The sequence below is a fragment of the Psychromonas sp. MB-3u-54 genome (genome assembly GCF_002836415.1).
Lineage (GTDB): Bacteria > Pseudomonadota > Gammaproteobacteria > Enterobacterales > Psychromonadaceae > Psychromonas.
On record NZ_PJBP01000180.1, the window covers coordinates 1 to 57,671 of the forward strand.

General features: G+C 39.9%; 42 protein-coding genes, 1 tRNA gene and 1 pseudogene (1 of these 44 running past the window's edge). 26 read left to right on the plus strand and 18 right to left on the minus strand.

The window, feature by feature from the left end; genetic code table 11:
- The 3 genes and pseudogenes from CXF72_RS19925 to CXF72_RS16945 all read left to right on the plus strand — a co-directional run.
- Nucleotides 1–653: pseudogene (locus tag CXF72_RS19925) on the plus strand (hypothetical protein); the annotation flags it as partial.
- A 3-nt stretch (nt 654–656) separates the two neighbouring features.
- Nucleotides 657–1,805, plus strand: coding sequence for a nitric oxide-sensing protein NosP (gene nosP, locus CXF72_RS16940; RefSeq protein WP_101040846.1), 1,149 nt, complete (start codon nt 657–659; stop codon nt 1,803–1,805).
- Nucleotides 1,798–4,326: a hybrid sensor histidine kinase/response regulator gene (locus tag CXF72_RS16945; RefSeq protein ID WP_101040848.1), complete on the plus strand. Its 2,529-nt coding sequence runs from the start codon at nt 1,798–1,800 to the stop codon at nt 4,324–4,326. Before nosP ends, CXF72_RS16945 begins: the two co-directional genes overlap by 8 nt.
- A gap of 246 nt (nt 4,327–4,572) precedes the next feature.
- Here the strand turns inward: CXF72_RS16945 and CXF72_RS16950 are convergent, their stop codons facing one another.
- From CXF72_RS16950 to CXF72_RS16980, 6 genes are all read right to left on the minus strand, one after another.
- Complete coding sequence (locus CXF72_RS16950; protein WP_101040850.1) at nt 4,573–5,223, minus strand: response regulator; 651 nt, start codon at nt 5,221–5,223, stop codon at nt 4,573–4,575.
- 218 nt (nt 5,224–5,441) lie between these two features.
- Nucleotides 5,442–6,464 (minus strand): ferrochelatase, encoded by a 1,023-nt coding sequence (hemH, locus tag CXF72_RS16955; RefSeq protein ID WP_101040852.1) that lies wholly within the window; start codon nt 6,462–6,464, stop codon nt 5,442–5,444.
- A 104-nt stretch (nt 6,465–6,568) separates the two neighbouring features.
- Nucleotides 6,569–7,333 (minus strand): bifunctional 2-polyprenyl-6-hydroxyphenol methylase/3-demethylubiquinol 3-O-methyltransferase UbiG, encoded by a 765-nt coding sequence (gene ubiG, locus CXF72_RS16960; RefSeq protein WP_101040854.1) that lies wholly within the window; start codon nt 7,331–7,333, stop codon nt 6,569–6,571.
- A 565-nt stretch (nt 7,334–7,898) separates the two neighbouring features.
- A complete protein-coding gene (locus CXF72_RS16965) occupies nt 7,899–8,375 on the minus strand; it encodes a pyrimidine dimer DNA glycosylase/endonuclease V (protein WP_101040856.1) in 477 nt (158 codons plus the stop codon).
- Between the two features lie 126 nt (nt 8,376–8,501).
- Nucleotides 8,502–8,771 carry a DUF3081 domain-containing protein gene (locus CXF72_RS16970; protein ID WP_101040858.1) on the minus strand — a complete coding sequence of 90 codons (270 nt, stop codon included), beginning with the start codon at nt 8,769–8,771 and terminating at the stop codon, nt 8,502–8,504.
- A gap of 667 nt (nt 8,772–9,438) precedes the next feature.
- Nucleotides 9,439–12,471: a TIM-barrel domain-containing protein gene (locus CXF72_RS16980; RefSeq protein WP_101040862.1), complete on the minus strand. Its 3,033-nt coding sequence runs from the start codon at nt 12,469–12,471 to the stop codon at nt 9,439–9,441.
- A gap of 547 nt (nt 12,472–13,018) precedes the next feature.
- On the opposite strand from CXF72_RS16980, the gene fic reads away from it, so the two are divergent.
- Entirely contained in the window at nt 13,019–14,134 is a 1,116-nt protein-coding gene (gene fic / locus CXF72_RS16985) for a protein adenylyltransferase Fic (RefSeq protein WP_101040864.1), read from the plus strand.
- 140 nt (nt 14,135–14,274) lie between these two features.
- Here the strand turns inward: fic and CXF72_RS16990 are convergent, their stop codons facing one another.
- A complete protein-coding gene (locus CXF72_RS16990) occupies nt 14,275–15,120 on the minus strand; it encodes a DUF6279 family lipoprotein (protein WP_101040866.1) in 846 nt (281 codons plus the stop codon).
- 363 nt (nt 15,121–15,483) lie between these two features.
- Here CXF72_RS16990 and CXF72_RS16995 point away from each other — a divergent pair, with 363 nt between their 5' ends.
- From CXF72_RS16995 to CXF72_RS17035, 9 genes are all read left to right on the plus strand, one after another.
- The gene (locus CXF72_RS16995; RefSeq protein ID WP_101040868.1) at nt 15,484–15,819 is read left to right on the plus strand and encodes a hypothetical protein; all 336 of its coding nucleotides are present in this window, start codon (nt 15,484–15,486) and stop codon (nt 15,817–15,819) included.
- A 768-nt stretch (nt 15,820–16,587) separates the two neighbouring features.
- On the plus strand, nt 16,588–19,689 hold the full coding sequence (gene dpdE, locus CXF72_RS17000) for a protein DpdE (protein WP_157823282.1): 3,102 nt from the start codon (nt 16,588–16,590) through the stop codon (nt 19,687–19,689).
- A complete protein-coding gene (gene dpdF, locus CXF72_RS17005) occupies nt 19,689–22,109 on the plus strand; it encodes a protein DpdF (RefSeq protein WP_101040873.1) in 2,421 nt (806 codons plus the stop codon). Before dpdE ends, dpdF begins: the two co-directional genes overlap by 1 nt.
- A gap of 2 nt (nt 22,110–22,111) precedes the next feature.
- On the plus strand, nt 22,112–23,119 hold the full coding sequence (dpdG, locus tag CXF72_RS17010; RefSeq protein ID WP_101040875.1) for a protein DpdG: 1,008 nt from the start codon (nt 22,112–22,114) through the stop codon (nt 23,117–23,119).
- Complete coding sequence (dpdH, locus tag CXF72_RS17015) at nt 23,116–26,232, plus strand: protein DpdH (protein ID WP_101040877.1); 3,117 nt, start codon at nt 23,116–23,118, stop codon at nt 26,230–26,232. The genes dpdG and dpdH overlap by 4 nt, the downstream gene beginning before the upstream one ends.
- Nucleotides 26,222–26,956, plus strand: coding sequence for a protein DpdI (gene dpdI, locus CXF72_RS17020; RefSeq protein WP_101040879.1), 735 nt, complete (start codon nt 26,222–26,224; stop codon nt 26,954–26,956). Before dpdH ends, dpdI begins: the two co-directional genes overlap by 11 nt.
- Nucleotides 26,956–31,401, plus strand: a complete 4,446-nt coding sequence (gene dpdJ, locus CXF72_RS17025) for a protein DpdJ (protein ID WP_101040880.1) — start codon at nt 26,956–26,958, stop codon at nt 31,399–31,401. The genes dpdI and dpdJ overlap by 1 nt, the downstream gene beginning before the upstream one ends.
- On the plus strand, nt 31,398–31,964 hold the full coding sequence (dpdK, locus tag CXF72_RS17030) for a phospholipase D-like domain-containing protein DpdK (protein ID WP_101040883.1): 567 nt from the start codon (nt 31,398–31,400) through the stop codon (nt 31,962–31,964). The genes dpdJ and dpdK overlap by 4 nt, the downstream gene beginning before the upstream one ends.
- Entirely contained in the window at nt 31,948–33,162 is a 1,215-nt protein-coding gene (locus CXF72_RS17035; RefSeq protein WP_101040885.1) for a hypothetical protein, read from the plus strand. Before dpdK ends, CXF72_RS17035 begins: the two co-directional genes overlap by 17 nt.
- Before the next feature lie 69 nt (nt 33,163–33,231).
- On the opposite strand, the gene queC is transcribed toward CXF72_RS17035, so the two are convergent.
- Genes queC through queD form a run of 5 tightly spaced genes read right to left on the minus strand, consistent with a single transcriptional unit; the run spans nt 33,232 to nt 37,845 of the window.
- Nucleotides 33,232–33,894, minus strand: a complete 663-nt coding sequence (queC, locus tag CXF72_RS17040) for a 7-cyano-7-deazaguanine synthase QueC (RefSeq protein ID WP_101040991.1) — start codon at nt 33,892–33,894, stop codon at nt 33,232–33,234.
- 18 nt (nt 33,895–33,912) lie between these two features.
- Entirely contained in the window at nt 33,913–35,112 is a 1,200-nt protein-coding gene (locus CXF72_RS17045; protein WP_101040887.1) for a DGQHR domain-containing protein, read from the minus strand.
- Nucleotides 35,112–36,509 carry a tRNA-guanine transglycosylase DpdA gene (gene dpdA, locus CXF72_RS17050; protein ID WP_101040889.1) on the minus strand — a complete coding sequence of 466 codons (1,398 nt, stop codon included), beginning with the start codon at nt 36,507–36,509 and terminating at the stop codon, nt 35,112–35,114. The genes CXF72_RS17045 and dpdA overlap by 1 nt, the downstream gene beginning before the upstream one ends.
- 56 nt (nt 36,510–36,565) lie before the next feature.
- On the minus strand, nt 36,566–37,480 hold the full coding sequence (locus CXF72_RS17055; protein ID WP_101040891.1) for a hypothetical protein: 915 nt from the start codon (nt 37,478–37,480) through the stop codon (nt 36,566–36,568).
- A gap of 2 nt (nt 37,481–37,482) precedes the next feature.
- The gene (gene queD, locus CXF72_RS17060; RefSeq protein WP_101040893.1) at nt 37,483–37,845 is read right to left on the minus strand and encodes a 6-carboxytetrahydropterin synthase QueD; all 363 of its coding nucleotides are present in this window, start codon (nt 37,843–37,845) and stop codon (nt 37,483–37,485) included.
- 180 nt (nt 37,846–38,025) lie between these two features.
- On the opposite strand from queD, the gene CXF72_RS17065 reads away from it, so the two are divergent.
- From CXF72_RS17065 to folE, 3 genes are all read left to right on the plus strand, one after another.
- Nucleotides 38,026–38,247, plus strand: coding sequence for a hypothetical protein (locus tag CXF72_RS17065; protein WP_101040895.1), 222 nt, complete (start codon nt 38,026–38,028; stop codon nt 38,245–38,247).
- 10 nt (nt 38,248–38,257) lie between these two features.
- Nucleotides 38,258–38,926 (plus strand): 7-carboxy-7-deazaguanine synthase QueE, encoded by a 669-nt coding sequence (gene queE, locus CXF72_RS17070; protein WP_101040897.1) that lies wholly within the window; start codon nt 38,258–38,260, stop codon nt 38,924–38,926.
- A 143-nt stretch (nt 38,927–39,069) separates the two neighbouring features.
- Nucleotides 39,070–39,729, plus strand: a complete 660-nt coding sequence (gene folE / locus CXF72_RS17075; RefSeq protein WP_101040899.1) for a GTP cyclohydrolase I FolE — start codon at nt 39,070–39,072, stop codon at nt 39,727–39,729.
- 185 nt (nt 39,730–39,914) lie between these two features.
- Here the strand turns inward: folE and CXF72_RS17080 are convergent, their stop codons facing one another.
- The gene (locus tag CXF72_RS17080; protein WP_198552643.1) at nt 39,915–40,103 is read right to left on the minus strand and encodes a hypothetical protein; all 189 of its coding nucleotides are present in this window, start codon (nt 40,101–40,103) and stop codon (nt 39,915–39,917) included.
- A gap of 549 nt (nt 40,104–40,652) precedes the next feature.
- On the opposite strand from CXF72_RS17080, the gene CXF72_RS17085 reads away from it, so the two are divergent.
- The 3 genes from CXF72_RS17085 to CXF72_RS17095 all read left to right on the plus strand — a co-directional run bounded on the left by CXF72_RS17085 (nt 40,653) and on the right by CXF72_RS17095 (nt 44,189).
- The gene (locus CXF72_RS17085) at nt 40,653–41,138 is read left to right on the plus strand and encodes a DUF3015 family protein (RefSeq protein ID WP_101040902.1); all 486 of its coding nucleotides are present in this window, start codon (nt 40,653–40,655) and stop codon (nt 41,136–41,138) included.
- A 93-nt stretch (nt 41,139–41,231) separates the two neighbouring features.
- Nucleotides 41,232–43,109, plus strand: a complete 1,878-nt coding sequence (locus CXF72_RS17090) for an Lnb N-terminal periplasmic domain-containing protein (RefSeq protein ID WP_157823283.1) — start codon at nt 41,232–41,234, stop codon at nt 43,107–43,109.
- Nucleotides 43,110–43,403: 294 nt separating this feature from the next.
- Nucleotides 43,404–44,189: an alpha/beta hydrolase gene (locus CXF72_RS17095; RefSeq protein ID WP_198552645.1), complete on the plus strand. Its 786-nt coding sequence runs from the start codon at nt 43,404–43,406 to the stop codon at nt 44,187–44,189.
- A 390-nt stretch (nt 44,190–44,579) separates the two neighbouring features.
- On the opposite strand, the gene CXF72_RS17100 is transcribed toward CXF72_RS17095, so the two are convergent.
- The 3 genes from CXF72_RS17100 to CXF72_RS17110 all read right to left on the minus strand — a co-directional run bounded on the left by CXF72_RS17100 (nt 44,580) and on the right by CXF72_RS17110 (nt 48,805).
- The gene (locus CXF72_RS17100; RefSeq protein WP_101040908.1) at nt 44,580–45,485 is read right to left on the minus strand and encodes a cation diffusion facilitator family transporter; all 906 of its coding nucleotides are present in this window, start codon (nt 45,483–45,485) and stop codon (nt 44,580–44,582) included.
- Nucleotides 45,486–45,924: 439 nt separating this feature from the next.
- The gene (locus CXF72_RS17105; protein ID WP_101040910.1) at nt 45,925–47,406 is read right to left on the minus strand and encodes a Na+/H+ antiporter NhaC family protein; all 1,482 of its coding nucleotides are present in this window, start codon (nt 47,404–47,406) and stop codon (nt 45,925–45,927) included.
- Between the two features lie 52 nt (nt 47,407–47,458).
- Nucleotides 47,459–48,805 carry a glutamine synthetase family protein gene (locus CXF72_RS17110; RefSeq protein WP_101040912.1) on the minus strand — a complete coding sequence of 449 codons (1,347 nt, stop codon included), beginning with the start codon at nt 48,803–48,805 and terminating at the stop codon, nt 47,459–47,461.
- 323 nt (nt 48,806–49,128) lie between these two features.
- Between CXF72_RS17110 and CXF72_RS17115 the strand changes: the two genes are divergently transcribed.
- The 6 genes from CXF72_RS17115 (at nt 49,129) to aguA (ending at nt 55,291) form a co-directional block, all read left to right on the plus strand.
- On the plus strand, nt 49,129–49,884 hold the full coding sequence (locus tag CXF72_RS17115) for a gamma-glutamyl-gamma-aminobutyrate hydrolase family protein (protein WP_101040914.1): 756 nt from the start codon (nt 49,129–49,131) through the stop codon (nt 49,882–49,884).
- Nucleotides 49,877–50,434, plus strand: a complete 558-nt coding sequence (gene puuR, locus CXF72_RS17120; protein ID WP_101040916.1) for an HTH-type transcriptional regulator PuuR — start codon at nt 49,877–49,879, stop codon at nt 50,432–50,434. Before CXF72_RS17115 ends, puuR begins: the two co-directional genes overlap by 8 nt.
- Before the next feature lie 21 nt (nt 50,435–50,455).
- Nucleotides 50,456–51,943, plus strand: a complete 1,488-nt coding sequence (locus tag CXF72_RS17125; protein ID WP_101040918.1) for an aldehyde dehydrogenase — start codon at nt 50,456–50,458, stop codon at nt 51,941–51,943.
- A 10-nt stretch (nt 51,944–51,953) separates the two neighbouring features.
- Entirely contained in the window at nt 51,954–53,231 is a 1,278-nt protein-coding gene (locus CXF72_RS17130) for an NAD(P)/FAD-dependent oxidoreductase (protein WP_101040920.1), read from the plus strand.
- 87 nt (nt 53,232–53,318) lie between these two features.
- The gene (gene aguB / locus CXF72_RS17135; RefSeq protein ID WP_101040922.1) at nt 53,319–54,188 is read left to right on the plus strand and encodes an N-carbamoylputrescine amidase; all 870 of its coding nucleotides are present in this window, start codon (nt 53,319–53,321) and stop codon (nt 54,186–54,188) included.
- A 20-nt stretch (nt 54,189–54,208) separates the two neighbouring features.
- Nucleotides 54,209–55,291, plus strand: coding sequence for an agmatine deiminase (aguA, locus tag CXF72_RS17140; RefSeq protein WP_101040923.1), 1,083 nt, complete (start codon nt 54,209–54,211; stop codon nt 55,289–55,291).
- An 829-nt stretch (nt 55,292–56,120) separates the two neighbouring features.
- On the opposite strand, the gene CXF72_RS17145 is transcribed toward aguA, so the two are convergent.
- Together CXF72_RS17145 and CXF72_RS17150 are read right to left on the minus strand one after the other, a co-directional pair.
- Nucleotides 56,121–56,196, minus strand: a tRNA-Val gene (locus CXF72_RS17145).
- A 146-nt stretch (nt 56,197–56,342) separates the two neighbouring features.
- Nucleotides 56,343–56,891, minus strand: coding sequence for a hypothetical protein (locus CXF72_RS17150; RefSeq protein WP_101040925.1), 549 nt, complete (start codon nt 56,889–56,891; stop codon nt 56,343–56,345).
- A gap of 193 nt (nt 56,892–57,084) precedes the next feature.
- Here CXF72_RS17150 and CXF72_RS17155 point away from each other — a divergent pair, with 193 nt between their 5' ends.
- Nucleotides 57,085–57,671: the 5' portion of a DNA topoisomerase III gene (locus tag CXF72_RS17155; RefSeq protein ID WP_101040927.1), read on the plus strand. It continues 1,345 nt past the right edge of the window; 587 of the gene's 1,932 nt are visible here — the first part of the coding sequence; the start codon lies at nt 57,085–57,087; its stop codon lies beyond the right edge, outside the window.

Here is a 57,671-nt window from a genome sequence, read left to right on the forward strand (position 1 = left end):
CTCAGCTTTCAGCTCGCAGCTCGCAGCTCGCAGCTCGCAGCTTTCAGCTTTCAGCTTTCAGCTCGCAGCTTTCAGCTCGCAGCTTTCAGCTTTCAGCTTTCAGCTTTCAGCTCGCAGCTTTCAGCTTTCAGCTCGCAGCTCGCAGCTTTCAGCTTTCAGCTTTCAGCTCGCAGCTTTCAGCTTTCAGCTTTCAGCTTTCAGCTTTCAGCTCGCAGCTTTCAGCTCGCAGCTCGCAGCTTTCAGCTCGCCACTCGCAGCCCGAAGCTCGCCACTCGCAGCCCGAAGCTCGCCACTCGCAGCCCGAAGCTCGACACTCGCAGCTCGCAGCTCTCAGCTCTCAGCTCTCAGCTCGCCACTCGCCGCTCGCCACTCTCAGCTCGCCACTCGCAGCTCGCCACTCGCCACTCGCCACTCTCAGCTCGCCACTCTCAGCTCGCCACTCGCAGCTCGCCACTCGCCACTCGCCACTCTCAGCTCGCCACTCGCAGCTCGACACTCTCAGCTCTCAGCCCGAAGCTCGCCACTCGCCACCCGAAACTCAAAACTCAAAACTCTTTCTTCAGTCTCGTTTCTCGTCCGCCATTTTTGTTATAGTTTTGCCTCCATATTTTAAAATTAACGTTTTTGAAAAATCTATTCAAAAACCGGGATAAAACATGACTCAGATTAAAACCATCACTGCGCTCAGCAGCTTAAGCGATGTACAACGGGCCAGTGAAGAGATACATCAGCAGCTTAGTAATGACGATCTTGGTTTTATTCTCTTTTACTGCTCCTCGGTCTATTCATTACCCGCGATCGCATTGTCGATGCAGGCTTTATTTGGCAATACCAAAATTGTCGGCTGCACCACAGCAGGCGAGATAAGCTCTGCAGGTGATCAGGAACATTCCATTGTCGCGATCGGTTTTTCATCAACGTATTTTGCTATCAGCGCAGAGTTAATAAAATCGATGTCCGGATTTGATCTGCTTGATGCACAACAAACCATTAACAGACTCAGCGAACAATGCAGCTCAAAAGCATTAACCCCTATTAAGAACAACACCTTTTTACTGACGTTACTTGACGGACTGTCCTTTGAAGAAGAGCACTTTTTAGCGGCGTTAAACTCGGCCGCAGCCGGCATTCCGCACTTTGGCGGCTCGGCAGGCGGAGATAACAATCTCAGCAATACCCACGTCTATTACGACGGTCAGTTTTATCAGCAGGCGGCCGTTGTTATTATGGTCAATACTATCTGCCCCTTTGAAGTTTTTAACTGTCATCATATAAAGCGGGCCACCGAAAAACTGGTGGTGACCAACGTTGATGCAACGAGCCGCACTGTCTACGAAATCAATGCCGAGCCTGCTGCACTGGAATACGCGCGCTTATTAAACCTTGAGGTTAAAGATCTCTGTCCGACGGTTTTTTCGCTTAATCCGCTGGCCGTAAAAGTGGGCGGTCAGTATTACATCCGCTCGATTCAGAAGGTCAATGAAGCCGATTTAAGCTTAACTTTTTACTGCGCCGTGGACGTCGGCATTGTGCTCACGGCTGTCGAGATGGACGATATTCTGCATTCCTTATCCGCAAAGCTTGTCGATATTTCCGAGCGTTACGGCAAACCAGAACTGGTACTTGCCTGCGACTGTGTTTTAAGGCGTTTGGAAATTGAGCATAAAAATTTAAATACGCAGGTACAGGCATTAAACAGACAATATAAAATAGCTGGCTTTAATACCTATGGTGAACATATTAACGGCATTCACCTTAATCAAACCTTTACCGGTGTTTATATCGCGGGAGGTCCGAATGAATGAGGTGCTGCTGAGCGATGAAAATAAACGCCTGAAATATGACAATGCCAAACTTCTGAAAATTAATAAAGCATTAATGCAGCGTGTTGAAGAGGGCGGTAATCAGTCGGCACCCTATGCCGCTTTTGAGCATTCAGTACATTTAGCTGAACAGGTCAGGGAAAAAACCCAGATACTGGGTGAAACACTGTCGCAGCTGGAACGCCGCAACCGTCAATTAAAAACCTTTCAACAACGCTTTACGGATGCCATAGAAAGTCTTTCCGAAGCCTTTGTTTTATTAGACAGTGACGGACAAATTATTCTTCAGAACAGCAATTTTGAAGCCTTTCTGCGAACATCGAATCTGCCCTCGGAAACCGTGCTTAACCTTAAAACCCTGACCGAAAGAAAAGATCATCAAAAAAACACTCATAATGACGGTCAACCGCTAAAACCGGTTTTTCAGTTATTCGACGGACGCTGGTTTCAGCTTAACGAACGGCCTACTGTCGAAGGCGGAAGGGTATTGCTTTATACGGATATCAGCGCCTTAAAAAAAGCCGAAACAGTACGTTACGAACAGGCAATGGCGCAGAAATCCGTGCAGCTTCACAGTCTGGTGGATAATTTATCTCAGGGTGTGGTGCTGTTTAGCAGCGAAAAGCAGATTGAAGTCTGGAACAACCGTTTTGTACAACTGAGTCAGTTAACAGCCGCGCAGCTGCGCGACAATACAGGCTTACCCGCTTTGCAGGCATTGACCGAGCTGGAACTGCCCACTCACTTGCGTTTAGGCAGTGACTTTTATGTGCAGACCTTAAAGGGGGGAACCGTACTGGAAATAAGAGTTCACCAGCTTGATGATGGAAAAACCATCATAACCTATACCGATATTACCGAGCGCCACCGCAATCAACAATCTCTGCAGGAAAATGAGCGCCGGCTGCGCCTGATAACCGATAACGTACCGGCGATGATTGCTTATATCGGTGCTGATCTTAAATTTGAATTTACCAATCAGGTTTATATTGACTGGTACGGCAGCTCTTCTCGAGGGATTGATATTTCAGCGCTGGATAAAAGCCTTAATTATAAGCAGATTAAGCCCTTTGTGAAGCGCGCCTTAAACGGTGAAAGTGTCATTTTTGAAAGTAGAGAACTAAACCGTGCCGGTGAGCCTAATTATCTGCTCAAGTCCTATGTCCCTAACCTTGACAGCAGCGGCATTGTGCTGGGCTTCTTTGTTTTAATTCGCAATATTACCGAGCGCAGGATAAATGCGTTAGCCCTGCAGAAAGCCCATGATCAACTGGAAATAAGGGTGGTTGAGCGCACCTCGCAGCTTTCGAGCCTCAACCAGAAACTACTCAATGAAGTTGAAGAACGCCGCCGAATACAAACTGATTTACAGGCTGCCACCAGGGAGGCTGAACAAGCCAATTTTTCTAAGACAAAATTTCTGGCGGCCGTCAGTCACGATTTACTGCAACCGCTTAATGCGGCACAGCTGTTCACCAGCTCAATCGTTGAAAAGACGCTTGATAATAATTTAGCCCCTTTAATTAACTCGGTCAGTAGTTCGCTTGATGATTTAGAAAACCTGATCTGCACCCTGGTTGATATTTCAAAATTAGATGCGGGTGTGGTGAAAGCGGATAAATGCAGCTTTAAACTTTCCGAATTACTGGATAACTTAGTGCGAGAATACCAGCAGCAAAGTGGCCTTTACGGTGTGCAGTTGCGCTATGTCAGCTGTGGCGGTCTGGTGCACAGCGACAGTTTTTTATTAGCCCGCATCCTGCGTAATTTTTTATCCAATGCCTTCAGATATACGGACAAAGGCAAAGTATTGCTCGGCTGCCGGCGTGTGGGTAATAACATTCGCATCGAAGTATGGGACAACGGCGCGGGTATCGAAGAGGATCAGCAGAGCGAAATTTTTAAAGAATTTAAACGTCTGAAATCATCACGCAGCGCATTCGCCAACGGCCTTGGTCTGGGCCTGGCCATTGTTGATAAAGTATCCAAGGTACTTGAACATCCGGTTAGAGTCTCCTCGACACTGGGAAAAGGTTCGTTGTTTTCAGTGACGGTGCCGCTCGCTGACAAGACTGATTTACCCCAGCCTGCGGCGAAGATCAATCAGGCATTAATCAATACAGAGCTCGCCGGACGTACAGTCTGGCTGGTTGATAACGATTTTAATATTTGCGCTGCAATGAAACAGCTGCTCGAAACCTGGGACTGTACCATCATCACCGCGGCAAGCCTTGCCGATTTAGAAGCGCTGGTGGATATTCAAAATGACCAAGCGGATATTTTAATCGTTGATTATCATCTCGATGACGGCATTAACGGTCTGGACGTTGCAGAGCAGATTAATCACCTACGCCGCAAGCCGTTACCGGTATTAATGATCACCGCCAATTACAACAAATCATTAAAAAAAGAAATTAAAGAGCACGGTTTATTGTTATTACATAAACCAGTCAAAGCGATAAAATTAAAAACAACGATGCTGCATTTGTTAAATAAGAAATAATTTTCGAGCTGCGAGAGTCGGGCTGCGAGCTGCGAGTTTTCGAGCTTCGAGTTTTTGAGCTTCGAGCTTCGAGCTTCGAGTTTTTGAGCTTCGAGTTTTCGAGCTTCGGGTTCCTCGCAGCTCGCCACTCTTTGCTCGCAGCTCGCAGCTCGCCACTCTTTGCTCTCTTTGCTCGCCACTCGCAGCTCCTTGCTCGCCACTCGTAGCTGTTGGCTGTTAGCCTTCTCGCCCTCCCGCCTTCAAGCCTTAAATATGTTGACTAAAGTCAATATCAGCGCAGCCTAGTACTACTTTAACGCGGTTAGAAGCGCCCAGTTTTTTGAGAATGGAGGAAACATGGCTTTTAACCGTTGCCTCTGAAATAAACAGATTAACAGCAATCTGTTTATTGGCTTCTCCCTGGGAAAGGTTTTTTAATACCATCAGTTCCCGGCGTGTCAGTGATGCGATTTTTTCCGGTAAAACAACAAATTCATGATTAGATTTTGGCACTTCCGGCAAACGCATAATATCAGCCGGCAGGCAGACATTACCCGCAAAAACACTTTCAAGCGCTTCAAAAATGCATTCTTTAGAAGAAGATTTAGCAATAAAGCCGACTGCACCGTAGGAAAGTGTTTGTAATATCGTCTGTTTATCCCGCTCTGCCGAAATAATCACCACGGGTATTGTCGGGCATTCATTACGCAGGGCTAATAACCCCTGCAGACCGGACATACCCGGCATATTAAGATCTAAAAGAATCAGGTCAAGATCGTCATTATCTTTAACAAATTCAAGCGTCGAATCAATATCTTCAGTCTGCTCGATGATCGACGCCTTAAAGCTTTCAGCAATAATATTGGCGATCGCATCTCTAAACAAAGGATGATCATCTGCAATTAAAATTTTATACACAATACCAGCCTCTTGGTAATAAAGAACGCTGGCACTTTAACAGCTTTTTTGCACGTACCGACAAGCGGACTTAAACCATGTGAAGTTTAACACTCTTTAAGGTCCATTCTGGCTAATATTTTTTTGCTGTTTATTTGTTAATGTTTTTACGCTTCGAGCTTTCGAGCTTCGAGCTCGCCTTCTCGCAGCTCCTAGCTCGCCACTCGCAGCTCTTCTTCTTAACCCAAGTTCGGTTTTAACACTTCAAACATGGCTTCAATATGATCATCACGATCATTTAATGCGGCGATATAGCGATATTTTTCACCGCCTGCGTGCTTAAATATCTCGCGATTTTCAACTTCAATTTCTTCCAGAGTTTCTAAGCAATCAGCGCTAAAAGCAGGGCTGATAATCGCGATGTCTTTAATGCCTTCTGCAGGATAACTTTTTAAGGTTGCATCGGTATAGGGCTTTAACCATTCGGCTTTACCAAAACGACTTTGGAAAGTGCTGACAACGAGATCCTTATCCAGGCCAAGTTTTTCAACTATCAGACGTGTGGTTTGCAGGCACAGGCAATAATAAGGGTCGCCATTTTTTAAAAACAGTTTCGGCATACCATGATAGGAAAAGACTAATTTTTGCGGCATGCCGTTGGCCGCTAAGTCTTCACTAACACTGTTGGCTAACGAATTGATATAGGCCTCATTTTTGTGGTATCCATTAATAAAGTGCAGCTCAGGTACCCAACGCCATTTGCATAAAACTTTAGCCACAGCATCAAATGTTGAACCTGTGGTGGGACTTGAATACTGCGGATACAAAGGAAATACCACAATCCGAGTGAAGCCCTTTTCACGTAATTCTTCCAGACCCGCTTCAATGGAGGGATTACCGTAACGCATGGCCATCACCACCTCGGTATTTTCATACCCTTTATTCTTTAAAAAGTCACTCAGTTTATCGCGCTGCACACGTGTCATATGGGTTAAGGGTGAACCCTCTTTGGTCCAAACACTTTCATAGAGTTTGGCAGAACGTTTAGGCCGTGTTCGAAGAATAATGCCGTGTAAAATCATCATCCACAGTAAACGCGGGATTTCAACGATACGTCGATCGGATAAAAATTCTCTTAAATAAATGCGTAACGCTTTGGCGGTAGCGGCATCGGGGCTGCCAAGGTTGGTAAGCAAAATGCCGGTTTTTTGATGAAAACGCCCTTCATGAGGGTTGTCGGTAATACCTGAAAATCGTGACACACAAAGCTCCTTTTGAGCATATAGAGTTGAAATAAGCACTACTTAACCTGCAGTGATTTGATAATATTTTCTGAGTGAATTTATAGGGCACTCATTTTGTTCGCCTAGGGAGCACAAGTCACGGGTTTTATGCATGCCGTGACATAATTGACCGACAGATCCCGCTGCGAAATCGACCAGCGCCATAAAAGTGGGTTAAAAGAGAAGCCCCTTTTATTTAACTGCGTAAGTCCGGCTCTTTCCGTAATGCTGGAAAGCTCGTCCGGAGTAATAAATTTGCTCCAATCATGTGTTCCAATTGGCAGCCAGCGCATCACCCGTTCAGCGCCGATAATCGCCACCATATAACTTTTAGGATTGCGATTGATAGTCGAACAGATCATCAATCCGCCGGGTTTTAACAGCGCCGCACAGGCATTAAGAAAGACCTGCGGGGAAGCAACATGCTCGATTACCTCCATATTGAGGATCACATCAAACTGTTCTCCCTCGTCCACTAAAGCCTCGGCCATAGTGTGGCGATAATCAATTTTCAGCCCTGATTTTTCGGCGTGAATTTGCGCAACGGGGATATTCCGTGCAGCCGCATCTGCACCGACCACCTCGGCACCGAGCAGTGCCATCGGCTCGCTTAACAGACCACCACCGCAGCCGATATCAAGTAATCGCAGCCCCTCAAAGGGCTTCTGGCTATTGCGGTCACGACCGAACTTGGTGGTTATCTGATCAATAATATATTCCAGCCGCGTAGGGTTGAGCATATGCAGGGGTTTGAATTTTCCAGTTGGACTCCACCATTCGGCAGACATTGCTTCAAATTTAGCAATTTCCGATTTATCAATTGTATTTCTGGATGGTATTGCACTCATATTATCAACCTACCATTATTATTAATCTGAATTCGGATTAAGGCTCAAGATTATTATCTTCAGCTCAATATTATTGTCGTCTTCACAGCCCAATATTTTCAACACCTTAATCTTCACTTCAACACCGTCATCTTCGAGGTATTTTAGTCGAAGATCTCGTTCAGATAAGGCGTATACGAAACGCATTAAAGATGTGATCAGATTTATTATTCAATAATCATTACGACGGCTTTATAAGTGTCAATTTTTCCTTTGAAGGCATTGTTTATAAATTTAATGCGTTTGGTATCAATACGTGACCAAAGAAAAACAACAGGCCGAGCCTAAAGGCTCAGTTCCGAGAGACGGTGCACACTTTATTATTTGGAACCGGGCCTTCAGGCTCGGCAATGTTTTTAAAAACATCCTATCAAAAATTATCATAGCAAACGCATTAATTAAGTGATCAGATTTATTATTCAATAATCATTACGACGGCTTTATAAGTGTCAATTTTTCCTTTGAAGGCATTGTTTATAAATTTAATATGTTTGGTATTCTTGATAAGAAAAAAGTCTTTAAGCGGCTAATCTTGTGGCGCTATAAACCACTCGGGTGGCGCGCGTTTAGTCCACTTTGCAAATTTGGCTTTATCGCCCCGATAAAAATTTCTATAAGCCGATACCGGATCGTTAGCCACTTTATAACTATCCGGCATGGCTTGGGGAAAGGTTGTTAATCCGATAGATAAAAAGGAATACTGAGATATTACAGTTAGCACCGCAATAGACTTGTGATCTGTTTGCTTATCATATCGATATTTGTATTCTTTATTTAGCTCAAGGGTTAACTCACTCAGCCACAAAAAATTATCAAAAGAGGCTTCGGCCCATAATACCGAAGGATGATTTACATGAGTTGATTTATAAGGGGTTGAAAAGCCTTTTTTATTTAATACGGTACAAAGGATTTGCACACTTTCCAGAATCATTTTAACCACATGCTGATCACAATGATATTGTGCACATGTTTTAATATCATTATCCAGAATGAAAATGTTCATCGCCGCCGACACCTTAAATCATCGCTATTATTGTTGAGGGTAAAATAGTCTATTACTGCTCTGGCAGCTAAAAAATACAATTTTTTTAGCTGCGTTAAATCACTGCCGCTAATAGATTGTGTGTTTTTATACTTTATCTTGATCAGCCAATAAATCTGATATTCTGTTAAAAAAAATGTCCAGAGTATCTTTTTCTTTATAGTCAAAATCGTGTTTACCATGAAACATGATCGTCACAGTCAAATCTTTATAGGCTAACCAGCAGGTATATCCGTCGAAATCCTGAGAGGCACGAATACCTGAAAGCTCATAAACGCCATCGGTCCTGCTGCCCTTAGTGGTGACTAAATTAAACATTTTTAACATGTTTTGTTTTTTTATTTTATCTAAATACATAACGTTCCCTTACTTGGACATTCAGCACTGATCATTTATCTAAAAATGATCAGACTAATCATTGCATCAATCAGCTCAAAGCTTGAAAGTCCGATTAATAGTGCTTAATGTTAAATGTTAACTATTACAATGCCTACATACGAGCTGCAAGGCAATAGGGATCAATTTGAAAAGTTGGCGGGCAATATTCGGTGACTTTACCGATATCGCACCCTACGGGCTTTGAGCTTCGGGCTTTCTAGCTGCGAGTTTCGAGCTGAATAGTTATCGGTAGGGTGCATTTTATGCACCACAAGCGTTGGTAATCGGTGCACGAAGTGCACCCTACGGGTTATGTTATTGTAGGGTGCATTCCATGCACCGCAAGCTATGAATGTTGCGTAGAGCTCTACGGTTATGTAATCGGTAGGGTGCATTTTATGCGCAGGGAAAAGCGAGTTTCGAGCTACGGGCTACGGGCTACGGGCTTCGAGCTTTGAGTTTCGAGTTTCGATCTTCTCGCCTTCTCGCCTTCTCGCCTTCTCGCCTTCTCGCCTTCTCGCCTTCTCGCCTTCTCGCCTTCTCGCCTTCTCGCCTTCTCGCCTTCTCGCAGCTCGCCTTCTCGCAGCTCGCAGCTCGCCTTCTCGCAGCTCGCCACTCTTAGCGCTTAGTCGCTAATTGGGGCTTGTTAAAAACTGCCCTTGGTCATGCCTGAATAACCCGATGCCACTGTTGTGTGGCGGTTATTATGACCCGGTTGCCAAACCCAGGTATTATCGGCCAACTTCTTCACACATTTCCAGATAAAAGGAGTATTAACGGGCAGCTGTTCAACTATCTTAGTCCATACCGGTGCAGCAGGACCCGGACCGTTATGATTGGGGGGAGGGTTTGAAATATAGGCATGGTAAACGCTGGGGTTCATTTTCTTGGCCTGATTAAGATCCCAGCTACCCAATTCCGCAATGCTGCCGATCAGATAGATGTTATCACCCGGCTTGGTCCAGCCGTTATCACAGGTAAAATAGGCCGAACTGCTCGCCGGCGTGCTTCGCTGATAAAAATCTAAGTGTTTTATCTGGCTGGTCGGCATCTTAGCGGTTTTGGCATAAACCACATTGTGACCCGCGTTATACCAGCCGGAGCTGGCCCCATCAAAAGCATTTTTGCTGTTATATTGAGTGAGTGAAATATTATTGAGCTTCACATCCATGGCTTGCTGATTATCCAAAATCAACTGCACCATATTTTGACGAGAGGGGGGCGCGCCAGCGTAAGTGCCGCTGCTGGCATGGATAGAGACTCGCTGGTGATCACCTTGTTGTTGCTGCGTGAGCAGGGTGGTTCTAGTGTTATAAACCGGGCGCTTATTTGCATCATAGGTTAAGGTGCTGCCATCGTCTTCATAGAGGGTAAAGCCGGCAGGGTTATCTCCTGCAATAACCTTAAGTATTAATTCATTATGCGGCGCAGTTCCGTTTTTCGAATGACCGAAGGCATCTTTTGTATCAGCGTCGACATACATTCGCGGAATAATCGCCCCCGCTTTCACAAAAGCTGGTAAACGGAAAATTTTATCCCGATAAACCGGCACCTGATTTAACCACTGCCCTTGACTGTCGAACCACTCATTACTGTGGTAGTTAACCCATTTACCGGCGGGCAAATACATATTACGTTGATATTCACCGTGGCTAGCTACAACGCCAACCAGCAGATCTTTACCGATCATTTTTTGATGTCCCATTTCACGCAAGGTGAGATCATCCTGATAATAAAATAGCGGCGGCGGCATCACCGGTTCACCTGTCAGAAAAGCGCGATAAGCCAGAGAATAATAGTAAGGAATAAGCGCATAACGCTGGCGGATATTTTCGCGGTTACTGTCAAGATACCCCACTAAATAAGGTGCGGTTTCATAGCGTTGCGAGCTCTGAAAAGCATTGTCCGTATGAGGACGTACCGGCACATCAAACCAGGCGCCATTGGCGAACCACTGCGTATAAAGTTCATCTTCATACTGACGATTGCCGGAATGGCCCTGATTATAGGGCATGCCTTCGCGGCGAAAACCGCCAATATCAGCGCCATAATAATCAATGCCGGAAAAAGACATATGCAGCTGCGCATTGGAATGGCTTGCCAGTAAATCCAGATTCGAGCCGATATCACCGGACCACATCGCCGCGCCGAATCGTTGAATGCCCGAGGTGCCCGAGCGGGTAATAATAAAGGAGCGTTCATCTACCTCATCGCGATGTTGATAATAGCCCTCATAAATGGATTTATTCCACAGAAAATTATACAAATTGTGTATATCACCGTGGCTGTTTTTAAGACCATTGAGCGCGGTTTCTAGACCGTCATAACAGTTTGCCGGATTGTATTTTTCCGGCTCCCCCAAATCTGTCCAGTGCGATGTAATACCTATGTTAGATAAATTAGGAAAACGGCGGTTGAGGTGCAGCCAGCGAGTGCCCGCACTGTCGCTCCAGTCAAGCATGGCGGCATCACCAAACCAGTCCTTAATATGGGCTATCTTGCCCTGTTGTAAATCATCACATTTTCCAGCACTTTTCAGGTAGGAAAAATAGTTGCCCGCCTGCATCATATCGTCATAGGTGGCGGTATTTTTATTGATATAGGACTCTTCAATCGCCACCAGAGAAATATCATCCTGCTGATATAAAGCGACTTTGCCGGCCGGATCGGGAAAATAATAGTCATTGCCGTCATTGTTACTGGTATCCCAGTCCAGTTTGCCCATCGGGCTGTCGGGATTATTGGCTTTGATTCCGCCGAACCAAAACAGATCCAGCACAAAACCGTCAAGGGGAAAATTATTGGCCCGGGCAGCCGACAGCAAAGTGTCTACTTCATTCCAGTTTTTATAGCCAAATTCCGATAACCACAGACCGAAAGCTTTTTTCGGCGGCACCGGCGGTCTGCCCACCAGTTCCATATAGTCTTTGCGCAAATCCGGCAAGTCAGCCCCGGACATCACATAAAAGCGCACCTGATCACCCCACATCCGTACTTCCCACCAGTTGGTCTCAAAATCCCACTGCTGCTTATAAACATTATCCATAAACAAGGCATAATCTGCCTTGTTTCCCAGAGAGTAGATAACCGGAAACTGCACATTGCCGACCATGCCCGCCTGACCAAAAGGCATAAAACCGTTGCCATGCGCCTGCGCCTGACCGCTTGGCTGAGCTTCCCGTACTTTATGGGCTAACCAGTCACCATCGGCGCTGCCCAGTTTTTTAAATTGCTGACCCAGACCGTAAATATTTTCAGTGCCGCTTGGGTTGATATTAATGCCTTTCCAACTGAGGTTTAAATCCACCGGGCAGACCAGGGTTAACAGAGTATTTTCCTGGGTTTTATCGCGCACCGAAACGCAAAGATTATTGCTGTTGATATGTATTCTTAAATCGCTGGTATGCAGTGTATTACCATTGTCCATAATGCTGGTGGGGCCACTATAATCAGATTTATACACCATCGGTGATTGATAGAGAGGGTCGCTGCCATTAGCGCTGTTGCCCGGGCTTGCATACTCAAAATGCACTAAATCATCATCGAGCAGCTCGACTATCAGTGCGGCTGAATTAATTGTGAATTTTTTACGAAATATCTCACCGTGGGCATTCAGGCTGAGGCTAAAGATACTGATTGTAAGCAGGCACATACAAAATGTTTTACTGACTGTGTTCATTATCCATCTCCATCAAATCCATAGGTTTCCTTATGAACCCAGCTTTAGGGGGAATAAGGGTGTTGGCGGCAAACTAACAAAGCTGTTTTTTTCACCTTTAAACTGAAAATAAACAACGGAACCTTTCCAGCAAATCTTTTCTATTGATTATTGTAGACCTTGAGCAGGTTATTGGGGGGGAGACACTGACGAATATGGTTGATTAAAAAGGGATAAGGGCAGTGGATGAGCAAGCGGTTAACAGCCGCTGTTGATAAGGTATTAAGCAGGCTTGAAGGCTTAAGATACTTTATGCCGACTATCACACTGCCTATATGCGGACTAAAAGGTCAACAGACCCTACAATCTATGTTTACGCCATCGACATACCACCCAACCTATGTCGATAAAATGCAATTTCTTAAATGTTGCATCGATTCTATGTTTACGCCATCAACATACCACTGAACCTATGTCGATAAAGTTAAACTTATTAAACATAGCGGTTGTTTCAATGGGCTTTCATAAATATACTTGTGCCTAATTTCGATAAAAAGGAACGTTAAACATGGCTTGGGACAAAGAAATTCCATACAACGATATTCCGCTGTTACCTCCTCGCTTGGAGTTTACTGACTCTATAAGTGTACTAAAAGCCTGCATTAAAGCTCGAGCGGCACTGGCCGAACTAAATCAAGCAGGGAAACTCATTCCTAATCAAGGACTTCTCATTAATCTTATCCCGATGCTTGAGGCTAAGGATAGTTCGAAAATTGAGAACATTGTAACCACAACAGATAAGTTATTTCAGCACTCTAACGAGGACTCAACAGCGGATAGTGCAACAAAAGAAGCTTTAAAATACAGAACAGCTCTTCGGGAAGGGTTTGAACATATTCAGGATTACCCCCTTTGCACACGCACCGCTCTTGAGGTGTGCAGTACACTAAAGGGTGGCGAGATGGATGTTCGGAAAATAACTGGTACAGCCATCAGCAATAAAGCTATTGGCGGGGTTGTTTACACTCCCCCTGTTGGGGAGTCGGTAATTAGGGATCTCCTATCAAACTGGGAAAAGTTTCTGCATAACGATGATGATATAGATCCATTAATAAAACTTGCAGCATCACATTACCAGTTTGAGGCCATTCACCCATTTCATGATGGTAACGGGAGAACAGGGAGGATACTAAATGTACTGTATCTTGTGGAAAAAGGTTTGCTAACATTACCTATACTCTACTTGAGTAGATACATTGTTCAGAATAAAGCTGACTACTACAGGCTTCTAAACGAAGTTACTGCTCATGAAAGTTGGGAAGAGTGGATTCTGTTTATCTTAAATGGCATCGCTATTACTTCCACGTGGACAACTAGTAAAATTGCAGCCATTGAAAGGCTTATGAAACATACGGTTGACTTTGTGCGTGACGAACTCCCCAAGGTCTACAGTTACGAGCTTGTTGAATCCATTCTTGAGCATCCTTATTGTAGAATTGGAAACTTAGTGGACAAAGGTATTGCGAAAAGACAAACCGCATCGGGCTACCTCAAAGAACTTACTCGCATAGGAGTGCTAGAGGTACAGCAAGTTCGGAATGAAAAGTTATTCGTAAACGCTAAACTTATGCAGCTCATGACGCAAGAGGAAAACGACTTCCTACCGTATGAACGCATGCAATAAGATTACATCCAGTGCCTAGGTGCTGGATGCAACAATAGCGTGAATAGCATCATTTTATTGTTGTGAACAGATTGCGTTAAGATACCTAACAACACTGAAATGGAACAGAGCCATATACTAACAGTTGACCACGTTAGACCCTACAATAAAGCTTCTAAATCTTCAGTAATATCATCCAATTTGTCATTGAGTTTTCTTAATTGTTTTTTATTTAAAGAGTCAATTAACTGCGTTAACGTCACTTTCCATAGTTTTTGATTATATGCTATTTTTTGCTTAAATTGCGCCGAACGAAAAGAGTCAGCCTGCAAAATGGAACGGCTTAATGCTTTTTCAAAAGCGGGTTTATCACCTCGTAAGGTATAAGCTTCCCGTATCGAATTTGCCCAATCACGGCGAAACTCAATCCAATCAACAAATGTCGATAATTGTTGCTCATTAGTGCTTTTGATTAATTGCTGTTGTGATGCGTTAAGCTTACCGATAAAGGATGCTAATCGACTTTCAATTTTATCAAATCTCTTATCTAATCGCGCTTGGTTACTTAAATCCTCATAATCTTCAATCCTATCCCGATTTTTCTTTTCTGTGGCCGCTAAAAACTCCGTTATTTGTTCCTCTTTTAGCGACGTTGCTAATTTCACCACACCTGGTTCGATGCCAATTAAAATAGCCTGCCAAAAACCTGTAAAGGTTTTTATATAATCGTCTATATCGTCCTGTTCCAGCCCGTTATTGAGCTCCTTTTTAAGTAGCTTCATCTGAGTGATATAGCGCGGTATTTCTGATTGTCGGTGCCAGTCTAAAAATTGCACTAATGCCGGATCAAACTCCGTTTCCTGCTCATTGGTTAAAGTAATATAATCGTCTATATACCAATAAGAAAGCCAGTCCAGATTGTTGTAAATTAACTTTGAACTGCATGCCGAGACCCCCAATAAAAGAAAAATCAGCAACAATCCGCGATATTTTTTGTTTTTAATCAAACTTCGCTCCTGATGAAATAATGTTCGTACTAAGTGGGATTAAATAGCAACTGCATAAGTATACGAAAGTTTGAGCGATCTGGTTCAGCGGAACGCGAGTCACGAGCGGCGGGCTTTAAGGCGGGAAGGCTGGAAGTCGGGCTTCGAGTGGCGAGCTTCGATCGGCGATCTTCGAGCTTTCGAGCGTTTGAGCTTTCAGGCTTTAAGTCGTTCTAGCGTTCTAGCGTTCGAGCCTTCCAGCTTTAAGGCCTTAAAGCTTTCAGGCCTTCAGCTCTGCGTTTGCAGGTGTCTTTTCTCCTGCAGAGTCTGTATAAAGACGGGCAATCTTTATCGTCAGTTTCAATATTATTAAAAGGTCTTATTATGAATAAATTTATCCCTGTTACCCTAGCCGCAATATCTGTACTTGTTACTGGCTGTTCAAACACCGGAAGTTACCCTCTTATGCAGCAAGGCAGTGTTTTAGTCAGTGAAGTTGTTTCAGTCTGCAGCACTATTGTCGGTGGTCAGGCAGAACAGCGTATTAATCAAGAATGGGCTAAATACCCGGCCGCAGAAGCCAGCCGTCCAATGATAGAATCCGTTGCCAGTATATTACTGAACAATCCTGATGCGACCGCGCAACAAAGAACCACTCAGTATGCACAATATATAAGCTGTGCCACTGGCTTGCTTGTAACAAAGAATGCAATGCAGTAAAGCTTGTTTTTGCTGTTTTTGGTTAAATGACAAAAATGCGCTAATACCCGTTATTAACGCGTTTTTACTCCCTGAATACTAAGACCTGCCTTACAACATTTTCAAGTCAATTTTGGCATATATTCGTTTTAAAATAATCGTTTGGATGTCCCCTGCTTTTTTTCTCTTTTTTCATTTATGACAAATAAAAAATTATTCGTCCGTAAATACCTCTACTTACTTCATTTTAATCTCGAAATTCATCTTTTTTGATTAATTCCTTTCTCCATTTTGAAATTATTGCAGATCCAACATCAGGTTCATTCGCAATTTTTCTCAAGGAGTCGCCATAAGGTTGAAGTAAGCAAATTCCACCTTATTCTCTCGCTTTCAGGTCGATAGCAGGAGATAACTATCCTGGCTTAGGAGGAATAGATGTTCGGATAAGTCCAAAACATGCCGCATATATTGAAAAATGGATAATTATCCGGTATTGATCAAAGAGAGGACAGTACCCTAAATAAAGAAACTTCTCCTATAACAATCCGATAAACTGACTTACTACTAAATTCCATTAATCCATTATTGAAAATAAAAAAATCTATTGAAGATCAAAAAAATATAACTTATTGTGTTGTTTTGTTTTAGATAAACAAGCTGTAAGCAAATGATTATAAAGCTTAGTTATGCTAAAAAATAATTTTAATCAATCAAAAAAAAATGTTTTCAGGGCGATTAGGCAATCAATATCCAATTTTTTATTAATATGTATTTATGGAGACCATCATAATGTTGAAAGTTGGATTAGGAGCACTTGTCGAAAGCGACAGTGCATTTAAAGGAATTGGTAAAATAGTTGCGATTGATAATGAAAAAAGTAGTGCAACTATTGGTTTCTTCAAGTCACCTCTACAGCCGTATTCAAATCCAATCGATGTGGATATTCAATATCTTACCTTAGTGACATCTTTGGACATGAGAGCTGAAGTATTTGTACAGTTTCCAAGATCACAAACATGGAAAATGGGGCATTATGATGGAGAAAGGCCTGGTAATCAGGCACTTATTACATTCTCAAGAGAAATGCGTGATCCCTTTGATTTTACAGAGATTTTCATTCCTAACGCATATCCAAATACAGAATTTAATGCCTTGGATTTTTTAAAAGGTCAGGGTACGTCTTCACCATATCTTTGCAATACGTTATCTCAATTCTATCAGGCATATTATGAGCAAAAACGATCTTGTCGCTCTGTCTCTGCACTTATTTCAAGCTCGGTAGAACTGGAAAAACATCAACTTGCTGTTGTGCATGAAGTACTTAAAGACTCAGAAAAGAAGTATCTTTTGTGTGATGAAGTCGGTTTGGGGAAAACCATTGAAGCAGGCTTCATTATTCGCCAGCATGTGCTTGAAAAAGGGCGTGACAGTAAGGTACTGATTTTATTGCCAGAAGCGCTGATTGAACAGTGGGATTTTGAGTTAACTAAACGTTTTCATCTAGGTGATCTGCTTAATACCAACCCAGATAATGACAAGCCGAATATTCATATTTGTTCATTTATTAATGCACTTACCTATGAGGATACGCCATCTATGGTGGTAGTAGACGAAGCCCACCAAATATCAAGCTTTCCATTCAATGGAAAAATTACTGAAAAGTTGCTGTTTGATTCGATCTCAGATTTTACTGACCAATCAGATGTGACGCTGTTATTAACTGGCACGCCAATGGCAGGGCACCCATCAGCATATTTTGCGCTTCTGCATTTACTCAATAAAAATAATTTTCCACTAGATGAAGAGGCAATTGAAACATTCAGTCAAACCTTGCCACAGCAAAGTCGATTGAGAGAAGTGTACCGATTATTTAAGCCTGAAAATGATAATGGTTTGTTAGATGGCGCTCTGGATGATCTTGAGGGCTTTAATTTGTCTGATAATATCCTTCAAGGTTACATCGATGAATTAAGACCTTTGGTGGATATATTTGCAGACGAGGTTGATAAGCAAAAACGTGATGCATTAATTGATTTTCTTGCCCATCACTTTAGCCAAAAGTATCTCTACGATTATCGAATGCTGAGAAATTCACGTGCTACGGGTTTTGAAAAGTCACAAAGTAGTGAAATTGAATTACTATTTCCAGGACTTAACCCGGCAAAACTTATTAGTTGGGAAGCGCCCGATGATGGCGCATATTTAGATGAGCATTTTGAGCAGTATCGCTCTGAGGCTATTTTTGATGAAGAAACATTTAATGCATTAAGTCTATCTGACTTTAAAGCATGGTCAGAAGCACTATTGACCAGTCCACTTTGCTTTGCTGGAAAAGTTCAAAAATTACTTGAAAATACTCAGCTATCAGAAACTGAATCTGTGCATTGGCAACAAATGCTTGATCAGGCAACGGGTGAGCAGGTACTTAAAAATAAAGCCTTAAAAGAGACGCTGCTTGATTGGTTAACTACAAATAATGAAGGTAAAGCAGTTGTTTTCTGTGGTGAAAAACAAACAGCTGATAATGTTTTTTCTTATCTTTTAGGTAGTTTGGATATAAGTGTTGAGCGTCACAACAAAAATGAAACACTGGAGTTTAATTCTAATGACGCGATTCGTGTTTTAGTTTGTGATGAAAAAGGTGAAGATGGTTTGAACCTACAGGGTAAAAAACGCCTTGCTATTCATTACAGTATGCCGATTTTATTGAGTCGTTTAGAGCAGCGTAATGGCCGTTTAAATCGCTACAGTGCATTGTCAACTGGTGTTAGCCCAATTGACACCTTCATTCTAACGCCAAATCGAGATACTTTTTATCGTAAATGGATCGAAGTACTAAAAGAAGGGGTTGGGTGCTTTGTCTACTATCGTGCCAACATTCAAGATGAAATCGATAAAAAGCTAGAGGGTGAAGTTTGGCCAAGTATCCGAAAAATGGGCTATATGGCATTAGATTCTGCCATTATTGAGTTGCAAAAAACGATTAAGGAAATCTATCGAAGCCGAGAGATCATTACGAAGCTTGCAACGGTTGATCTTGATGCAGAAAAAGCCGAGCAAATTTTAGCTCAAATGCGTCAATCCGATGAACTTTTTGAAGCGTCGCCAGCCCTTAAAAACTGGATCACAAAAGGTATTTTGTTTGATATGAAAAAAGCTGGAGATGATCTGTACCGCTTTTGTTATGCGTCAGGTAGAACCAAAATGCGCTCTTCAATGCTTTTAAATAAGTGTATTGTTGGTATTGATATACAGGCCTCAAGTTACGATGCACCGATTACTAGAGAGTTGTCATTTTCAAGAAAGCATTGCGTTGAAAATGGCAGTTATCCATTAAGGTATGGCCAACCCTTCGTGGATGCAATTGCGGATGTTTCAAGGGGTTCTCCATTTGGAAGTAGCAGTGCCATTATCCGGCAGATTCCAGGTCAATTTGAGCCCAAATTGTTCTTCATTCCACAGTGGCTTGTTGAGGCACAAAACACTTCAATAGCAGAACAAATCGCCCTAGATGCATTGACGCCTCCAGTGGTTTTTTCCGAAGTTTTTGGTGAGAATGGCAATATTGAACAAACGCCAATTATTAAAACAGTAGTGACAGCCCGGTATAATAAAAGTGGTACAAAGGTGTATCATGAAGAACAAGGAGTACCTTATAAAGACACTAATATTACTATTTCAGGCGATGAAGAGTTAATAGATATCTGGCAATTAGTTAACGGCCATATAGATAAAAGCCGCTTTAATACAGCATTAGATCTGGTCCATGCTCAGAGTAAAAAAGTCGCAGTAGAGGCATTTAAAGCTACTTCAGAAGCAAAAGAGGAAACTCCCTATAAAGTGACGCTGTTGACTATTAAATATGTGCTGTTATTTGGAGGGTTATCATAATGTACTTTTGGAACTTCTATCCTTTAGAGAAGAAAACGGAACTTTTGGATAATATTGAGCATTTTGATGATACGCAGTTTAAAAAAAGGCTAGTTCAATCTATTGAGTCATCAAACTTAAGCTTGAACGAGTTTTGGTACTTAGCTAAGGATTTATTGGCATCGGAAGTCAGTCATTCAGAACCAAGTATTTATTTGGGGAAAAGGCCCACACTTGATCAATTTAAGTTTGCTTTGAAGTGTGGTTTAAAGTTTGATCCGACTTCAAACTCTGTCATATTGGCGGAGAACTCGCTTTCAAAATATGTTAAGCCAGTTTATGGCTTAATCCAAAAGCGCTACTCACAAGAGCCTTTACACGATACTATCTTAAAAAATCTTAATCTGCCTTATTTAACTTACACCAATCTGGCACAGCGAGAAGCCGTTCGAACTGCGTTGTCTTCTGAGCCAGATGCAACGGTGATTGTGAATCTTCCTACAGCGGGTGGGAAAACGTTAGTAACAGAGGTTTTAACCGCCTTTATCAAGCCTGATGAGCTAAATATTGTAGTGATTCCAACGACAGCTTTAGCGCTTGATCAAGCGCGAAGGATGAAAGTCTTTGTTGAGAATATGGGTTACAGTGCAGCGGCAGAATACGCATGGCGTGGAGATTTAAAACCAGAGGTAAAAAAACGCATAAAAGCAGATATTTTATCTGGTCAGCAACGCGTGTTGTTTGTCTCACCTGAGTCTATGGTCAGCGGCATTCTACCTACGCTTTTTAAAGCTGTAGAATCACGAAAACTGAAAAATGTTATCTTTGATGAAGCTCATTTAATCGATACTTGGGGAGAATCTTTTCGACCAGAGTTTCAAAAAGTTGGGGCATTTCTAAATGCGCTAAAACAAAAAGGGGGCGTGTTTAGAAAAGTGTTTTTATCCGCAACCTTTACTGATCAAACTTTAGTCACCATTAAAACCTTATTTGGAGATCCAGGTGTTGAGCCTATTTTGGTTAATGGCGCTTTTTTAAGGCCTGAACCTATTACTCTAAAAACGGAGGTCTCTGAAGATGCTTATTTACAGACGGTTATAGACAAAGTCATCTCAAGCCCAAAACCACTTGTCGTTTATGCATCAACGAAAGTTGATTGTTTAAGTATATCTGATCATTTATCTGCATTAGCTATTGGCAGAAAGCGAGTATTTACTGGTGATACGAATGATTCTGATCGTAAAAAAATCATCCAGTCTTGGAGTGCTGACGAAGTCGATATCATTATTGCCACGTCAGCTTTTGGTGTTGGCATGGATAAAAATGATGTTCGGTGTGTACTTCATGCGGGCATCAGCGAAAATATTGATTCTTTTTATCAAGAAATTGGCCGAAGCGGACGTGATGGCAGGGCGTCATATTGTGAGGTGATTTATCACCAAGCTCACTATAAAAAGAAGGTTAGCCAAAATAAAACCAGCAAAATCGGCACCAATCTTGGCTATAAACGTTGGCAATCAATGTGGAAAAACAGAAAAGAAATACGTGAGAACATTTATCAAATTAAAGTCAGATCCCAGGCGCATCATATTGAACGCAACTCAGAAGCCAATGAAACTTGGAACTGGAAAACGCTCCTTTTGATGCAGCGTGCAGGATTGATTCGCCTTTCTTATCCCGATGCTACCCAAGTACCAAAAGAGCAAGAAGAATGGTCTGTATTTTGGCAGAATTTCAGCAATCAAATTTTGGTGGAGATTGTACATGACAGGCATGTTATCCAAGAAACTTGGGAGAGTGTCGTTGAACCCCATCGCACCAGCGAAGTTAGGCTGGAAAAGCAGCGAATTAAGTATCTGCTTGATTGGATAAATGGCACTAATCAGCTGTGTGATGTTCTTCAGGATAGTTACCAGTTGGATGGCTTGATGCCAAGTAAGGTTTGTGGCATTTGTGATGTTGATAATGACCGAGTAAAACGTAAATATCTAGTTGGTCAGAGTGTTCGAGTCAAAAAAAAGATAGAGGATTTTCCTGAGAATAACTTGTTTTACTTTGAACTATCAAATCACTCAACTGAAGAAATAATGAAAGCTTTCAGAAAAGTAGTACTTGATGGCAAGGTCTTAATGCTTGTGTGTTCCAAATCCTTCTTGAAAAAAGCAGAACCTTCTTTGAAATCGCTCAATCAAAATGTTTGGTTTTATGGGGATCTTCAAGATTATTTTGATGATAATCAGCATCTTAAAGACTATCCCAAATTTATTGTTCAAGATGATAAATTTTTCTCAGATAAACCAAAACAACCTGATGAATGGCAAGAAAAATATTCAAACTATTTTGTTGCAAATAGCAACCTGAAAGATCCTACAAATACTTACCGTAAGTGGTGGGAATCAGGTAATACGGTACAAAAATTAACTTACTTAGTGAATTCATAACTATGGCAATTATTAACAATGCGAACCGGGGCAGTCATATACCAACCTTACTGCTCATCGATGAACTGCTGATCAAATTTAATACGAAAAATATCGGAAAGTTTATCCCGAACTCAAAACTTTTAGGTTCAGCAATGCCTGATTTTCTTTATTTAAAGGATACTTTAGATGAAGAAGGCAACTTTGAAGTAAACACCAATGCAAAAGAGAAAATGCGAGAGTCTTTAGACTTTTGGGCTAATTATGGCCTATGGGAAATGACAGAGTTAGAAGGTGGGGAAAAAGGTTACCAAAGTAGCGGGCTTAAGGCTTCTCGCAAGAATCTGCCAAAACGAATATTAGATGTGATTTCAAATCATTATTTTGATAATGGTAAGTTAAAAGTCACTTTAAGTGATTTTTACAGTAGTGATGATCTTAAACGAGATTTTAGTACTTTTGTGTTTGCAATGTGCTTTTTTCTATATCAAGAAGACGTGACGTTTAAAAATAATAACTTCTTAACAAAAAGTTCTGCCTATGATTTGATGACAGGTAGCATAACTCAAAATACAAAAAGAATTACCTTCAATAAATCTAATGAATCGAGTGGTGTAATCAACTATGGACATTTCCTAGGCTTTTTTGAAATGGTAGGGAAAAACACCTACAGCGTGGATCCGACCCGCTTTGTTAAGTGGTATTTGGCTGATATTTTCAGTGGCGAAACTGAGTTAGGTATTCAGGATTTCTTAAATAAATTAAATAAAATTCTTCCTATTTTTGATACTGGTCCGTATCAAAAAATGCTTCCTGAATATTTAAATATTAAGCGTCCATCGCTGAATTTTAATGATGGTAATGTGCAAATGTCCTCAGCACTAAGCCTTGCACTTTATCGCCTCGAGCAAATGAACCTCATTCGATTAGAAGGTCGGTCGGATAGTACAGATAGGTTTGATCTTAACTTACCAATTTCTTCAATTAGGCAAGTCACCCACATTCAATTTCATGACAAGGTGAACAAATGAGCATTCAATCTTACTGGCCAAGCTTTGACAATGTTCAAGATTGTATTTTAAGTGAAGCAGAGCGTTTAAGTGATAAGCTTTTAATCGCTGTCCACCATCCAACAAAGCTGATTGCAACCGGATATGGCACAAATACACCCGAAGTAAAATCTCAACAAGAACTGTTAGATCATCTACTTAATAGCAACCATATCATTCCACTGTTGGGGGAATCTGGTAGTGGTAAGTCTCACCTTATTCGTTGGCTTGATGCCATTGCTGATACGCACCCTAAGGCTATTGAAGAAAATTGGCATGTCATCCGAATTCCTAAAAATGCCAGTCTTTCGCAAGTGCTTGAAATCATGCTATATGGTCTTAAAGGGGATGTCTTTGATCAAGCTCGCAAGCACACTAGAGAGGTGAGTAATGGACTAAGTGAAGAGACAACGAGAGGTTTGTTATTTACTCATCTTAATGAAGCGTTAAGAGCGATACCTGAGGCGCTTACAAAAAAGGGGGAATCTCTTAAAGTTGACGGTAACTTAACGCCTGAAAAACGCGTTGAACTTCGAGAGGAAATGACCTTTGCAAAGCAATTGACTGATTTTTTTGCTGACCCTTATATTCAGACTAAATTTTCTGGTGACAGATCTGTTATTAATAACCGAATTTCACGGTTGATTGAAATAAAAAGCTATGCGGAACTTCTAGATGAGCATTTTGAGCTAACAGGGCAAGACTTTTTATTTACATCAGGTGAAGAGATGTCTTTTAATCTTGGTCGCCAAGCAAAAACGGCCTATCGTAACCTTCAGTTAGCGTCTGATGAGTCAAAGCGGAAGATGGCGGCAGAAATCACTAATAAGGCTATTGATCGTGCCTGTAAACTCATGTTCAATCGTCTTTTTCAATTTAGTACTGGCAATTTTCAGGACTTATTTAAAGAAATTCGTAAATATCTACTGGCAGAGAATAAAACTCTGGTTGTACTGGTGGAAGATTTAGCTGCCATTTCTGCAATTGATGATGTCTTGATTGATAGTTTGCTTGAACAAGATATGGACGATGGTGAGCAGGTGCTTTGCCCCATGAAGTCTGTCATTGCTGCCACTGATGGTTTAGAAAGTTATCAAAGCCACAGAAGTTCAATCTGGACGCGCGGGGGGTATGAATGGCGACTGCCATCTGATAACGATGTTAGGCAATTTCCGGAGCTTGCCTTTTCAAACGAAGACGTTCTGAACTTTTGTGCTCGCTATATTAACGCTGCCCGTCATGGTGTGAGCGAAGTGAAACGCTTGGTTGATGTATCCAATATTAGTCTTGGTTTACCCATTTGGGAAAATACACTTGATGAATCTGAGCTGAAAATATTAGAAGAATTTGGCTCTTCACCAAATAACATTCCACTCTTTCCTTATAATAAACAAGCTATTATGAAGCTTACGCAAAAGCATGTGTTTAGTGCTGGGCATACACGATTTAACCCCCGAGTAGCTATTCAGCAAGTGCTTTTAGCAATCCTTCGAGACCATAATGGAATATTCCTTCAAGGGGGATACCCTAGTGCTTGGTTTGAAGGGCAACTGAATGAATTTCGTCATGATGAAACAGCACAATTCATTCAGCAAAGAATTACAGATAAAGAGATGAGCAAAAGACTTGTGGGGTTCATGTCTTTATACAGTGATGGCCGCTCTACTGAGGAAAATTTAAAGCAAGTAAGTGCAGGACAAGCAAGTGCTTTTAATCTTGATACTTCATTTTTATCAGATGATGTTACTTTGGCATCGATGGGTCAAATCATCATAGGTGACCCAATACCCGCCGCTCCAACTCCAACTGTAAAGCCTACGAAACCTAAGAGTCAACCTGTCGTAGACGAGTTGAAGATAAAAGTTGATGAGTGGTTTGCAGGCTCTGCGCAATTAGACCAAGGATTAAGTAATCAGTTAAGGCAGGGGTTATTTCAGATGCTGGAGAATCACAAAGGCTTTAGCGATTATTCTGTCGATAAGACTAAAAACTGGGGACCGTCACAAAATTTAAGTATGCTTGAGTCGGTATTAAAAGAGGGTAGCAAAATCAATATCGGAGTGCCGGGGTCAGCCACAAACCTTTCCAATAAAAAATATGTCAACGCTTTTGCCGAGGAGGTGCTATCAGATTCCCTTGATTCAATGTCGTTGAAGCGTCAGATGCTAGCAGTTCTTCGTTATACAAATAACAACTCGACAAATAAAACAGAAGGATGGAGCTACCCTAAGGGTTTTGAAGATTATATCCATTATCAAGACTTTGCTCAAACCTGGGTACAAAGTGCCATGCAAACTTGCGTAAAAATTGCGAAGCACACTGCGCTTGATCCTTTAGGACAACAAGTGGCGTTAGCAAAAAATTTAGGAGTAGACTTATCTTCTCCTGCCAAAAGATTGAACCAACTTGTTCAAACTTCGGCACATATTAAAAGTAGACTTCCTGAGCCAATTAATGAACTACATAGTGAGGTGCTAAATAAATGGCTTGATGAGTGGGATAAACTTCGTGATAAGTGGCTCCGAACGATCGTTGTTGGAAAAAATAATGCCATTCATCCAGTAGATTTTAAGAATGCCTATAAACAAATTAATGACTTAGTTGGAAGTAACTCTGAACTGATGCCTGTCATACGAGACGTCTCGACTCAAGGCCAAATGTTTTTTGACTATCTAGTTGGCTCTGAGACTAAAATGGAACTTAAGGAACTGTTGGAGTCATTAAATGAGGTTTATAAAAAAATTCCGGCGGAGATGATACCTAACTATTCCGATACCATGACCACTGTTCGAAAACGCACAAGAGATTTAGCAAAAATTGTCACATCTGAGACGCCTAAATCTGTTATGGGATTAATGGATAATAGTAAAGATCCATTACAGTTACTGAATAAAATAAATGGTAAAGAATTGAGGCTTTGGCAAAAGGTATTAAAAGATTGGATATCGATTTCACCAAAAATTGTCAAAGATATTAGGAAATTTAATCAAGATAATGGCGCAAATAAAATAGAGCAATATACAGGCGCAATTAATGATCGCCTAACGCTGTTAGACTCTTCTTTAGAAGTATTGGGAGACCATAATGAGTCTTAAGAATCAAATTGCCGATATGTGTAAAGAGATTAAATATTATCAAGATAGCGCCAGCCTTGAAGATAAAAAGCAAGATCTGAAAACAATATCGATGCGCTTAGATACTGCTAGTAAAAAGGTAGAACATGAAGCAAAAAAACACGATTGTCTCAGTGATATTGATGAAGTAAATTTGTATTGCGACAGTAGCATTAACGCATTGAAGCAAGCCAAAATGGGGTTGCAGGCTTTCAAAATACTCTGGGAAACACTAGAGGATAAAAGCTTAAGTGATGATCAAAATACACTGTTTAACCTTACAGAATCTTTGAAAAGTACATCTGATTTGTTTACTGATTTCCATAAAGTGATTTGGGTCGAATGGTTAGATGAACAAATAAATTTGGCGCAAGTTGATGATTTTATTTTAGAGCATCAAAGAAGTGTGCATGGCAATATCGACTTATATAATAAGTACAACTTTACTAAGCGTGATTTAGATAATCAAATTAATGACTTTAATTTTGATAAAACCCAACTTTTAAGAATTAAGCAGTTTGCTCATCGATGTGCAGAATTAAAAGAAAAAATGAATACGGAAGATCTACCTGAGGGGGTAAAAAAACTTTTTGATAAGCTAAATAGGGTTGGGAATATTGCTTTTGTTTCGTTACTCACGCCAGAGGTCATGGATTGGCTCAAGAAGAATAATAAATTAGATACACTGGTAGTAAGGCAACGTTAATGAATAATTCAGTTAATAATGAACAACTAATAGAAGCACTTGATCGAATTGAGAATAAAGAGTCTGAGCTTTTAGTTTGGGGCGATGTAGAAGTTTTTTCAAGCAGAGTTGAAATAGAAGCCAGCATTAAAGATGCCGGCGTATTTGAAATGTATGTGGATGAATATTTCAAAGCACTACTGAGTCGCTGCTTTATCTTTCCTGTCGGTGAAAACTTATATCGCTCACGCATGGCAGAAACCGTTCGTCTGCAAGTGCTATCTCGCCAGTGGTTTGGGAAGCAAAATGTGGAAGATGCTAAACCACTTATCTCTGATTTCCGTTTTATAAAGCGTGCTCGTCAATACCCAAAGCGTGACCAAGACTCAAAGAGACTCATTGAGGGTTGGGAGAAGAGTAATTTATTAAAATCTGCTAATGAAAAAACCATATTAACTAATCTTCTTAGAAATGACGATAAGTGGTTTGAATTATCAGGCTTTCAGGTGCGTTCAACAGAGCGCATTCTAGAGACGTTTGATAAACATAAATATAAAAACACCAGAAATACCAAAGATGCCAGTGCAACCATTGTGTGTGCTGGAACCGGTAGTGGTAAAACGCTCTCTTTTTATTTGCCAGCGATGACCAAACTGGCTTTTGAATTATTGCAGGATGATAGCAAGCGAGTTCGTATTCTGGCCATTTACCCACGTAAAGAGCTATTAAAAGATCAGTTTGCAGAGACTTACAAAGAAGCTCGGAAACTCGATGAATATTTACAGTCTCAGGGAAAGCGAAAAATCACCATCGGTACCTTTTATGGGGATACCTTTCATGAATCTTATGTTGAAGATGGGAAAGCATTTGAACCGATGGTTTGCCCTAAAAAACACTGCTCAGGCACTCTTAGATACAGTAAGCGAAGAAAATTGGCAATTTGTGCAACTTGTGACACACCCCTTGCAGATGATGAAGTGCTCGTTACCAGAGAAAGTGCTAAAAAAAAACCGCCAGATATTCTGTTCACAACAACTGAGATGCTTAACCAGCGCCTGAGTGATGGTAGTTTTAATCATCTATTTGGTGTGAGTGATAATTCAGAGGCCATACCTCTTGTTCTTCTTGATGAGGTACACACCTATGCAGGAAGCAGTGGGGCACAAACTTCCTATCTATTAAAGCGCTGGATGAAATTTAGCGGTATTAAACCACATTTTGTTGGCCTGTCTGCAACGCTTGCTGATGCAAAGAATTTCTTTTCTGATTTAACTGGCACTAAGCCCCATCGTACAGAATTGATTGAGTCATTTGAATCTGAGTTAGAAGAGGAAGGCGCTGAGTATTTGTTGGCTCTTCGTGGTGATCCTGCCTCACAAACAGGCCTCTTGTCAGCAACCATTCAGGCAACGATGTTGGGGAATCGCATGCTTGATACCCATGAAGGAGCAAATAAAAATATCTCACAGGGAGTGTTTGGCCAAAAGGTGTTTGTCTTTACCGATGATCTCGATGTGATCAACCGTCTTTATAATGACTATTTAGACTCAGAGGGCAAGAAAGATTATTACGGCGAACTTCGACAAAGTGATCGAAACGAGTATCCTCTGGCCTCAAAGCGTTCTCCAAATCATAGTGATTATTCTGAAGCGCTTCAAAAAGAGTTGGGTCAGGATTGGTCATCAGCAGAAAAGATTGGACATAAACTGTTTCAGTCAGCACGCGTAGAGCGAACCTCAAGCCAATCCAGTGGTGTTAATAAATCTGCAAATGTTGTGGTAGCCACTGCTTCATTGGAGGTTGGATATAATGATCCGGATGTTGGCGCGGTCATTCAACATAAAGCACCTCGAAATGTAGCTTCATATTTGCAAAGAAAGGGTCGTGCTGGTCGTCTCCGGGGCATGCGGCCTTGGATGTATACTATTTTATCTGACTACGGCAGAGACAGAATTGCATTTCAACAATATGAGCAGTTAATTGACCCTAAGGTGAGCACCACCAAACTGCCAACGGAAAATTCACATATTCATAAAATGCATGCCGCGCTTGCCACTCTTGAGTGGTTGGTAAAAGTGTATAACATCCGCTGGACTAATATTTGGGAAATCCTCAAAAATCCAAATAAAACCAACGCTGAAAAAAAATTAAAGGTATTGCTTAAGGCTGTCTCTGATGTGATGGCAAAATCATCAAGAATCCAACAACTTTCCATGCATTTGAAACACACGCTTGGCCTTAATGAAGATCAAGTCAAGGTTGTTATGTGGGCCCCTCCGCGATCTATTATGATGTCATTTTTGCCTGAGCTTAAGCAAAATTTACGATTTAAGTGGGGCGCAAGAGGTAAGCGATGGGAAGGACTGGGTGAGAAAAATATAGGCCCGATGCCAAAGTATATTGCCCCTCAGCTTTTTGCAGCTTTGGATACGCAAGGCCTTTCTATTATTTTGGATCGTTCAACTCAAAGCGAAGAGCAAATAAAGGATGAGCCGATGGCATTTTTCCAAGCTTTGAAAGAGTTTGCTCCAGGGCGAATGTCAAAACGTTATACTGTTAAATCAATGAATGTGCCAGATTGGTTAATTCCTTCAAACTTTACGCCACTGCCAGATATGAACGTCGATATGGGATTTGAGATTGAAGAGGCCTTTGGCAACATCAGCAGGCAAGTACATCAGGATGAGGTGATTTTTGAGGGGCAAAAAATTTCGGTTTATCAACCAAGGTTTATTCGCACGAATCGTTCAACCAGCAGAGTGCTAGGCAATAAAAGTAGCAGTATACTTCAGTGGCATTTTGATATTACATCCCCAAAATCTCAAAGCAGAATTGAGCCCCCAAAAAATAGTGAATGGCATGATGTGCTTAAATCTATCGAGTTCTTCACGCATGATCACTCTACGCCGCTGGAGCTTATTCGCTTTAGCACAGGCTCTAAGGCAAGCATTCCATTCTCTGGAAGTAGAGGTGAAGCAAATGTGCACTTTAAATGGCAACACGAAACAAACCCGGTTGCTATCGGCACCAAGCTTTGGGTAGATAGTACCAAGTTTGTTTTTGAACTCTCTGATAAAACTATCAAGGAACTTCTCGCTCATGATAATAACAAAAAAGCACTTTACTATCAGTATCTTCAACACGAATTTATAAATTATGATGCCTACGAAAATGAATACTTCCTAGCAAATTGGATATTTGAATGTCTGATGTGCTCACTATTTGTGTTAAGTGATAACGAGAAAAAACCGCTGCATGAAGCCTTTGAGATCCTCTATTCAGAGAGTGGCAAGATTGTTTTAAATGACGTAATTAACAGTCTTTTCCAACGTCGTGAAACCGAAGATGGGGAAGAAGCGCAAGCTCTGCACCTTCGCTTATCTGATTATTTTTCTGATGAAGATAACATGCAAATCATCAAAGAGGCACTCAAGCTTGATCCGGATTATGCAGAGAGTCGGGCTTACTATGAGTGGGGTAAAGCACTGCTGGGTCAAACTCTGTGTGGAGGCATCAACGCTATGTTTTTAAAACTGGTCTCCGATGTGTCTGAGCAATCATTCAATTTAGACCATAAGTGGGAAGGCAATGTTTTAAACATTTGGATTAATGAAAATGAAATGGGGGGAATTGGTTACATCACTAAGTTCAGAGAGATATTTAAAGAGGATCCGCTTCGTACTCTTGGACATTTAACCCATGCCTTTGAGACAGGCGAATATGAGCAGGTAAATTTTGACCTGCAATATTTTATGGGTGAACTTGCAAAAAACTCGGATCTTCGAAGTGGCTTGAAACAGATCCGCGAAGCTTCAACTCTTGCTGAGCGCTCTCAAAGCACTAAGGCCTTTAAGCAACAGATTTCAAAGCTTGGAATCTTAATTACTCATGCCTGGAATAGTATTTTGTACTCTCGCGTTTTAAGAACAGGGGCAGATGATCAAACAGATAACACTTTGATGTTATTGATTAACAATTGGAATCAATATGAATCTAGCCTAGATATAGAAATTCCGCTCCAGATTGTTGCGTTTTTGCTTGCTAGGCAACAAGGTGGACCAAATCTAGATATTTATCGAGAGAAAAATCGCATTCAGTCTCACTTATGGCAGAGAGGCGCAATGATTCGAATGCAAGAGCTTGGTTTCTATAATCAATTTAGTGCAAAAGGGAATCAGACAGAGCGATTACTACTTTCGAAGGTCATTACTAGTACTGAAATATTGATTAATTATGATGCACAAGAAAATTGGCAAAACAAACTCTCTGAAGCGCTAAAATTTTCTGGTAAGGGTACTCTAGTCTTTACAGGAGAGCAAAGGAGTCACGTGAAAGCTTTTATTAGCCAATTGAATATCAGTATGCTTGAGTACAATAAAATGATGTTCTATCCAAGAATTACCAAATTGAAAACGTGCTTTTCATCGCTTCATGTTACCGTCGAGGTTAGGGATATTTTACAATGATTATTCAAGATGAACGCTCAATTGAAACCAAAGAGGCGATCGGTCGCGCACATATTAAAGATCTTCTTTCATCTCTATTGATTGCGGAATCTTTAAACCCAGGGGTGATCTACATATTAAGTCCTTGGATCTCTGATTTTCCGGTGCTTGATAATACCTCAGGGAATTTTGACGCTATCAATCCAATGTGGGGACATCGACATGTTCATTTTTTTGAGTTGTTACAAAATTGCGTAGAGGCTGGATCAACATTGAAATTGGCCATTCGAGAGAACCGAGAAAAGATTCGACAGCTAGAGCAAAATCTCAAAAACTACCCTTCGAGATTTATAGTGGTGGAGCTTACAGAGCTTCATGAAAAAGGGCTTCTAACGGAATGCGCATTGATAAGAGGATCAATGAATTTCACCTATTTTGGTGCAACTAAAAATTATGAAGGTATTACTTACACAATCAATGCAAACCAAATTGCTGAAAAGAAAAACACCTATGAAGATCTTTATTTTAAAGAAACTCAACGTGGAGCACTAGAGTTGGAGGATGACGATGACTGGATGTATTAATTCGATTCTCAAAATTTTCTATCATGGGGAGAATCGCATCACTCCTGGGAGCATATGGAATAGCAAGATTGAAGAAGCAAGAGCAAATCTTCAAAACTTAAAAAAAATTCAGTATGTGCTCGGCTACCCTCAAGGTGCTGAGCCGACTTTTTATGTTTTGTGTGAATCAGAAGAGATAATGGAGCACACCAAAGATTGGTTGAATTGCGCACTACCTAGATTTTACTGCAAATATGCTCGTCCATGTAAAGAAGCAGAATTCGAATTTGAAACAAGCCTACTTGAGAGATGGCCTCATGGTTTTCTGAAGATTACCATCTGGAGTCAACAACGTACAGAATTTGACACCGACAAATATAAGAAATTTATCCGCTATGCGGTAAGTGAGTGTCAAACAGCTTTGGATGAAATGATACTGCGTTCTAATGACTCTCCAAATATTAGGAAAATGAGTGATAAATCTATTGGAATACTTATAAAAGCGTTTATGGTGGCATATCGGGAAGATGACCTTGAGCGGATGGTAAGACATTACGATGAAATCGTAATAAGAGATGACATCGAAAGGCGAAATAAAGATACACTGAAGTTCATGTGTCTTGAAAAAGAACAGAACTGGAAGGCGATAATTCGACTTGCTCATGAGCGAAATGTGTCTGCTCAAGTGGTTTCTAGTGCCGTTATGGTTGCCATTCTGAATGCTTTGGTATTTACGTCATGCAAGAATGGAGAGGCGTTACATGCCTTTGAAATCGATTGGCCAAAACTGAATGAGAGTGCTCAAGAATTTTATCCTGTGCTTGTAAAGTCTCCAGTTTTTGAAATAGAGAGTGAATGGCGCCTATGGGCAATCATTGCACATGTTATGAATATTGAGAGCATGGGTGAGATTGCATTCGGTCATATTGAACAAGCTTGGCTTGATAAACTGATGGGGCAAGATACTAGTATTAATGCTGAAAAGTTGGTACTTGATGATAGATTAGATCTTAGCAAGTTCAATTATGATGAGTCATCTATAGCTCATGTTCTTAACTATGCCCAGACTTGCCATGAATCAGAAGTCATTGATTTATATGAATGGGTAGAAGGGGCTCCACTAAAAATTAAGATGTGTATAAAATCCCAACCGTCTTTTTATCGATTTTGGCAGCAATTAGAAGTTAGTGCTACCAACTACTTTCAAAAATTTCACTAAAAATTATTAGTCTATAGAAGTAAATTAATATTAACAGAGTCATCACCATCACTCTGTTAATATTGTATTTTAGGTTATATATGCAATTGAGTCACTGCAATTGTTCGCTTCAAATGCCTCTAACCTCTCAACACAAGAACCACAAGTGCCACAGGCTTTTTCGAGCCCCTTATAACAAGTCCAAGTATTGGAGTAGTCCAAACTCATTTTAAGACCATCTTTCAGAATACCGATTTTATCTGTTTTTAAGTAGGGGGCATGAACATACACAGGCTCAAAATTAGCCATTTTGGATGCTTGATCCATAACCTCTACAAATTCAGGTCTACAATCAGGGTAGATGAGATGGTCCCCAGAGTGCGCACCATACCAAACTCCTTCCGCTTCAATATCAACTGCATAGCCGATAGCTAAGGAAATTAATATCATATTACGGTTTGGAACAACTGTAGACTTCATATTATCTGCTTCATAATGCCCATCGGGCACGTCCATGTCCCCAGACACCAATGATGAACTGGTAAATAAACTAGAAATAGATTTTATATCTAAAATTTTATGCGGAATTTTTAACTCTTCACATACCTGTTTCGCGCACACTAACTCTTTGTGGTGTTTTTGCCCATAATCAAATGATAGGGCATAAACCTCATAGTTATCCTTTACTGCCTTATTTAAAACTGTAAACGAATCCATGCCACCAGAGTAAATTACAACCAATTTTGCCACTATACGGTTCCCCAATTTGGATTAACTGAAATACACATCATGATGCGATTTAAAGCCTTTGCTAAATTCATATATTTTTAATAAGTTTCCTGCAAATAGCTGCTTTTCAGATGTTGTGTTTTGAAAGTCATTCCAACGACGGTAAAATTTAATATCTGGTGCATCTTCTTCATCACTGCGTTCAAGTCCAAAAGACCAGACTCCTTTACTAAAATGGCACAGGTGTTTAATCTGGTTTAGTTCTTTTTCAAAAAAAGAGATAGGCGGAATATTGGTCGTATTTGCTGGTTTATCTTCCAGATAAACGCGTAGCATGTGACGGCATAAAAACGAAAAACCAAAAATACTTGTGCCATGAATGATATAAGTATCTTTCATGCTTTTAGATATTTTCGCCCACTCATGCTCAAATACCGTTGTTACTGCAATCCAGAAATTATTTAGTATGTGAACAAACGTTTTTTTGTTTTCTTTAGTGAGTTCTTGGTGAACTCTTACATTAATCGCTTTTAACACCATACGCTCTACATTTGTAATGAATTCCGTAATAGATGATTCAGCGATGAAACCTTGTGGGTAACCGTTAGACTTGATTAACCCTTTTAGCGGAGGTGTCCCATTAGCATTATCTCCAAAGCCAAGTTCTTGACAAATAGACAATGGAAAGGCTTTTATTGCTAATGCCGGCGGTTTATAAATGTCACTATTAAGAGCCAGTGCATTTAATTGAACGGATGTTAATGGTTTGCCTAGATTTAGGATTAAAAACTGTTGAATATAGTCATTTTCGTCTTCTGAAATGAAAATAGATACAGGAAGTGGGTAACTCTCATGGAAGCTATTTTTAACTCCACCAGAGCGCTGCTGACCGTCAACGATAGCACCTGGTAGTTCACTTGAAGGCATTTCAGGATAGTACGGAACCTCCAAATGTCCAAATTCACTACCTTTTTCAATTGGAGTGAAAATCACACTTTTATTAAAACCGATTACTAAGTTCGCAAGGATGGCTGATTTTGGTGACTCTATGTAGTCTTTGATCGACTCTATGTGTTTAGGTAATTCGCTTCTCTGGTAACCATTGATATATTTACCTTCACGTGTGATATGAACGATTTTAGCAATATCTCTTACTTTTTTGCCTTCAACCCAACCACAATAGACGGGAACGTCATTAACAATTTTTTTAATTACTTGTATTTTTAGAGTTATTTTTTGCATTATTTTGTTGCCTTGGCTGTGTTACTTTTTAACTCTTCAATAACTTTATCTTTATGTTGAGTTACGATTGCTAAGTTATGTATTCCACGACGACGATTTGTTTGATTCGAGCGAAATATAATATTCATTATGCCACTTTCACAAATACCACATTTACAAAGCTTCCAAGGACTTCTAAATAAGAAGTCTTTAATTTTTTGCTTCTCCTTATTTAGAATCGCTTGTTTAGCTTGTGTGATTTCACCTGTCAGGTAATCTGTTGTTGTTACTTTTTCATAAGCCATAAGGGCTTTGAATGTTGCCTCAAAATGAAGACCCGTTTTATCGTACTCTATTAATTTATTAATACAGTCGGTTTCAAGGCGTTTTACACATTCATTTGTAGATAAAGCATTGTTAGCAAGATCTATATCAATTTCATTATGATTGATCATTCTTGTTACTAAATTACGTATGTCAGTACGGTGCTTGTCGATCAATTTTTGTACGTTTTGATGGTCGCATTGTCGAATTCTTATTGATAAAGCTTGAAAAATATCGTGGACTTCGTCGTTGAATTCATAGTATTTACCGGCTTTGATACCTTGTAGAAGAGGTGATGTACTATCTGCACTTGTAACACCACATTTTACATAGGTAGGAATATTTTCAAATCGACATATACCTAGTAAGTGAAACTCTGTTTTATCATTTTTGATGTCGGAAAGCGTCTCTAACAGATCTAATAAATCTGGAGTTTTAGATTTAACCATACCGCCTATTGTTATATGGGTATATCCCATTGCTTCCAGTTTTTTAACAGAATTTATAAATGAATCTTTACTAAATCCATGTGCAACTCCATAGGGTATAAATGATTTATTTTTAGATCTCTCCAAAAAAATTTCTGCATTATCTAATGTGATCTTGATTCTACGTTCTGCTTCTCTAATATCTGCATACGGCATTGCACGTAATGTTTCATCGTCTTTTGCATATGGAAATACAATGTGATCGAGAGAGATCCCAGAGTGAAAACCACCACGTTCATAAAATTCGATCAATTCATCAATGGTGAAGGGGGGTTCTGGTTCATCAACATAATCAAAAGCGCCACAATCTCCCATTAATTTGACATTATTAAATTTCTTTCTATCCAATCTTAAGAATTTTTGAGCACCATAGAAATAAAAATCTTCCGTGAGCTCTTGGGTATAATATTTACCCCGCTTTTGCATTGTGCCAACACCGGCTAATGAAACTAACATGCCGTTGTATGGTAGCTCTTTTAATACTTCATGCGGATAAGCATCATCATCATATCTACGGTGATGTTTTGTCTTTGCATTAGTAATACCATTAAATTGTGGGTCGACAAAATCTAAATTGTCAGGAAAATAATAATTAAAAGTTGTCACGTTACGCCTATGTATTTGGGGTTATCATAATGAATAGAAATTATCTTAAAATGTATCTAAAGGGTTTCTTTAAATAAACGGCTAAATCTTTTTTGTTCGCAGGCTAAGTTTTGGCTTCTTAATTTTATTAATAATTTAGAAGCTGACATATTCACATGTTTATTCACTTGTAATTCGTCTTTTATAAAGCTTATAACCTCTTCATCAGAGAGTTTGTTTCGTTGATGAATAACTAATTTTTGGGAGTTGTTTTTTAAACTGTTGTATCGATTGAATACTGTTTGTTTGTCAATATTACAATCATTTGAATTTTCTAGTAAATGTTTAGCTAATCTTATGTTTAATGAAACACGCCCACCTTTTAGTGTGCTAGAAAAGTTGGCGCTAGACTCTAAGAAAAATGGTTTCAGTTTTATATTAAGGTTGCACTTGCTAGAAACAATAAATAGGTTTTCGGTAGTTAGTTTCCCTGTGGATATCAATTCCAATAGTTCTTCTTCAATCACTTTTAGGTAGGCAGGTGAAGCTGCAATGAAGAATTTATCTGCGCCATTATCTTTAACAAGTGAAGAGAGAGAGCCACAACCAAATTGTACCTTATCTCTGATCTGGTGTATTAAACGCCACCACTCGTTATTGCTCAATCCAGTATGGTGGATTGAATTATCGCTTTCTTTTGAAAATGTGGCATCGTAAGCTGTGATCATTGATGAGCTATGAATTAGCCCATAACCTGCAGAGAGTACCCATAGTTCGACGTTTGGATTTTTTACACTCTTTGCGATTTTCCAATGATCCCCTGCATACACTTGCTTTGCAGGAAATTTCTGCAAAGCATTATTTAGTCTCTTTAACCATGAGCTCACAATTTTTTGAGAGTCGAATTTAGTAACTAAGCTATTCAGTTGAGTTTTATCCTGAATGTTGCTTTTTTTAAGATTTGTACAATTAGTAATCAAATTAACTTTCAAGGTTAATGGCCTTTATACAGTACGGCACTGGTACAAGTTTCCATTATTTCTACAGCATGAAGTTGAGGAAAATCATTTTTTATCTTTTTCCATAACCACATTGCTAAAACTTCTGCTGTAGGGTTTTCTAATCCCTCAATGTCATTTAAATAATAGTGATCAAGCATCTCAAGTGTTGGTTTGAACAGTTTTTTTATATCAGAAAAATCAATGAACCAACCAGAAATTGGGTCAATATCTCCTTTCATGTGCAACCTTACTTTATAAGAGTGGCCATGTAATCTACCACATTTATGTCCATCTGCTACGTTAGGTAATTTATGTGCCGCTTCAAAAGTAAATTCTTTGTATATTTCGATAGCCATTGCTTACCTTCTTTATAATTAAATATGTGCTGATGTTTCGTCATTGTATCGTATTATTTGTCGACCAGCCAGTGGATAAACGTATATGCTTAGTAAATATTTCTTCGTGTTGGTTTAACCATATTTCATATGATGTAACTAACTGTTATGCTCAATTTTTGTTAATTGTAAGGTTTAGTAATGAATCGAGAACTGTTTACGGAAGGACTAATTAAGATTATTTTAACTTTAGAGAAAGACCACCATGGTTGTAAAGAAGAAGGAATATTGATTGCGAAACAGCTTTTAGGCGTTGAAGTTGAAAGTAACCCTATTAGAGAAATGATCAATGAGGTGTCACAGCAGGAAGTTGAAGACTACAAAAAAGCGCTAAATTCATTTGTTACAGATAATAACCAATAGATCTATTAATATGAAATATAAAATTAACGAAGTATTTGAGTCTTTACAAGGTGAAGGGACTTATACAGGTAAGCCGAGCATATTTATTAGATTACAAGGGTGTCCTGTTGGTTGTCCATGGTGTGATACTAAGCACACCTGGAATGTTTCACTGGATAAGGAAATTTCAAAAGAAATTTTTATCACTAAAAATATAGAGTCAGATAGTTGGTGTCACTTTGGTGAAAAACAAATTGTTGAACTTTTTAAAGAAAGGGGGTATCAATCAAAGCATATTGTAATCACAGGCGGTGAGCCTTGTATGTATGATTTAACAATGCTTTGTACTCGATTTGAAAATGAAGGATACTCTTGTCAAGTTGAAACATCCGGAACATTTGATATTAATGTGACTGAAAATTGCTGGGTAACTTTGTCGCCGAAGATTAACATGAAAGGAGGCTATAAAGTTTTAAGTTCTTCATACAAAAAAGCTTCTGAAATTAAGTATCCTATTGCTCGAGAATCCCACGTTGATGAATTAAAAAAACTGATTATAGAAAATGATTTAAGTACCATGCCAATTTATCTTCAACCAATAAGTATGGGTTCTAAAGCAACTAAATTAGCAATTGCATCCTGTATTGAAAACAATTGGCGGCTTTCCGTACAACTTCATAAATATCTAGAAATTGAATAATGTTGTTAGTTGTCTATATAGAAGATAACTTGTTATTTGTTAATTAAAACTGAATTAAAATACAAAAGTAAAATATAAGTTGTTGATTAATGATTAATGATTAATTATTAATTGATTTCTATTGGGTTCTGAATGAGGGAATTATGGCATTAACTGAAACAGCTTTAAACAAATCCGCCATGCAAGTGAAAAATGCTTTGATAGAATGTGGATTAGAAACTCCAATGCTTCCTTGCATACTTAGTGCTGAAGAACGCAAAGATAAAATTGAAGACCACATGCGGGAAATATTAACGCTAATGTCATTAGATTTAAATGATGACAGCTTATCTGATACCCCAAAAAGAATCGCTAAAATGTATGTGGATGAAATTTTTTCTGGTCTAGACTATGCCAATTTCCCCAAAATTACAGTTATTGAAAATAAGATGAACTTTGATGAAATGGTTAAAGTGAATAACATTAGTTTAATCAGTACTTGTGAACATCATTTAGTGACCATTGATGGATTTGCAACGGTTGCGTATCTACCTCGGAAAAATATTATCGGGTTATCAAAGATAAATAGAGTAGTACGTTTTTTTGCTCAAAGACCTCAAGTACAAGAACGTTTAACTCAGCAAGTGTTAGTCGCGTTACAAACTTTACTTGAGACTAAAGATGTTGCCGTTAAAATGGATGCTGTACATTATTGTGTTAAGTCTCGTGGTGTAATGGATTCAACTAGTTCGACAACTACAACAGCATTAGGTGGCATTTTTAAATCGAATCCTGCGACACGAAATGAGTTTTTACATCGGTAAATCCGACATTCTGCACCAAAATGTAACGTAAGCGCACAGTTAAGCGATGAACCCTGCTATTTAAGGTTTGAATGAGCATGCCACGGTAATCGACTAGATATGGGAGCGCTTCTTGCCTTTACAAATTTACACTCGCTTGTAAATTCTCTTATATCTACAATTTAATTAAAAAGCCGGTGATGTTTTTATTCCGGGGACATATCACCCGGGCTGTTCTTTTTAATGTATTTGAGAAGTTCAAATGAAGTGAAGCCATAGGTAATAGTGATTTCATGAAATTTGTCTTCAAGCGGTAATAGAATATGAGTACAAAGCTGCTGCAGTGCCTGTTGTGATTCTTCTGCTAAGGGGATTAAATGCAATTTCTTAAACATAGACGTTGTTTCAATGGGCTTTTAGCTCGTAGGGTGCATTTTATGCACCGATTGCTACTGTTTGCGGTGCATAGAATGCACCCTACAAATAACATAATACCAAACGCATTATGTAAGTCCGAAGATACTGGTCTTTCTCTGTGTAACGCAGCGCCTCGGTGTCCTCTGTGGTAGTTCCTTTAAAGTGCTGAAAATAAAAAAGACTTATTTAAATCCGAATACACTGGTTAAGCAATGCAAATGAAGTGAAGCCGTAGGTAATAGTGATTTCATGAAATTTGTCTTCAAGCGGTAATAGAACATGAGTACAAAGCTGCTGCAGTGCCTGTTATGATTCTTCGGCCAAGGGGGGATTAATACTTTGATAATTAATGTGTTTTTCTGGAACCCATTTAGAAGATCTAAGCGCATTTTAGTTGTTTATTGCTATCAGATTCAAAAATCCGACATGTTAATAATTTTTTTGTGATGATTTGTTTGCAATATTATGATTTAGTGCTACCGTCGATAACAATTAATCCCCGATAAACAATAAGATAGGTAATTATAATGAATAAACTGATTTTAGTAGCGGCAATTGCTTCGTCAATTATAATCTCTCCAGTTACACTGGCTGCAAAGGGGACTGCTCAATCAGGCATTAATCCGTGGACTGAGTGTGGTATTGGCGCGATGATATTTCAGGATACTGCCCCTGCGGCTGCTATCTCTAACGTCATCTGGGATTTCGGTACGACTGCTGTGACTTCTGCTGGTATTTCTCAGCAAACCTGTGAAGGTAACAATGTGAAAACAGCCATGTTTATCCAACAGAGCTACAACAATATTATCGAAGAAACAGCTAAAGGTAGTGGTGAGCATATCACTGCAATGCTAGATATACTGGAAGTAAATCAAACTGACCGTTTAAAAATCATGGCGAATGTTCGCGCTGAAATGGCTGAAATTGTAGGTCAATCTGCTTACACCAACGCAACTATGATAGAAAAATCAAAAATATACTATAACTCTCTTATTTTGAATGCAACCGCATAATCCTAAGGGTTACAATATAGTAGAAGGCAGTCTGTGACTGCCTTTTTTATTCCCGCAGTACCATACCCATTTTTAACTGTAGCTTCATTACCAATGTACAAATATATCATTACATCCGTCTTATTTAGTTTCGCTTTTATATCGAGTAGTTACGCACAAGCTCCTGCTGATCATTGGATTGAACAATCCCGTGTGCAGAAGTTATCTGAAAATCGTACTTGGCGACGATTAATGCATTATGAAACCAGCCTAATTTCGAGTTTTGAAAGCGAAGTAACGACAGACAACTTCTTTGTATCTCCAGAAGGAAGGACTTCTTCCCAAAAAGAGCTTGAAGCGACTATTGCGGCAATGTTAGATAATGAATCTGAAGATAATGTATCGGTTCAATGCCGTTTTCCCGCTCGCAAGTTGTGGCTGATTAACGTCTTACCGAATAGCGTTAAAGATATGCCTGCAGTTAATTGCTCTACTTACCAGCAATATAAAACTAAGCATTCGGCAACATCACTCAGCCTTCTATTTGCTTCAGGTTATTTAGGTAATCCTGCCTCAATGTATGGTCATTTACTGATAAAACTAGGTAATGAAAATGACACTGAGTTACTTGAAAAAACATTAAATTACGGCGCGATAGTGCCGGAAAATGAAAGCAAAATAAAATATATTACTCTGGGTATTTTTGGTGGTTATCAGGCAAAATTCTCATCCGAAGCTTTTCATCGTCATAGTAAAATTTATAACGAAACTGAATTACGTGATTTATGGGAATATGAACTTAACTTAACTCAACAAGAAATTGATTTAGTGCTGGCTCATCATTGGGAAATTCATAATAAAACGTTTACCTATTATTTCTTTAAGCAAAACTGCGCTTACCACATCGCTAAGTTACTTGAGCTGGTCATAGACAGGCCATTAATGAATGCGAAAAAGCCTTGGGTGATGCCTTACGATATCATTGCAGCTGTTGCAGGTACCTATGATAACAACAATCAAGCTATGCAGTCTATTCGAAAGCATGAGTCCCGTCAGGAGTCTTTTTACAGTAAATTTCATCAATTAAGCCAAAGTGAACAGGCTATTACCCGTGACATTGCCGAGGGTATTAACTTTATTGATGCTCTATCATACCAAGGCTTAAATGATCTCGGTAAAAAGCGGATTGTGGAAACCCTGTTTGACTATTATAGTTTTTTAAAAGTATCACAAGGCGAACTTGATTCAGCACAGGCAGAAGTTAAAAGAAAACTGCTTACCGAGCGCTTTACGCTATCAACGAAGCTGGTCGACTGGTCAGTTTCACCCTTAGTGCCACCTCATGAAGCACAATATCCTTCGTTACTGCAAATATCTCCCACTTACAATTCTCATAATGGCGAAGGATTAGCGCTGCGCTACAGAGCAAATTATTATGATTTATTGTCTCTTGATGCGGGTCGTTTACCATTCTCTTCTCTCTCTATGTTTGATCTGCAGTTACTTTATCGTAATAACAAATGGAACTTAAAGCGCTGGGATCTCTTTCATATAAAAAACTTAAATGTATCCAGTACAGGATTACCCCATGACGGTGGTTTCAGTTGGTCTGTTCGCGCTGGTCTCGCTAATGTCGATTTACGCTGTGATGATTGTTTAGTTGCTGGCACGTCAGGTTCTTTGGGGAAAAGTTATCGGTTAAGCAACAGTACCGCTTTATATGGCATGGTAAATGGAAAAGTACAAGCTCCGGATCGTGAAAGAGGAAATTTTAAAGCGGGCGTGACAGCTGGGCTATTATCATCACTCAATCCCAACTGGCGAATGTCACTTGTTGTTGGTTATTATTATTACTTAGATGATATTGAGCATCATGGTCATACTATTGAATGGGAGCAGCGATTCGGTCAGTCTAAAAGCTGGGATATCCGCACTAAGTTAAGCTATGACAGAGCATCTGAATTAAGCTTATCTTACCGCCACTATTGGTAAATATTAGATTTTAATCTACGCTTTTTATGTTCATTCAGGTCACTTTTATGCCGAAAAATTTAACCTTGGAAAGGTGTTAGGCATAATATCTAGTCTTGAAATTTCATCATCAACTACTCTCTGTGTATACCCAGTCGATATAATATAGGAAGGTTATGTGTGCTTAAGTCATGGACAGTACCAATCTATTTGATTCTTACATTATTTCTTTCCGGGTGTGAAAGTTTATTCTTTTGGCCCTCCAAAACGTTGATTCCCTCGCCAGAATTTTTTAACTTCACCAAGCAGGACCGTTTGTTTACTGCCGAAGATGGCACCCTTATCCACGCTTGGCAGCTCCCAACCAAAGAAGAAAAAAAAGGCACTATTTACTTCCTGCATGGCAATGCCCAGAACCTGAGTTATCATATTGCCAATGTATATTGGTTAGTCGAAAAAGGCTGGGAAGTGGTTATTATTGATTACCGTGGATATGGACAATCCGTTGGAGAGCCCGATTTTATGTCTGTTCAAAAAGATGCTTTAGCAGGCTATCAAGCACTGCTAAATGAGCGTTCAGATAATCGCCCAATGATTGTTTGGGGGCAGAGTCTGGGGGCATCCATTGCAATTAATATGGTTGCTAGCCTGCCTTTTTCAGAACGTCCTCAAGGGTTGATTATTGATAGCAGTTTTAGCTCTTACCAAAAAATAATGCAGGAGACGCTCGGGAAATCATGGCTCACTTGGCTATTTCAATACCCGTTAAGCAGGTTAATCACGCCCGCCTATGATCCCGTTCAAGCCATCTCGAAAATAGAACAAGTACCGTTACTGATTGTACACAGTGAGAATGATCTATTGATCAGCTCCAATCATGCTGAAATTCTTTTTGAAAAAGCGAATGACCCCAAAGAACTTTGGCTCTCTCAGCAAAAAGGACATATTAAAATTTGGAATAATAAGATATGGCGCGAAAAATTAACTTGCCAACTAACAAACTGGCCTGTTCTTCAACAATTTCAACAAGCTTGTCTATTTGATCAAAAAGATTTATTGGAGTCTTCCGCGAAAGAAGCTTATAGCAAACGCATTAATTAAGTGATCTGCTAAACTGGAATCCCGCCTTCAGGCATTCAAAAGTAACAGGCTGAGCCTAAAGGCTCAGTTCCGGCAATAGATGCATACCTTGTCCTTTGGAACAGCGGCTTCAGGCGGGCAAAAGCAAGACTAACAGGCGTCGCGCCTGAATGGCTCTTTATTGAGGTCTGAGCTGAGTTTTTCGGGCTTTCAATGACAGAATAAATTTCACCGTTTTTGTCAATCAGCCTAAAAATATGGACTTAATGAGCAGGTTGAATGCAGCTGAATGTAAAATTATTATTAAACTCTTATTGTAAAAGAAAGTTCACATCAGTCTCGTGACAACTGCATCATAGTGAATATAAATGAAAGCAAAACTAAAAACCATTGAGGCCTAAAGTCTGACAATTATAACCATGCTTTATCTTGAGTGAAATTAATGTTTATCCAATTTTTTTTATTCATTTTTTTCACTATTTTCAAAATACGATTACGAATAACATCCATTTCCAAGACCTCAAATGTCCTGTTTTTCGATAAAAAATTAAGCTCAATATTAACCTCTCGGCCAATATTAACCACGCGTAATATATATTCAGCTTCTAATTCTTCAGCAATTTCTGCTGCTTTGTTATCTATTGAATCAAATAGCTCAGGTTCAACTCGATAAAAAATCATCTCTTTAAATGCCTTAAAAAAACTCATCGAGGGAACTACAATAAATAAGCTTGAGACAACGAATAACAACCCTGGATCGGCATAGGGAATAAGCCAACTTAAGGTACTATTTTGCAACAAATATGCGATAGAGAAGCCGACTAACACAGCTACACTGATCAACAAATCGCCGAACCACTGATTACGCTCAACGTTTAGTAGATCTGAATTTATTTTTTTGTTTTTATAGTGGATAAAGACAGTCACGAATAAGCAAACAATAACACTAATCAAAGCATATAAAATAGCCGAATTTGCTGATACATCTCGCCCCCCCGCCAGTAATTCGCTTAATGCATTTATGGAGGAAAATACACACATGCCAATTAACAATAAGGACTTGAATATAATGAATAGCGGTTCAAAGTGAGCCTTACCAAAAGGAAAACGTTGATCTTCTTCTTCCGATTCAATTTGTTTTAAAACAACTAGCGTTAATCCCCCCAATATAATGCCTGTCGATGAATATACACCATCAAAAATAATCATGCTTGAACCAACCACAACCCCCCAAATTGTGCCAAGCAATGCAAAAAATAGCGCGGCCCAAATTGAAATGATCAGTATTTTACTTTCGCTCATTTTATGACTTTTCAATCATTATCTCCCTGACTATGACTAGCTATAAAATTTAAAATAATAAGTCTTTTACTGTTTAACGTTCAACGTTCAAAGTACTTGTAAATGTTACCTTCAGACAATCAACTGCAATGATTGAATCGGGTTAACAGGCAAACTCGAAGTTCATCATACCTCCTGTTTCCAACCATACACAGGTTTTCCTCCATTGGCATAAGCTTTTTCCAAAGCGAGATGCGTGAGCCTCCTCCTTATCCAGTGTTAGATTTATGTGCCCCAACAACAGTCGTTTTTTCACCGATGGTATGCCTAAAAGGTTACGGGGTTGGTATTGCGTGATTTTTAATTCGCTTAACATCTTTGATCACATATTTTTAGTCACTAACATGAAAATATTGGTTACTCTCCGGATAAGGTAAGAATAACCAATATGATAAATTATCTGACGTGATGACTGTTAACCCACCATGAAAAAGAAAATAGCCGTAGTGATAATACCAATCAGTGCATAAGGAAGTTGTGTCGTAGCATGGTCCATTGGGCCACACCCGGAACCTTGGGCAGATAACACCGTTGAGTCACTGAAAAAGCATGAATGGCTACCAGCAGCCGAGGCCGATAATAGTGCACCGATTGAGATTTCAATGGGTACGCCTAAATGAGTACCCAATGGAAAGACAATCGGCATCGCCACTGCAAATAAGCCCCAAGAAGATGCCGTTGCAAAGACCATTGCTGTCATTAACAGAAAAATTATAGAGGGGAATAGTGAAGCAGATAATAAAGGCGCCACGTTTTCAATAACATACATGGTTAACCCTAGTTGGTCGTTCACATCTTTAAGCATGAATCCGCCGATTACCGTTGCTAATGGTAACAGCATTAGTTTTATTCCATCGTAAATAGCGTCAAACATTTCGTTAACTTTTAATATACGTTGGACGCCGTAGAAAACTAAGGTAAACATGATTGCAACAAACACACCCGCTAATAGGTCAATATCGTAATACCAGCTAGCGGCAACTAAGACGACCATCGGCAGAATGAAATTTAAGACGCCCATCAACGGATTGTTATGCGCAGTAGCGCCTTTAGAAAAATTAGTGTCGACACTATCATCGGGTTGGACTTGCCCCCCTTTAGCCCGGATTTCTGCTTTTTTCATTGCGCCTAAATCAGGTATAAGTTCCATAGCCACTAAAAAAACAACGCCTAATGTTACCCAACCGTAAAACATATAAGGGATAGCTGAAATATATGTTTGTATCCCAGTGCCTTTTTCTGCAATATCGTTAGCTTCAAGTAATGAACTGAAGAAAACAGCCCACGTAGAAATAGGGATCAAAATACAGATAGGCGCTGCTGTCGAATCGACAAGATAGGCTAATTTTTCACGTGAAATTTGGTAGCTATCGGTGATGTTTTTCATTGCAGATGAGATAGCAATGGCATTTAAATAATCATCGATAAAGACAAGAATACCGAGGAAAAAGGTAAACAACATCGATTGTTTGCGAGTTTTCACCAAACGCACCAAAAAATTACTAAAGCTTAAAATACTCCCGCCTTTTTCAAGGATAACGATCAGCCCGCCCATTAATCCGCAGACGAGAATTAACCAAGCAATTGTTTCATTCGTCATCACGGACATCGTTACGTCAACAACACCGCCGACGATTTCACTCGGATTTATTATTAATAATCCGGCAACTGCTCCGAAAAATAGTGCTTCGACGGTACGACGGGTTATCAGTGCAAAGGCCAGTACCAAAACGGTCGGTAAAAGACTTATCCAACCATAGGGCTCACTAGCTTGATGATTATTGCCAACCAAAATAAAACTGACCATCACTAAAAAAAGAGTAAAAATAGTAAATAAGAATTTTACATCCAACACCTTAGCTGGTGAAAGCGGCAGTAACTGAGTTTTTGTATTCATTTAACAAATCCTTGTATAATTTATAATTTTTAATATGCAATTTGAATCTTTATTAGGCTGAGTACAGCATCCAATCGACTTCCAAAGCTGTAACCGTTTTTTCAAACTCGGCCAATTCACTTTCTTTACACACTTTATAAAGCTTTAAAAATTCCGGAGTGAGATATTCATTAAGCATCTCATTATGTAAGAGCTTATCCAGTGCTTCAGGCATTCTTAATGGAAACACCATGGACTTTTCATCCAGCGCTGGCGGACATTGCTGCGGGCTGAAATGCTCACTCGCTAAGACACTCGAGATAACAACAGCGGTAAGGATGTAAGGGTTAACATCGGCACCTGCTATGCGGTGTTCAATACGGCGGTTTTGCCCATTACTTGACGGTACACGCAGTGCAACTCCGCGATGGTTTTTTCCCCAATTAGCTTTAACGGGGGTGTACATACCCGTTGAAAAACGGCGATAAGAGTTTATATTTGGACAAAGAAGTGCAATCGAGCTTGGGATCATGGCTAACATTGCGGCCATCATTTTTGAAAAAAGTGGGCTTTCATTACCGTCTTTATCGGACAGCAAATTATCGCCTTGTTGATCGACCACGCTGATATGGATATGTTTGCCACTACCTGCAGTCGTTGCAAAAGGTTTGGCCATAAACGTCACATCAAAATCATATTGTGTGGCAACTTGTCGAATAAGACGTTTAGCATAAATCAGCTGATCACAGGCATTTAAGACATCTTGTTGATGATTAAAATTAAGCTCAAACTGCCCAGGAGCAGACTCAATTAACATTCCAGAAGTGTTGAGATTAAGTCGTTCTGCCTGTGTATTAAAGGCAGTTAAAAAATCTTCATAATCATCTAAACCGTTCACATCATAAACTTCTGTGGTGTTTTCACGCTGATTTTTAACCGGATTAATGGGTGCTTGAATGGAACCATCTGCCGCCCGTTTTTTATCCAATAGATAAAATTCTAATTCCAGAGCTATCACCGGAAATTGACCGCGATAATGCAGCTTATCGACTAAATCAGACAAAATATTTCTGATTGCAAGAGGATTCGTGCCCTTACCTTGTGCATCCATCATCGTTAATAATAATTGCCCAACATTTACTTTTGCAGTGGGGGCTAGTGAACCAAGCACCGGGAAGCAGATATTATCCGGCTCTCCAATTTCCTCTCCTAATCCCGCTTCTTCAACCACGCTGCCGACAATGTTTAAAGAAATAGTGGAAACTGGCAGGTATATTCCCTTGACGACTTTTGGTAAAGCCGATACAGGAATACGCTTACCTCGAGGTGTTGCATTGACATCGGTAAATATCAAATCGATAAATTCAACATCAGGCCATTTCTGTAAAAAATCTACTATTTCATTTTCAAACGTTTCCATACAATTACCTATTCTCCAATAACGCTCTTATTAATGAGCTGATTTGTCTCTGAGTATTCTGAACAATAAAATTTGCACAAAAGGTGCGAATTATTGCCGAGTTATTTACTGGTTCTTTACTTTTCATTGTTTTATTTGTTATTTATTAGTAACAGATACTAAAAAAGCGTGCATTATTTTTAACAAAAAGATCACAACCCGGTGACATATGTCACAAATAGGTCATATATCCACCTACTGTTGTTGAAAAAACCCACTTTGTCGATTATTTTGACCAACCAAGATTGAAATTGTTAAATAAATCGAACAAAAGGAAATACTCGATGACAACATCAACTCACAAACCTGTTATAGCGTTATTAAGTTGCGCCAAAGTTGTTGCCGACTATCAGGTACAATCTGTTAATGAATTTTATATCAATGCGATCACCCATTTTGGTGGCATCCCCCTGCTTATTCCTTCTGCTATTACACCAGATGACTTAAATACACTGGCACCGATATTTGATGGTTTATTGTTACCCGGTAGTCATTCAAATGTGGATCCCATTGAGTACGGCGGGACACATCAAGAAGACCAAAAAGACAAAAGGCGCGATGCTCTTGCACTTAATTTAATTAACCTTTGCATTGAACACAAAATTCCAGCACTGGGTATTTGTAGAGGTTTCCAAGAAATGAATGTGGCATTAGGTGGGAGTTTAACGCCCTATGTTCATGAAGCCGGCTTTGCAGATCATCGTGAAAAGCCCATTGCTGACTTTGACATTAAGTATGCTGCCGCGCATTCCGTTCACGTTGAAAAAAAGGGTCTGTTTGAAGATTGGCTTAAAACCGACACCATGATTGATGTCAATACGTTACACAATCAGGGAATAAATCAATTAGCACCGCAATTAACCGTTGAAGCCAAGTCTCCTGATGGTTTAATAGAAGCTTTTAGTTTAGAAGAACACCCTTATTTTGTTGGCGTGCAATGGCACCCTGAATGGCAAGCAGCCAGTAACCCATTCTCACAAATTCTCTTTAACAATCTGATTACAGCCGCTCATAACAGAAGAAAAACAAAACATGGATAATGTCACAATTGGGCAAACTATTGCTCAACTTAGAAAAGAAAAAAAACTTTCGCAACGCATACTTGCGGAGCAAGCAGGTATTACTCACAGTGCAATTTCTTCCATAGAGAATGGAAAAGTGAGTCCTTCTGTGAGCTCGTTACAAAAAATTGTGAATGTTTTTTCACTCTCTCTTTCTGAGTTTTTCACCCTCGAGATTCAACAAGAAAGTAATGAAAAAGTCATTATTACGCACACTGACCTTGTTGAAATAGGTAATGATTCTGTATCGATGAAACTGGTGTGTAATGGGAAAAAAAGTCGTCAAATGGGCTTTTTAATCGAACAATATAGCCCGCACTCCAATACTGGCTTAAAAAGTATTGAACATGATGGAGAAGAAGCTGGCACCGTACTTGAAGGTGAGATTGAGCTCAATTATGGCGAAGATACCTACATCATTAAAGCCGGAGAAAGTTATCTAATTGATACCAGCATCCCGCACAAATTTACTAATTATTCCGATAAACCGTGCAAAATGATCAGTGCACATACCCCACCGACCTTTTAAATTCTGATACCGGAGAGCATTATGAATACGCAACAACAATGGATTGATTTACAGCAGACAATGAAAATTGAGTCTCGAGCATTTATTAATGGTCAATACCAAGATGCGCTTGATAAGACCACTTTCAGCACAATTAATCCTGCGACTGACCAACATTTGGCTAATATTGCACGTTGTAAAAGTGAAGATGCTGATTTAGCGGTAAGTCATGCTCAACGAGCATTTGAGCAAGGTGTTTGGCAAGATCAGAGTCCAGCACAGCGTAAAAAAGTATTAATGGCATTTGCCGATTTAATTGATCAGCACGTTGAACCATTAGCATTACTTGAAACCTTAGACACAGGTAAACCAATATCACATAGTGTTAGCACAGATATCCCTGGTGCGGCATCAGCAATACGTTGGTACGCTGAAGCCATTGATAAAGTTTATGGTGAAGTGGCCACTACCGAAAAAGATGTGCATGCTTTCGTTAGCCAACAAGCGATAGGGGTTGTGGTCGCAATTGTGCCCTGGAACTTCCCGCTATCGCTAGCTTGCTGGAAACTCGGCCCCGCTTTGGCAACGGGTAATAGCGTTATTTTAAAACCCTCCGAAAAATCGCCATTAACAGCCATTTACTTAGGTAACCTCGCCAATGAAGCGGGTATTCCTGCCGGTGTTTTTCAAGTGACCCCTGGTTTTGGCCAAGAATGTGGTGAAAGCCTTGCACGCCATAATCAAGTCGACTGTATTACTTTTACGGGCTCAACTAATGTGGCCCGTAGCCTAATGATTTGCTCTGGTGAGTCCAACCTGAAGTCTGTGTGGGCGGAAGCGGGCGGTAAAAATGCCAATATTGTTTTTGCTGATTACCCCGATTTAGATAAGGCAGCGCAAGAAACTGCGGCAGGTTGCTTTTATAATCAGGGAGAAGTATGCGTTGCCGCAACACGTTTACTGGTTCATGAAAGTATTAAAGATATGTTTATTGACAAAGTCATTGCGGCTGCAAAAAACTTTTCTCCCAAAGATCCGCTTTGTCCTGATTCCTCAATGGGAGCCCTTATCGATCAAGGTCATAAAGCAAAAGTGCTCGAATACGTGCAGCTCGGTATTGATGCCGGTGCAATCCTAAGATGTGGTGGTGATGTAGAGGGAAAAGGCGCTTTTGTGTCGCCTGTCATACTTGATAATGTCAGCAATGAAATGCGTGTTGCCCGCGAAGAAATTTTTGGGCCTGTGCTTTGTGTGATCCCCTTCAAAACAGAAGAAGAAGCTATTGCTATTACTAACGACTCGTCCTACGGGTTGGGTGCTGCATTGTGGAGCTCAGATATCAATCAAGTACACAGAGTGGCAAGGCAGCTCAGAGCAGGTTCAATTTGGGTAAATAACTATAACGAAGGTGATATGACTGTCCCATTTGGTGGATTTAAAATGAGCGGCAACGGACGCGATAAATCACTGCACGCGTTGGATAAATTTACCGAGACAAAAACCACATGGATTCGGTTACAATCAATTTAAGGATAAAATAATGATTAAACATACAGATTCCTATTATGCAGACTCAGCACCTATTACTGATGAGTACCCGGCATTAGAAGATAATATTGAATGTGATATTTGTATTATTGGGGGAGGTTTTTCAGGCCTTTCATCTGCGATTCACCTTGCAGAAAAGGGCTTTAAGGTTGTCGTACTTGAAAGTGCCCAAATAGGCTTTGGTGCAACTGGACGTAATGGTGGGCAAATAGTCAATAGCTATAGCCGTGATGTAGCCGATATTGAGAAACGTTACGATCCTAAAACTGCAACCGCACTTTGTAATATGATTTTTGAAGGTGGTGATATTATCCGTCACCTGATTGAAAAATATAATATTAACTGTGATATTAAACAAGGTGGATTATTCACGGCATTTAATCAGAAACAACTTGATGGATTATATGAGCACGCAAAAAACTGGCAGCGCTACGGCAATAATCAGCTCTCTATGTTAAATAAAAATGAGCTTGTCGATGCTGTTGGTACGAATGCTTATGTGGGAGGATTGTTAGATAAATCAGCCGGACATATGCATCCGCTTAAATTAGCCTTAGGTGAGGCCAAAGCGGTGACTCAACTCGGCGGTAGAATATTTGAGCAATCAGCTGCGGTGCGTATTGAAAAAGGGACAAATCCGATTGCCCACACAGAGCGCGGCTCTGTTAAAGCAAAATATTTAGTCCTTGCCGGCAATGCCTATCTTGGAGGACTTGCACCTAAAATAAGTAATAAAGCAGTCCCCTGCGGCACACAGATAGTTACCACTGAAGCACTAAACGCAGAGCAGCTTAAAACCGTACTGACATCTGATTATTGTGTTGAAGATTGCAACTACCTTTTAGATTATTACCGTTTAACGGCAGATAAACGTTTATTATTTGGCGGCGGCGTGGTTTATGGTGCGCGCGATCCGAACAATATCGAACAATTTCTCCGCCCAAAAATTGAGAAGGTTTTTCCACAACTTGCCGGTATAAATATCGACTATAAATGGACAGGAAACTTCCTCTTAACTTATTCTCGCATGCCACAGTTTGGTCGTTTCGATGACAACATTTATTACTTACAAGGTTATAGCGGTCATGGCGTCACTTGTACGCACCTTGCGGGTAAGCTATTAGCTGAAGTACTGACTGGAGACGCAGAGCGATTTGATGCTTTTGCTTCCCTTAAACACCCGGCTTTCCCGGGAGGCAGACATCTTCAAATTCCATTCTCTGCGATAGGTGCTGTTTATTACAACATACGTGACAAGTTGTCTATTTAATTAAGCGACTCATCCATCAGTACAATTTTATCCCGACCTATTGTACTGATGATTATATTAAGTCCTAAGCATATTCAAGGATGAACGATGAACACCAGAAATGTTACTTTTGCATCTGTACAGTTGTCAATGAATTGGCAGCTTGAAAATAATATTAATAAAATAACGGATTGTGTCAGGGAAGCTGCGAAAAATGGCGCTAATGTAGTCATTTTGCAGGAGCTTTTTGCTACTCCATATTTTTGTAAAAAACAAATTGCCGATTACTTTGAATTAGCGGAAGAAACTCACAGTAGTGTGCTACTTAAAAAAATGAGTGCACTGGCAAAAGAATGTAATGTCGTTTTACCTGTGAGTTATTTTGAAAAAGCCGGGAATACCTTCTTTAATTCTCTGGTTATGATCGATGCCGATGGCCGTATTTTAGATAATTATCGTAAATCGCATATTCCTGATGGACAAGGTTACAGTGAAAAATTTTACTTTAGCCCGGGCGATACAGGGTTCAAAGTTTGGAACACAAAATTTGGACGATTTGGTGCCGGTATCTGCTGGGATCAATGGTTTCCTGAACTAGCGCGCTGCCTGGTGCTTGATGGAGCTGAAGCTATTTTTTATCCCACCGCAATTGGCTCTGAGCCGCAGGATCCAAGTTTAGATTCCAAAGATCATTGGCAACGTACCATGCAAGGTCATTCAGCAGCCAATTTAGTGCCGGTCATCGCCGCAAACAGAACGGGTGTTGAGTGTGATGATAATACCGAAATCACCTTCTATGGCTCTTCATTTATCACCGACCATACCGGTCATAAATTAGCAGAAGCCAGTCGTGATGAAGAAACCATTATTTATGCAAAAATAGATTTGAATGCCGCTGCCAAAGCACGTCATAGTTGGGGATTATTTAGGGATCGTAGACCCGATCTTTATAACAATATTAATTCGCTTAGCATTTAAATCATTAAATGAGGATAAATATGGAACTTACAACAACACCACAAAATGACGGTTTCTATTTCCCTGCTGAATTTTCACCACAGCAAGCTGTTTGGCTTGCTTGGCCTGAACGTGCAGATAATTGGCGCTTGAATGGGAAGCCAGCACAAAAAGCGTTTGCGGCAATTGCAAATGCAATCGCAGAGGTTGTTCCGGTTTCCATCATTGTGAGTCAACAACAATATCAGCCCGCCAAGATGTTATTGAATGCGTCAATTCAATTAATTGAAATGGATTATAACGATGCATGGATGCGTGATATCGGGCCCACTGTGTTAATAAATTCCTCGGGGCAGCATAGGGCAGTCAGCTGGCAGTTTAATTCATGGGGGGGGGATTTTAATGGTTTGTATTCACCTTGGAATAAGGATGATCAAGTCGCTAAAAATGTGAGTGAGTTATTACACTTAGATTTTTATCAAGCACCTTTTGTTTTAGAGGGGGGCGCAATTCATACCGATGGAGAAGGTACCTTATATACCACCGAAGAATGTTTATTAAGCCCTGGACGAAATCCGCATTTAACCAAAAGTGGTATAGAGACATTATTAGCTCAATATCTTGGCATAAAAAAGATAATTTGGATTCCACAAGGCTTATATAACGATGAAACCGATGGTCACGTTGATAACCTAATACATGTTGTTGGACCTGCTAAGGTAGTCTTAAGCTGGACTGATGATAGAACTGATCCACAATATGCGATTTCACTGCAAGCCCTCGCGTTATTAAACAGCAGTTGTGATGCACAGGGGCGGCAGATTGAAGTGACTAAGCTGCCAATTCCGGGGCCTTTATATATGACTGCTCAAGAAGCTGCAGAAATAGAACCTTCAAAGGGTATGGTCCGTAAAGGAAATGAAAGACTAGCAGGTTCTTACACAAACTTCTTGATGCTTAACCAAACCGTTTTTGTACCCGCTTTGGATGAAAAGCAAGACAAGATAGTGTCTGCAATACTCTCAGATTTATTACCGGAATATCGCATTGTCCTGTTGCCCGCGCGAGAAGTATTGCTTGGAGGGGGCAATATTCATTGTATTACGCAACAGATCCCTCATTAGATAATTAGAAATACCAATGCAATAAAGAAAAAAACATCATTAAATCGCCAGTCGATTTGATGGTGAACTTTTTATCAGAACCACGGGAATACTCCTCCCTTAAGTGGAAGGTAATGATAGTTAAGCGGTCTACGCTATTGAGCTTAAAAGCGCACTGTCTATCATGACTTTTTGCTAAAGAGGAATATTATGCAAACCCGTAGCACCTATAAGTTCAGACTAAACACGAATACTGAGACAGAAAAACGGATGGTTCAGTATTCAGATAACTGTTTGTCACTTTCCCGATCACAAACACTGCAACAAACGTTAAAGAGAATAGCTGGATAGCCATCTAATTGACTAAATATTAATCGGCCCCAAGTTGAACGTAGAAATGGATGTCCATGATTTCTAAGATTTAACTAAAAAGCTGCGTGTTGATCCGATTTTAGGGCATATCATCTGGGCTGTTCTTTTTAATGTATTTGAGAAGTTCAAAGGAGGTAAGTCGTAATTGATGGTGATTTGATTAGTTTTTTAAAGCTAGATAGCGTCGTTATTAAATTTATTAAGGACATTTTATCAATAGGGAATTTACCAATATGTGTTGATAAATATTTATCTAAAGGTGGTTTGAGTTTTTGGTGGTTAATTCTCTAATGGCTGAGTTTTATCGACCATTGGAAAACATCTTTGGTATTTTAATTTCGTGTTGCTTTGGGTGTTACTTCAAACGGTAGATGCTATAAGTCGGTAATAAATGTATAAGACGCTGAGAGTCGTAACTTATTTGATTATATAGGGATTTTTTAACGTGAATGTTATGGAATGGTATAAAACAAAATGATGGTGCTCGCTACTGGACTCGAACCAGTGACCCACGCCATGTCATGGCGGTACTCTACCAACTGAGCTAAGCGAGCGTATAGTTGGTTGCCTTTGAAAGCGAAGTGATTATGCTTTATGGCTGCCAAAGTATCAATAGTTCTTTTTATATTTCAGTCTGTTTGATGTTTTTTTGTTCATATTTAAACTAAAACGCTTAAGGGCAATAAAAAAAAGCGGCTATTTAGGTTTCATCAATGGGTAATAGTGTTGTGGTTTGTGTTTTTTGTTGTGTCTCTTTTTCTTTTTTAGCCTCGTTTGTTTGTTCTTTGGTTTTAATTAGCGTTTCTAATGCTTTATTACCGTCGAGCCAAACCTGTTTACTCTTATCTTTTACATCATCCCACACTCCGGCACTGCTTTCCTGCGTATCAATCCAAATGTCACGCGAATTTTCTTTGGTTGATTGCCATAACTCATCGGTTGTTTTTTTGCTTTTTTCTAAAGCTTCATTGCTTGATTTTTTGCCTTTATCCAATAGTTCCCCACCCGATTGTTTACTTTTTTCCCAAATGTCTTTACTTAATTGCTGACTTTCCTGCCAAAGTTGTTTAGCTGATTTTGGCACATTATTGGTGTCTTTTTGTGGCTCATCTGTGGCGGCTATTTCTGTTACTGTCTGTTGGTTTTGTGCATTTTCCTGGTTCATTAGATAGGATGCTGTTTGATCATTACATGCCATCAGAGAAACTAATAACGGGCTGAAGATTATAAACGGAATGCATTTTTTCATTAATTTTCCACCAAAGAGAGAAGTTAATACGAGAAAGATGCCAATTTTTTATGGCTATCCTGTTAGTTAATGCTGTTAGTCAGTCCCCTGTTAGTCAGTGATAGATTCTAATAGTTCCATTAATGATGCTTTAAACTTGAATTTTTGATATCAGTAGACTACTGTGTAAAAAAACAGTTAAAGCGAAGGTCTCATGAAACTTTATATTGCCGAAAAACCCAGTCTGGCACGTGCTATTGCAGATGCGCTGCCAAAACCGCATCGCAAAGCAGACGGTTGCATTTATGTTGGTAATGGGGATGTCGTAAGCTGGTGCATCGGGCATCTGCTCACTCAGGTTGATCCCGAGGCTTATGATCCCGAATATAAAAAATGGAAATTCGAACACCTGCCGATTATTCCTGAAAACTGGAAATTAAAATCAACGCCGCGCACCAGTAAGCAACTGAGTATATTAAAAAAACTGATCAAACAAGCCGATAACCTTGTGCATGTTGGCGACCCGGACCGTGAAGGTCAATTATTGGTGGATGAGGTGATTCATTTCAGCGGCGTTAAAGGCAATAAATTAAAACAGGTCGAGCGCTGTCTGGTCAGTGATTTAACTATCAATGCGGTAAAACGTTCGCTGCAGCAATTACGCTCTAATCAGGAGTTTATTGCATTATCAACCTCGGCGCTTGCGAGAACCCGTGCTGACTGGTTGTATGGGCTTAATTTGACACGGGTTTATACTCTGCAGGCACAAAAGTCAGGTTATCAGGGGGTTATTTCCGTGGG

Excerpts from the sequence above, each read along its gene's own strand:
- CXF72_RS16965 (WP_101040856.1), bottom strand. The coding sequence starts at position 8,375 with ATGAACATTTTCATTCTGGATAATGATATTAAAACATGTGCACAATAT.
- fic (WP_101040864.1), top strand. The coding sequence starts at position 13,019 with ATGGCTTGGGACAAAGAAATTCCATACAACGATATTCCGCTGTTACCT.
- CXF72_RS17125 (WP_101040918.1), top strand. The coding sequence starts at position 50,456 with ATGAATACGCAACAACAATGGATTGATTTACAGCAGACAATGAAAATT.
- CXF72_RS17045 (WP_101040887.1), bottom strand. The coding sequence starts at position 35,112 with ATGCAAAAAATAACTCTAAAAATACAAGTAATTAAAAAAATTGTTAAT.
- CXF72_RS16980 (WP_101040862.1), bottom strand. The coding sequence starts at position 12,471 with ATGAACACAGTCAGTAAAACATTTTGTATGTGCCTGCTTACAATCAGT.
- ubiG (WP_101040854.1), bottom strand. The coding sequence starts at position 7,333 with ATGAGTGCAATACCATCCAGAAATACAATTGATAAATCGGAAATTGCT.
- CXF72_RS17105 (WP_101040910.1), bottom strand. The coding sequence starts at position 47,406 with ATGAATACAAAAACTCAGTTACTGCCGCTTTCACCAGCTAAGGTGTTG.
- nosP (WP_101040846.1), top strand. The coding sequence starts at position 657 with ATGACTCAGATTAAAACCATCACTGCGCTCAGCAGCTTAAGCGATGTA.
- queD (WP_101040893.1), bottom strand. The coding sequence starts at position 37,845 with ATGGCTATCGAAATATACAAAGAATTTACTTTTGAAGCGGCACATAAA.
- folE (WP_101040899.1), top strand. The coding sequence starts at position 39,070 with ATGGCATTAACTGAAACAGCTTTAAACAAATCCGCCATGCAAGTGAAA.
- CXF72_RS17150 (WP_101040925.1), bottom strand. The coding sequence starts at position 56,891 with ATGAAAAAATGCATTCCGTTTATAATCTTCAGCCCGTTATTAGTTTCT.
- CXF72_RS16945 (WP_101040848.1), top strand. The coding sequence starts at position 1,798 with ATGAATGAGGTGCTGCTGAGCGATGAAAATAAACGCCTGAAATATGAC.
- dpdG (WP_101040875.1), top strand. The coding sequence starts at position 22,112 with ATGGCAATTATTAACAATGCGAACCGGGGCAGTCATATACCAACCTTA.
- CXF72_RS17090 (WP_157823283.1), top strand. The coding sequence starts at position 41,232 with ATGTACAAATATATCATTACATCCGTCTTATTTAGTTTCGCTTTTATA.
- dpdE (WP_157823282.1), top strand. The coding sequence starts at position 16,588 with ATGTTGAAAGTTGGATTAGGAGCACTTGTCGAAAGCGACAGTGCATTT.
- CXF72_RS16995 (WP_101040868.1), top strand. The coding sequence starts at position 15,484 with ATGAATAAATTTATCCCTGTTACCCTAGCCGCAATATCTGTACTTGTT.
- CXF72_RS17115 (WP_101040914.1), top strand. The coding sequence starts at position 49,129 with ATGACAACATCAACTCACAAACCTGTTATAGCGTTATTAAGTTGCGCC.
- dpdI (WP_101040879.1), top strand. The coding sequence starts at position 26,222 with ATGAGTCTTAAGAATCAAATTGCCGATATGTGTAAAGAGATTAAATAT.
- dpdK (WP_101040883.1), top strand. The coding sequence starts at position 31,398 with ATGATTATTCAAGATGAACGCTCAATTGAAACCAAAGAGGCGATCGGT.
- puuR (WP_101040916.1), top strand. The coding sequence starts at position 49,877 with ATGGATAATGTCACAATTGGGCAAACTATTGCTCAACTTAGAAAAGAA.
- CXF72_RS17130 (WP_101040920.1), top strand. The coding sequence starts at position 51,954 with ATGATTAAACATACAGATTCCTATTATGCAGACTCAGCACCTATTACT.
- dpdH (WP_101040877.1), top strand. The coding sequence starts at position 23,116 with ATGAGCATTCAATCTTACTGGCCAAGCTTTGACAATGTTCAAGATTGT.
- CXF72_RS17065 (WP_101040895.1), top strand. The coding sequence starts at position 38,026 with ATGAATCGAGAACTGTTTACGGAAGGACTAATTAAGATTATTTTAACT.
- queE (WP_101040897.1), top strand. The coding sequence starts at position 38,258 with ATGAAATATAAAATTAACGAAGTATTTGAGTCTTTACAAGGTGAAGGG.
- CXF72_RS17080 (WP_198552643.1), bottom strand. The coding sequence starts at position 40,103 with ATGTTTAAGAAATTGCATTTAATCCCCTTAGCAGAAGAATCACAACAG.
- CXF72_RS17110 (WP_101040912.1), bottom strand. The coding sequence starts at position 48,805 with ATGGAAACGTTTGAAAATGAAATAGTAGATTTTTTACAGAAATGGCCT.
- CXF72_RS17085 (WP_101040902.1), top strand. The coding sequence starts at position 40,653 with ATGAATAAACTGATTTTAGTAGCGGCAATTGCTTCGTCAATTATAATC.
- aguB (WP_101040922.1), top strand. The coding sequence starts at position 53,319 with ATGAACACCAGAAATGTTACTTTTGCATCTGTACAGTTGTCAATGAAT.
- aguA (WP_101040923.1), top strand. The coding sequence starts at position 54,209 with ATGGAACTTACAACAACACCACAAAATGACGGTTTCTATTTCCCTGCT.
- dpdJ (WP_101040880.1), top strand. The coding sequence starts at position 26,956 with ATGAATAATTCAGTTAATAATGAACAACTAATAGAAGCACTTGATCGA.
- dpdF (WP_101040873.1), top strand. The coding sequence starts at position 19,689 with ATGTACTTTTGGAACTTCTATCCTTTAGAGAAGAAAACGGAACTTTTG.
- CXF72_RS16970 (WP_101040858.1), bottom strand. The coding sequence starts at position 8,771 with ATGTATTTAGATAAAATAAAAAAACAAAACATGTTAAAAATGTTTAAT.
- CXF72_RS17035 (WP_101040885.1), top strand. The coding sequence starts at position 31,948 with ATGACTGGATGTATTAATTCGATTCTCAAAATTTTCTATCATGGGGAG.